The 57,671-nt window shown below is 37.5% G+C and carries 57 protein-coding genes and 1 other annotated feature (2 of these 58 running past the window's edge); of the genes, 37 read left to right on the forward strand and 20 right to left on the reverse strand.

The genetic code is table 11. The features are described from left to right. The 7 genes from BM137_RS07945 to BM137_RS07975 all read left to right on the forward strand — a co-directional run. On the forward strand, window positions 1-324 hold the 3' portion of the coding sequence (locus BM137_RS07945; protein WP_092480624.1) for a PTS mannose/fructose/sorbose transporter subunit IIC. It extends 477 nt beyond the left edge of the window; 324 of the gene's 801 nt are visible here — the last part of the coding sequence; its start codon lies off the left edge, out of view; it ends in the stop codon at window positions 322-324. A gap of 22 nt (window positions 325-346) precedes the next feature. Next, window positions 347-1,258 carry a PTS system mannose/fructose/sorbose family transporter subunit IID gene (locus BM137_RS07950; RefSeq protein ID WP_092480625.1) on the forward strand — a complete coding sequence of 304 codons (912 nt, stop codon included), beginning with the start codon at window positions 347-349 and terminating at the stop codon, window positions 1,256-1,258. A 158-nt stretch (window positions 1,259-1,416) separates the two neighbouring features. Next, on the forward strand, window positions 1,417-1,794 hold the full coding sequence (locus tag BM137_RS07955; RefSeq protein WP_092480626.1) for a DUF956 family protein: 378 nt from the start codon (window positions 1,417-1,419) through the stop codon (window positions 1,792-1,794). 147 nt (window positions 1,795-1,941) lie between these two features. Further along, a complete protein-coding gene (locus BM137_RS07960) occupies window positions 1,942-2,211 on the forward strand; it encodes a toxin-antitoxin system YwqK family antitoxin (protein WP_092480627.1) in 270 nt (89 codons plus the stop codon). Window positions 2,212-2,394: 183 nt separating this feature from the next. Beyond that, window positions 2,395-2,955, forward strand: coding sequence for a polymer-forming cytoskeletal protein (locus BM137_RS07965; RefSeq protein ID WP_177192535.1), 561 nt, complete (start codon window positions 2,395-2,397; stop codon window positions 2,953-2,955). A gap of 207 nt (window positions 2,956-3,162) precedes the next feature. Next, complete coding sequence (locus tag BM137_RS07970) at window positions 3,163-3,642, forward strand: DJ-1/PfpI family protein (protein ID WP_218147503.1); 480 nt, start codon at window positions 3,163-3,165, stop codon at window positions 3,640-3,642. Between the two features lie 92 nt (window positions 3,643-3,734). Then, window positions 3,735-4,544, forward strand: a complete 810-nt coding sequence (locus BM137_RS07975; protein WP_092480628.1) for an aldo/keto reductase family protein — start codon at window positions 3,735-3,737, stop codon at window positions 4,542-4,544. 34 nt (window positions 4,545-4,578) lie between these two features. Here BM137_RS07975 and BM137_RS07980 read toward each other — a convergent pair whose 3' ends face one another. The 3 genes from BM137_RS07980 to BM137_RS07990 all read right to left on the reverse strand — a co-directional run bounded on the left by BM137_RS07980 (window position 4,579) and on the right by BM137_RS07990 (window position 6,982). Beyond that, window positions 4,579-4,908 carry an MGMT family protein gene (locus tag BM137_RS07980; RefSeq protein ID WP_092480629.1) on the reverse strand — a complete coding sequence of 110 codons (330 nt, stop codon included), beginning with the start codon at window positions 4,906-4,908 and terminating at the stop codon, window positions 4,579-4,581. 125 nt (window positions 4,909-5,033) lie between these two features. Next, a complete protein-coding gene (locus BM137_RS07985) occupies window positions 5,034-5,939 on the reverse strand; it encodes a fumarylacetoacetate hydrolase family protein (protein WP_092480630.1) in 906 nt (301 codons plus the stop codon). Window positions 5,940-6,010: 71 nt separating this feature from the next. Further along, window positions 6,011-6,982, reverse strand: a complete 972-nt coding sequence (locus BM137_RS07990) for an acyltransferase family protein (RefSeq protein WP_092480631.1) — start codon at window positions 6,980-6,982, stop codon at window positions 6,011-6,013. Between the two features lie 309 nt (window positions 6,983-7,291). Between BM137_RS07990 and ald the strand changes: the two genes are divergently transcribed. From ald to BM137_RS08035, 9 genes are all read left to right on the forward strand, one after another. Next, window positions 7,292-8,404, forward strand: a complete 1,113-nt coding sequence (ald, locus tag BM137_RS07995) for an alanine dehydrogenase (RefSeq protein ID WP_092480632.1) — start codon at window positions 7,292-7,294, stop codon at window positions 8,402-8,404. A gap of 43 nt (window positions 8,405-8,447) precedes the next feature. Continuing rightward, window positions 8,448-8,678: a DUF2969 family protein gene (locus BM137_RS08000; protein WP_092480633.1), complete on the forward strand. Its 231-nt coding sequence runs from the start codon at window positions 8,448-8,450 to the stop codon at window positions 8,676-8,678. A gap of 58 nt (window positions 8,679-8,736) precedes the next feature. Beyond that, window positions 8,737-9,705 carry a YihY/virulence factor BrkB family protein gene (locus tag BM137_RS08005; RefSeq protein WP_092480634.1) on the forward strand — a complete coding sequence of 323 codons (969 nt, stop codon included), beginning with the start codon at window positions 8,737-8,739 and terminating at the stop codon, window positions 9,703-9,705. Window positions 9,706-9,943: 238 nt separating this feature from the next. Continuing rightward, complete coding sequence (locus BM137_RS08010) at window positions 9,944-11,119, forward strand: FtsW/RodA/SpoVE family cell cycle protein (protein ID WP_092480635.1); 1,176 nt, start codon at window positions 9,944-9,946, stop codon at window positions 11,117-11,119. A gap of 64 nt (window positions 11,120-11,183) precedes the next feature. Further along, on the forward strand, window positions 11,184-11,534 hold the full coding sequence (locus tag BM137_RS08015) for an arsenate reductase family protein (RefSeq protein ID WP_218147504.1): 351 nt from the start codon (window positions 11,184-11,186) through the stop codon (window positions 11,532-11,534). Window positions 11,535-11,555: 21 nt separating this feature from the next. Beyond that, entirely contained in the window at window positions 11,556-11,912 is a 357-nt protein-coding gene (locus BM137_RS08020; protein ID WP_092480636.1) for a glycine cleavage system H family protein, read from the forward strand. Window positions 11,913-11,969: 57 nt separating this feature from the next. Further along, window positions 11,970-12,229 (forward strand) — a binding site (T-box leader). A gap of 80 nt (window positions 12,230-12,309) precedes the next feature. Continuing rightward, window positions 12,310-13,341, forward strand: a complete 1,032-nt coding sequence (locus BM137_RS08025; RefSeq protein WP_092480637.1) for a methionine ABC transporter ATP-binding protein — start codon at window positions 12,310-12,312, stop codon at window positions 13,339-13,341. Then, window positions 13,334-14,038, forward strand: a complete 705-nt coding sequence (locus BM137_RS08030) for a methionine ABC transporter permease (RefSeq protein WP_092480638.1) — start codon at window positions 13,334-13,336, stop codon at window positions 14,036-14,038. The genes BM137_RS08025 and BM137_RS08030 overlap by 8 nt, the downstream gene beginning before the upstream one ends. A gap of 63 nt (window positions 14,039-14,101) precedes the next feature. Then, window positions 14,102-14,947 (forward strand): MetQ/NlpA family ABC transporter substrate-binding protein, encoded by an 846-nt coding sequence (locus BM137_RS08035; protein ID WP_092480639.1) that lies wholly within the window; start codon window positions 14,102-14,104, stop codon window positions 14,945-14,947. 272 nt (window positions 14,948-15,219) lie between these two features. Here BM137_RS08035 and BM137_RS08040 read toward each other — a convergent pair whose 3' ends face one another. From BM137_RS08040 to BM137_RS08070, 7 genes are all read right to left on the reverse strand, one after another. Further along, window positions 15,220-16,998, reverse strand: coding sequence for an ABC transporter ATP-binding protein (locus tag BM137_RS08040; protein WP_092480640.1), 1,779 nt, complete (start codon window positions 16,996-16,998; stop codon window positions 15,220-15,222). Then, window positions 16,995-18,725, reverse strand: coding sequence for an ABC transporter ATP-binding protein (locus tag BM137_RS08045; protein WP_092480641.1), 1,731 nt, complete (start codon window positions 18,723-18,725; stop codon window positions 16,995-16,997). Before BM137_RS08045 ends, BM137_RS08040 begins: the two co-directional genes overlap by 4 nt. 219 nt (window positions 18,726-18,944) lie before the next feature. Then, window positions 18,945-19,907, reverse strand: coding sequence for a class 1b ribonucleoside-diphosphate reductase subunit beta (gene nrdF, locus BM137_RS08050; protein ID WP_092480642.1), 963 nt, complete (start codon window positions 19,905-19,907; stop codon window positions 18,945-18,947). Between the two features lie 226 nt (window positions 19,908-20,133). Further along, window positions 20,134-22,311, reverse strand: a complete 2,178-nt coding sequence (gene nrdE / locus BM137_RS08055; protein WP_092480643.1) for a class 1b ribonucleoside-diphosphate reductase subunit alpha — start codon at window positions 22,309-22,311, stop codon at window positions 20,134-20,136. Continuing rightward, entirely contained in the window at window positions 22,298-22,669 is a 372-nt protein-coding gene (gene nrdI, locus BM137_RS08060; RefSeq protein WP_092480644.1) for a class Ib ribonucleoside-diphosphate reductase assembly flavoprotein NrdI, read from the reverse strand. Before nrdI ends, nrdE begins: the two co-directional genes overlap by 14 nt. After that, window positions 22,666-22,899: a glutaredoxin-like protein NrdH gene (gene nrdH, locus BM137_RS08065; RefSeq protein WP_092480645.1), complete on the reverse strand. Its 234-nt coding sequence runs from the start codon at window positions 22,897-22,899 to the stop codon at window positions 22,666-22,668. Before nrdH ends, nrdI begins: the two co-directional genes overlap by 4 nt. Window positions 22,900-23,127: 228 nt before the next feature. Next, the gene (locus tag BM137_RS08070) at window positions 23,128-23,871 is read right to left on the reverse strand and encodes a gamma-glutamyl-gamma-aminobutyrate hydrolase family protein (protein WP_092480646.1); all 744 of its coding nucleotides are present in this window, start codon (window positions 23,869-23,871) and stop codon (window positions 23,128-23,130) included. Between the two features lie 1,197 nt (window positions 23,872-25,068). Here BM137_RS08070 and BM137_RS08075 point away from each other — a divergent pair. The 13 genes from BM137_RS08075 (at window position 25,069) to BM137_RS08135 (ending at window position 39,281) form a co-directional block, all read left to right on the forward strand. Beyond that, complete coding sequence (locus BM137_RS08075) at window positions 25,069-25,902, forward strand: ABC transporter permease (RefSeq protein ID WP_092480647.1); 834 nt, start codon at window positions 25,069-25,071, stop codon at window positions 25,900-25,902. Then, a complete protein-coding gene (locus tag BM137_RS08080; RefSeq protein WP_092480648.1) occupies window positions 25,895-26,674 on the forward strand; it encodes an ABC transporter permease in 780 nt (259 codons plus the stop codon). The genes BM137_RS08075 and BM137_RS08080 overlap by 8 nt, the downstream gene beginning before the upstream one ends. Before the next feature lie 105 nt (window positions 26,675-26,779). Beyond that, window positions 26,780-27,820, forward strand: coding sequence for an ABC transporter ATP-binding protein (locus BM137_RS08085; RefSeq protein ID WP_092480649.1), 1,041 nt, complete (start codon window positions 26,780-26,782; stop codon window positions 27,818-27,820). Window positions 27,821-27,849: 29 nt separating this feature from the next. Further along, on the forward strand, window positions 27,850-28,896 hold the full coding sequence (locus BM137_RS08090) for an ABC transporter substrate-binding protein (protein WP_092480650.1): 1,047 nt from the start codon (window positions 27,850-27,852) through the stop codon (window positions 28,894-28,896). Window positions 28,897-28,978: 82 nt separating this feature from the next. After that, complete coding sequence (locus tag BM137_RS08095) at window positions 28,979-30,685, forward strand: adenine deaminase C-terminal domain-containing protein (RefSeq protein ID WP_092480651.1); 1,707 nt, start codon at window positions 28,979-28,981, stop codon at window positions 30,683-30,685. Beyond that, complete coding sequence (locus BM137_RS08100; RefSeq protein WP_092480652.1) at window positions 30,682-32,001, forward strand: amidohydrolase; 1,320 nt, start codon at window positions 30,682-30,684, stop codon at window positions 31,999-32,001. The genes BM137_RS08095 and BM137_RS08100 overlap by 4 nt, the downstream gene beginning before the upstream one ends. 331 nt (window positions 32,002-32,332) lie before the next feature. After that, on the forward strand, window positions 32,333-32,788 hold the full coding sequence (locus BM137_RS08105) for a hypothetical protein (RefSeq protein WP_092480653.1): 456 nt from the start codon (window positions 32,333-32,335) through the stop codon (window positions 32,786-32,788). A 74-nt stretch (window positions 32,789-32,862) separates the two neighbouring features. Next, window positions 32,863-33,669: an alpha/beta fold hydrolase gene (locus tag BM137_RS08110; protein ID WP_092480654.1), complete on the forward strand. Its 807-nt coding sequence runs from the start codon at window positions 32,863-32,865 to the stop codon at window positions 33,667-33,669. 91 nt (window positions 33,670-33,760) lie between these two features. Beyond that, complete coding sequence (locus BM137_RS08115) at window positions 33,761-34,741, forward strand: aldo/keto reductase (protein WP_092480655.1); 981 nt, start codon at window positions 33,761-33,763, stop codon at window positions 34,739-34,741. Window positions 34,742-34,856: 115 nt separating this feature from the next. Beyond that, window positions 34,857-35,774, forward strand: a complete 918-nt coding sequence (locus BM137_RS08120) for a metallophosphoesterase family protein (protein WP_092480656.1) — start codon at window positions 34,857-34,859, stop codon at window positions 35,772-35,774. Window positions 35,775-35,887: 113 nt separating this feature from the next. Continuing rightward, a complete protein-coding gene (locus BM137_RS08125) occupies window positions 35,888-36,397 on the forward strand; it encodes a YehS family protein (RefSeq protein ID WP_092480657.1) in 510 nt (169 codons plus the stop codon). Window positions 36,398-36,602: 205 nt separating this feature from the next. Then, window positions 36,603-38,327, forward strand: coding sequence for a Na/Pi cotransporter family protein (locus tag BM137_RS08130; RefSeq protein ID WP_092480658.1), 1,725 nt, complete (start codon window positions 36,603-36,605; stop codon window positions 38,325-38,327). 177 nt (window positions 38,328-38,504) lie between these two features. Then, entirely contained in the window at window positions 38,505-39,281 is a 777-nt protein-coding gene (locus BM137_RS08135) for a 5'-methylthioadenosine/S-adenosylhomocysteine nucleosidase (RefSeq protein WP_177192536.1), read from the forward strand. A 56-nt stretch (window positions 39,282-39,337) separates the two neighbouring features. Here the strand turns inward: BM137_RS08135 and BM137_RS08140 are convergent, their stop codons facing one another. From BM137_RS08140 to BM137_RS08150, 3 genes are read right to left on the reverse strand one after another with little or no spacing between them, the layout of a single operon-like run. Further along, window positions 39,338-41,575: a transglutaminase-like domain-containing protein gene (locus BM137_RS08140; RefSeq protein ID WP_177192537.1), complete on the reverse strand. Its 2,238-nt coding sequence runs from the start codon at window positions 41,573-41,575 to the stop codon at window positions 39,338-39,340. Between the two features lies 1 nt (window position 41,576). Continuing rightward, window positions 41,577-42,611, reverse strand: a complete 1,035-nt coding sequence (locus BM137_RS08145) for a DUF58 domain-containing protein (protein WP_092480661.1) — start codon at window positions 42,609-42,611, stop codon at window positions 41,577-41,579. 2 nt (window positions 42,612-42,613) lie between these two features. Next, a complete protein-coding gene (locus BM137_RS08150; RefSeq protein WP_177192538.1) occupies window positions 42,614-43,576 on the reverse strand; it encodes an AAA family ATPase in 963 nt (320 codons plus the stop codon). Between the two features lie 270 nt (window positions 43,577-43,846). On the opposite strand from BM137_RS08150, the gene BM137_RS08155 reads away from it, so the two are divergent. Then, window positions 43,847-45,682 carry a DUF342 domain-containing protein gene (locus BM137_RS08155; protein ID WP_092480662.1) on the forward strand — a complete coding sequence of 612 codons (1,836 nt, stop codon included), beginning with the start codon at window positions 43,847-43,849 and terminating at the stop codon, window positions 45,680-45,682. 46 nt (window positions 45,683-45,728) lie between these two features. On the opposite strand, the gene BM137_RS08160 is transcribed toward BM137_RS08155, so the two are convergent. The 4 genes from BM137_RS08160 to BM137_RS08175 are packed head-to-tail and all read right to left on the reverse strand — an operon-like array spanning window position 45,729 to window position 48,671. Next, a complete protein-coding gene (locus BM137_RS08160) occupies window positions 45,729-46,379 on the reverse strand; it encodes an amino acid ABC transporter permease (RefSeq protein ID WP_092480663.1) in 651 nt (216 codons plus the stop codon). 12 nt (window positions 46,380-46,391) lie between these two features. Continuing rightward, window positions 46,392-47,039 carry an amino acid ABC transporter permease gene (locus tag BM137_RS08165; RefSeq protein WP_092480664.1) on the reverse strand — a complete coding sequence of 216 codons (648 nt, stop codon included), beginning with the start codon at window positions 47,037-47,039 and terminating at the stop codon, window positions 46,392-46,394. A 57-nt stretch (window positions 47,040-47,096) separates the two neighbouring features. After that, window positions 47,097-47,918: a transporter substrate-binding domain-containing protein gene (locus BM137_RS08170; protein WP_280521793.1), complete on the reverse strand. Its 822-nt coding sequence runs from the start codon at window positions 47,916-47,918 to the stop codon at window positions 47,097-47,099. A 15-nt stretch (window positions 47,919-47,933) separates the two neighbouring features. Next, window positions 47,934-48,671 (reverse strand): ATP-binding cassette domain-containing protein, encoded by a 738-nt coding sequence (locus BM137_RS08175; protein WP_177192541.1) that lies wholly within the window; start codon window positions 48,669-48,671, stop codon window positions 47,934-47,936. Window positions 48,672-49,033: 362 nt separating this feature from the next. On the opposite strand from BM137_RS08175, the gene BM137_RS08180 reads away from it, so the two are divergent. The 5 genes from BM137_RS08180 to BM137_RS08205 all read left to right on the forward strand — a co-directional run bounded on the left by BM137_RS08180 (window position 49,034) and on the right by BM137_RS08205 (window position 53,817). Beyond that, a complete protein-coding gene (locus tag BM137_RS08180) occupies window positions 49,034-49,768 on the forward strand; it encodes a hypothetical protein (RefSeq protein ID WP_092480666.1) in 735 nt (244 codons plus the stop codon). Between the two features lie 404 nt (window positions 49,769-50,172). Beyond that, window positions 50,173-51,609, forward strand: coding sequence for a bifunctional metallophosphatase/5'-nucleotidase (locus BM137_RS08190; protein ID WP_092480668.1), 1,437 nt, complete (start codon window positions 50,173-50,175; stop codon window positions 51,607-51,609). Beyond that, the gene (locus BM137_RS08195) at window positions 51,593-52,411 is read left to right on the forward strand and encodes a YutD family protein (RefSeq protein ID WP_092480669.1); all 819 of its coding nucleotides are present in this window, start codon (window positions 51,593-51,595) and stop codon (window positions 52,409-52,411) included. The genes BM137_RS08190 and BM137_RS08195 overlap by 17 nt, the downstream gene beginning before the upstream one ends. A gap of 12 nt (window positions 52,412-52,423) precedes the next feature. Beyond that, entirely contained in the window at window positions 52,424-53,188 is a 765-nt protein-coding gene (locus BM137_RS08200; protein WP_092480670.1) for a TIGR01457 family HAD-type hydrolase, read from the forward strand. Continuing rightward, entirely contained in the window at window positions 53,188-53,817 is a 630-nt protein-coding gene (locus BM137_RS08205) for a TIGR01906 family membrane protein (protein ID WP_092480671.1), read from the forward strand. The genes BM137_RS08200 and BM137_RS08205 overlap by 1 nt, the downstream gene beginning before the upstream one ends. A gap of 27 nt (window positions 53,818-53,844) precedes the next feature. Here the strand turns inward: BM137_RS08205 and BM137_RS08210 are convergent, their stop codons facing one another. From BM137_RS08210 to BM137_RS08220, 3 genes are all read right to left on the reverse strand, one after another. Continuing rightward, window positions 53,845-54,366, reverse strand: a complete 522-nt coding sequence (locus tag BM137_RS08210) for a phosphatidylglycerophosphatase A family protein (RefSeq protein WP_177192539.1) — start codon at window positions 54,364-54,366, stop codon at window positions 53,845-53,847. Window positions 54,367-54,466: 100 nt separating this feature from the next. Next, the gene (locus BM137_RS08215) at window positions 54,467-55,459 is read right to left on the reverse strand and encodes an NAD(P)/FAD-dependent oxidoreductase (protein WP_092480672.1); all 993 of its coding nucleotides are present in this window, start codon (window positions 55,457-55,459) and stop codon (window positions 54,467-54,469) included. Between the two features lie 51 nt (window positions 55,460-55,510). Further along, a complete protein-coding gene (locus tag BM137_RS08220; protein WP_092480673.1) occupies window positions 55,511-56,002 on the reverse strand; it encodes a divergent PAP2 family protein in 492 nt (163 codons plus the stop codon). 245 nt (window positions 56,003-56,247) lie between these two features. On the opposite strand from BM137_RS08220, the gene BM137_RS08225 reads away from it, so the two are divergent. Further along, window positions 56,248-56,832, forward strand: coding sequence for a peptidylprolyl isomerase (locus tag BM137_RS08225; protein WP_092480674.1), 585 nt, complete (start codon window positions 56,248-56,250; stop codon window positions 56,830-56,832). A 118-nt stretch (window positions 56,833-56,950) separates the two neighbouring features. After that, window positions 56,951-57,671, forward strand: the 5' portion of a protein-coding gene (locus BM137_RS08230) for an ROK family protein (RefSeq protein ID WP_092480699.1). 143 nt of this gene lie beyond the right edge of the window; 721 of the gene's 864 nt are visible here — the first part of the coding sequence; its start codon is at window positions 56,951-56,953; its stop codon lies off the right edge, out of view.

A 57,671-nucleotide genomic window follows, 5' to 3' on the forward strand; every position in this document is an offset into this window, starting at 1 on the left:
TTATTCATCCCAGCAGCTACAGTTCAAGGTTTCTTGGAATCAATGCCTGCATGGTTAACTGACGGTATGGCTATCGGTGGTGGAATGGTTGTTGCCGTTGGTTATGCATTAGTTATCAACATGATGGCAAACAAAGAAGTATGGCCATTCTTCGTACTTGGATTTGTAGTTGCAGCTATATCTGAAATCACTCTTATTGGTCTTGGAGCGATTGGTGTAGCTATTGCTCTTGTGTACTTGAACCTTTCTAAAATGGGAGGATCTTCAAGTAACGGCGGTAACAATACAGGTGACCCGCTTGGTGATATCTTAAACGATTATTAATCCTGAAGGAGGAGAAAACGACATGGAAGAAAAAATTACTTTAACTAAAAAAGATCGCTTAGCAGTGGCATGGCGTTCAACATTTATCCAAGGTTCTTGGAACTATGAACGTATGCAAAACGGCGGTTGGGCATTTTCAATGATTCCAGCCATTAAAAAATTGTACAAATCAAAAGAGGACCGCTCATTAGCATTGAAACGTCACTTAGAATTCTTTAACACACATCCGTATATCGCTTCACCTATTCTTGGTGTTACTTTAGCTCTTGAAGAAGAACGTGCAAATGGCGTTCCAGTTGATGATGTAGCTATCCAAGGGGTTAAAGTTGGTATGATGGGCCCTCTAGCCGGTGTTGGTGACCCAGTGTTCTGGTTTACTGTACGTCCGATGTTAGGTGCTTTAGGAGCTTCATTAGCAATTGGCGGAAACATCTTAGGACCAATCTTGTTCTTCGTAGCTTGGAACTTAATTCGTTGGGGATTCATGTGGTATACACAAGAATTCGGCTACAGAGCTGGTTCTAAAATCACAGAAGACCTTTCAGGTGGTTTATTGCAAGACATTACTAAAGGTGCATCTATCTTAGGGATGTTCGTACTGGCAGCTTTAGTACAGCGCTGGGTATCGATTGGATTCAAACCAATCGTTTCTGAAGTACAATTGGATGAAGGTGCTTATATTAAATGGGATGAGCTTCCTGCAGGTGGAGAAGGTATGCGTCAAGCCTTTGAACAAGTAAACTCAGGTATGTCTCTTTCTCCTACTAAAGTAACTACATTACAAGACAACTTAGATCAATTGATCCCAGGATTGGCACCGTTGTTGTTAACATTATTGTGCATGTGGTTATTGAAGAAAAATGTCAGCCCTATCGTTATCATCCTTGGTCTATTTGTAGTAGGTATCGGTGGACATTTAATCGGTCTTTTATAATAAAAGCAATAAGCATCAGTCGATTGAATTCTATTAAATGAATAATATATCACACAAATAGCGGCTGGGATTCTTTATCTCAGTCGTTTTTGTGTAGCCTAATTCGATAAAGAAACGTATAATGAATGTAACAAGATAAATGAAATGGAGCGGTCAGAATGGTTCAATCAATTAATACAAAGGTAGATTTGGTAATCGACGCTACCGCTTTTACAGGGTTAACAGATTATGGAAAAATCATGATCGGTGATAAAGGTTTCGAATTTTATAATGCACGTGATCCGCGCAAGTTTATTCAAATCCCTTGGGAAGAAGTGAATTTAGTGATTGCATCTGTAATGTTCAAAGGAAGATGGATTCCTCGTTATGCGATTGAAACAAAACAAACAGGAACGTATACTTTCTCTTCGAAGAACCCTAAAAAAGTACTTCGTGCAATAAAAGAGTATGTAAATCCAGATCATATGGTGCATTCTTTAAGCTTTTTCGAGGTAGTGAAACTCGGTGTGAACTCTCTATTTAAAAAGAAGTCTTAATTTCAGTACAAAAAACAGTTTAAAAGCCGTTAAAATACTTGTTATTTTAACGGCTTTTTTGCTCATAGTTGCTTAGGGAAATGATTATCGGTAAACTAAAAGGGATAGGAAATGTGCAGATGGCGAGAGAATAGAGGAGGGAAAAGCATGGCAGAAACGTACAAGAATGGGCAGGTAAAGGAAGTTACAGAGAATGGAGTACGGACTTATTATTTTGAGAACGGAATGGTCAAAGCTCACGGACCTTTTGACGGGAAGATGCATGGAGAATGGTCTTTTTATCGCAAAACAGGCGAGCTGTGGCAAGTTGGGCAGTTCGAAGCAGACTATAAAAATGGCAGTTGGGTACGCTACGATAAAAATGGTGAAATCGAAAAAGCTGCTGAATTCAAAAATGGAAAAGAAGTTCGTCATTGATTGTTAAAAAGTGAATAAAAAAAGCGCGTTTTATATAGAAAATATTTTTTTGAACCTTTATGTTGGTTTTTTCACAATTAGGGTGTATAATGTGAATGAAGTTATGGAAGTGGACGGATTTTAAGAGAATATGATTTTCATAGCTTTGAAAACGGATAATAAAAATGGAGGTAAGAAATTATTATGGCTACATTTAACAAAAAAAGAGGTTTATTCTTAGGGGTTTGTGCATCATTTATTATTTTTGCAGCAGGTTGTGGAAACAACGAAGAAACAACTGAAAGCGAATCTAGTGCAGCAGAAGAAAGTACAGAAGTTGTGACAACTGCTTCAATCAGCAATAACCCAGCAGACGTAGTAGCTGGTTTAAGCCAAAATGGTACTTGGATTTATGCAATCACTGATGATGTTACAGTAGAAGAAGAAATCGTTGTAGCTGGAACTTTCCACGATGGCGGGGAAGATAGTGGAGATGTTTACCGTAAATTAGCTTTGTATGCTCAAGATGATGATCGTAACGTTACTGATGAGTTCACATTAACTGCACCTAAAATGACTGTAGAATCACCAAACTTCAGAATCCAAAATGGTACTTTTGTCGGAGACGTAGAAGTTAAAGCTGAAGGTTTTGAATTAGCTGAATCTACAATTGAAGGAAACGTAACTTTTGAAACTCAAGAATTAATGGATTCTGCAAAAATGGATGAAGGTACAGTAACTGGAGAAGTAACTGTAGCTGAATAATCTAAAACTATAAAGTTGAGTATCCTGCCTTCATTAAAAAGGTAGGATATTTTTTTATCAAAAATAACAGATATCTGTAGCAGAGAATAGGTAAGGAGCGTTTTCTATATGAAACCAAAAGATGTATTATTACTTTTAACAGACGACTGGGCAGATTGGTAAGCAGCCCATGCAATAGCAGAGGTCAATTCTGTACCTCAATATACGGTGAAAACCATTGCTGTAGATAAGCTGTCAAAAACCTCCATTGGCGGATTAAGAGCAGAAATTGATGTTTCGATAGAGGAGTACACAGATTTGAACAACTTGGCTATGGTTATTTTACCTGGAGGATTCTCTTGGCATCAAAAGAGATACAGCAAGATTGCAGCATTTATTAACCAGGTGATAGCTGCTGATGTTCCTATTGCTGCTATTTGCGGAGCAACTATTTTTCTAGGCAGTCACGGTTTTTTGAATCAGGTACGACACACTGGAGACAGCAAAGATTTCTTTAAAGAATACACTGAGTATGAAGGCGAAGATTTATTTGTTGAGGCACAAGTCATACGTGATAAAAACATGATTACAGCTAATGAAACGGCTGCTGTTGAATTTGCCTATGAGATTTATAAGTTATTAGAGATCGATACGCCAGAAGCTATCGAAGATTGGTATGAGAATTTTAAGCATGGTTTTGTTCGGTAAGGCAAATTAAGGGATAATGATCAATGTCTTATGCAGTTGTAATGATTATTGCTATAATAATGACTAACACTAGTTCGAAGGGGATGGAATGAATGGAGAAAGTGGCTTTAGCAAATGGGATTGAAATACCAATAGTAGGTACAGGAACGAATACTTATGGGAAAGAAGATAATCAGTACAATGGGGAGTTGAATGGAGACTTCAGTGCGCTGGAATCAGCTATTGAAGTTGGATATCGATTGATCGATACAGCCATCTCTTATCGAAATGAAGCGGGTGTTGGAAAGACGGTTGCAGAAAGCGGAATACCTCGCGAAGAATTTTATTTAACAACCAAAATTCCAGCTGACGATCGTTATGTTGGATCAAAAGAATCAGTTGAACAAACGATTTTAAACAGCCTAGAAAATTTAAGAACAGATTACATTGATTTGTATTTGATTCATCATCCTATCGAATCTATCGAAAAATTAAAACATACTTGGGAAGTGCTGGAATCCTTTGTAGACAAAGGTCAGATCAAATCCATCGGGGTATCAAACTTTACGGTAGAAATGTTGGAAACGATAAAAGGTTTTGCACGTATCCAACCTGCTGTCAATCAGATTCAATCCAACCCTCATACTTGGAATGATGAAGTGATCGAGTATATGAAAAATAATAATATCGTGGCCGAAGCGTGGGGGCCATTAAGTCGAGTGACAGACGAACAAAAAGCTCGTCTAGAACAAATCGGTGAAAATTACGGGAAAAATTGGGGACAGGTTTTACTGCGTTATCAAATTCAACGCGGAGTGGTAGTTATTCCAAAATCACATAATAAAGAAAGACAACTGTCTAATCTAGATATCTTTGACTTTGATTTAACTGTTGAAGATACAGTGATCATCAAGTCATTGTAACCAAAAACCCTACATTCTTATGGAATGTAGGGTTTTACATGTCTTCTTCAGCGATCCAATTCAGTACAGGTTCATATCGATAAAGAGAAAGATTGATTTTTCCAGATGGAGTAAAAAGAATGCCTTCAGAAGATAATCGTTCTTTTTGAGAAAACATATCCTCATCCAAAGAGATTTCACCTTTTGCATTGATTACTCGATGCCAAGGCAATTGATGGCTTCGACTCATAGAATGCAAAACCCGCACCACTTGTCTAGCTCCTCTTGGATTCCCGGCAAGTGCAGCAATTTGACCGTATGTCATTACTTTCCCCGCAGGTATAGATTGGATAATAGAAATCACGCGTTCTGTAAATTGAGTCATAAAGAAACCTCTTTTCTTGTAGGGTACAACATTGAAATTTATCCCTTAGCTGATAAAAACATAAAAAAAGCAACTTGAAACGTTTATACCATTAGACGCTTCAAGCTGCTGAATAAAACTGATGATCAGAAGAAAGTATTCCTAAGTGTCCCTATCGATTCAATAGAAACTTCAATGGTGTCGCCAGAAGAAATCCAATTTGAGCCGGGAACTTGCTCTTTAAAACTGCTCATCATACCGAAACCGCTGGTAACCCCTTCAGGAGTACCAGTAAAAATCAGATCTCCTGGAGACAGAGTCATATATTGTGAAAGCATACTGACGATCTCCGCAGTGCAAAACAGCATATTCTTCGTATTATTTCTTTGTCGAATATTACCATTTAGAGATAATTGGATATCTAAATGATCGGGATCAACTTCATCTTTAGTGACTAGATAAGGTCCTACAGGTGCGAAATAATCGAGCGTTTTACCAGCCAGCTTATTCTGTGCGGCTTCTTGAATATCACGCGAAGATAAATCATTTCCCACAGTATAACCTAGGATATAGTCAAAGGCTGATTCTTTAGAAATGTTTTTGGCTTTTTTTCCGATGACGATCACCAATTCTGCACCATAATCATACTTTTCAGCAAATGTAGGTAAAGGGATAGTCTGGTTATGAGCTGCTAAGCTATTCTTGAATTTTCCTCCATATGAAAGAGCGGTAGGGATATCCCCGTTTTGCTCAGAAGCATGCATCAGATAGTTGTAATCTATCGTAATGATTTTGTCTGGATCTGTGTTGATCGGTAAAAAATAAATACTTTCCTCATTGATATAAAAATCAGTCATTGATTCTTTTTGTTCTGCTTCAAGTAAATCATTTAATTGATTCAGAGCTGTTGGTAGATTACTAAATAATTCTTTCATAGATCCGGCTGCTGGGAAACCGAGTTCTTTTGAAGCGCTTTTGACATCCAAGATGCCTTCTTCTGTTTTGATTCCAATTCGTGAAATATTTTGTTTTTTGAAATGGACGATCCTCATAAAATCACCTTCTTATTATAAAGTATAAAATACTTGCTCAAAGATTTCAAAATTGCCTATTTTTTCACAAGTTAAATATATGCTTTTAGTTTTCCGCTGATAAAGCGATTGTCTAGATAATAAATGCCAGTACCCAAAGTACAGGATACAATCAAATCCAGTAAGAAGTAGTATTCGGGCCATTCTATATGACGAGAAAGCAGCCAGAAGTAAATCATTTGGACAATAAAAATGGCATACGATCTTTTGCCTATAAATACCAACGGCTCCTTTATCTTGTTGAATGAACTGGAAGAAAAGTGAGTTAATCCTAAATGGAACAACCATAAAGCATAAAAGAAGGAGAGTGGATTTTGACCTCTCCAGGAAGTGCCAAAGGAATAAAAAGGAACTGGCCATTCAAAGTAATGCACCCCAACGAGATAACATGCACTAAAAAAAGCAGCAACAACGGTCAACTTTTTAGTGTAAGAATAGTTCTGATCAAAAAAATACCAAACTCCTAAAGCAAGAGCAAATAAATAACGGAAGACCAGCAACCGATACAGATAGCTGGGAAATTCCCATACATAAAAGGCGTATTCATAACCGAGGTTAAAGATAAAGCTGACGCCCAACATAACGAGAGGGGCTGTTTTACGACTGAACCAGTAGAGTAGAGGCAATAGAAATATAGCTTGAATCATAATAGAGATATAGTAGCCGCCGAATCCTCCACGTCCAATCAAGTAAAAGAAAAAAGGCCGCCCGTCAGGTGTTATAATGGCTTGAAAAGCATAAATAATCAATGCAATAGGCAACAGACGGTAAAATTTTCTCATCAGCATAGATGGTCGATAAAAAGCCTTTAAAGAGACTATTCCAGAACGAGTATAAGATTGTGAATGATTGTATCCTGATATGATGAGAAAAACAGGAACTGCTTGCAAAATAAAAAAAGGGCCTCCAATTGACCGCAAAGTATCATCTTTCAAACTATGGATGATAACAACAAATAGAATGGAGATGCCTTTCATGATGTCGATATTTTTATTGTATGTCATTGCTGAATGTGTTCCTCCTGTATGGAATCGACCCATCTGCATTAAAGTAAATGCAAGTATGTCTATCCACTAAACCAAAATAGAATCTCCTTTGTAAAAAAGTTTCACTTTATCATAACCAATTTTTTTTCAGAAGTAAATTTATTTTGAAATTCGCTTAAACAGCGATTAAGCTGCAACTTTTGGATTTTTCGCAAAGTAACGTTATAATGGAAGAGAGTTAAGTAATTATCGTTTATTTGATACGTTAATAAAGATAAAAAATGGTATTAAATAGGTTTGCGGTACGAAAAAAATAGGAGGATTTATATGAATATCGGTATACCAACAGAGATCAAAAATAATGAAAAACGAGTATCTTTTTCTCCATCTGGAGTTAAAGCACTCGTGTCAGCAGGGCATAAAGTTTTAGTTGAACAAGGAGCAGGAGAAACAGCTGGATTCGTAGACGAGCAATACATTGAATCAGGTGCAACTATTGTTCCTACTGCTTCAGAGGCTTGGTCAGCAGATATGGTCATTAAAGTTAAAGAACCTTTAAAAGAAGAGTTTGATTATTTGCGTGAGGGATTGATTTTATTCACTTACTTGCATTTGGCAGCAAACAAAGAACTGACAGAAATATTAGCAGAAAAAGGCGTAACAGCTATCGGTTACGAGACAATGGTAGGTCCAGACAATTCCTTGCCTTTACTGACACCAATGAGTCAAATCGCTGGTAGAATGTCTATCCAAATCGGAGCGCATTACCTGGAAAACAGCAATGGCGGCAAAGGAATCTTGCTAGGCGGTACTCCTGGGGTCCGTTCTGGAAAAGTTGTGATTATTGGCGGTGGTGTATCGGGTACAAACGCAGCGAAAATTGCTGTAGGTATGGGGGCAAATGTGGTCGTTTTAGACAACAACCCTGCTAGATTGAGCGAACTAGGCGAACTATTCGGCAACTCGATCCAAACAGTCATGTCTAATGAATACAACATTGAAGAAGAGCTGAAATCGGCTGATTTAGTGATTGGTGCGGTATTGATTCCTGGAGCAAAAGCTCCACAATTGGTCAGTGAAAAAATGGTGAAACAAATGACTCCAGGATCCGTTATCGTGGATATCAGTGTGGATCAAGGAGGTATCATCGAAACAGCAGATAGAGTCACTACATTGGCAGATCCTGTTTATGAAAAACATGGAGTACTTCACTATGCAGTGGCCAATATTCCAGGCAGCGTAGCTAAAACTGCTACTCAAGCTTTAACGAATGTAACGACTCCTTATGCTGTGGCTATTGCCAATAAAGGAATCGTCGAAGCAGCGAAAGAAAATTCTACGATTTATACAGGAATCAATGTGATGAATAACCAAGTAACACACAAAGAAGTGGCGCAATCGTTGGGAATCGATTTTATATCAGCCAGCAGACTATTTTAATACATCTCCCATTGTAGAGAGTGAAAAGAGGATCAAGATTACTATGTCAAAAAGAAATAAGAAAAGCGAAGTTATGATTAAAGAGACAAATAGAAATTCTGAAGATTTTACAGAATTAGAATTGTTTGTGGGCAATGAAAAAATTGGGACTATCCAACAAGAAAAAGAGCAAGCCATCACAACGATCAATAAAAATGGCAATCAAGCGAAAGCTAAAAATATTGATGAAGCTATCAATAATTTAATAATGGATTACAACTTACATTATATGTAAAACGAAATTCAATACGTAATGTGTAAGGAATAACCCAACTATAAGGATGTGGATTTCTATGGAGGCAGATACAGTAGAATACCTTCCGTTTAAACAACGGATGATCAAATTATTTAACATCATAAAAGATAATTGGAGTAGAGCGAACGTATCTTCTCAAGCTGGAGAATTGGCGTATTTTTCTTTGCTGTCTCTATTTCCGATACTATTGGTTATTGCTAACGTAATACCGTTGTTCCCAATTGATGTAAACGCAGTATTATCTTATTTGGAATCTGCGGTTCCGCCCGATATTTTTAGTGTGATCGAACCGATATTGATAGGTTATCTAAGCAGTTCTAGCGGTGGTGTTATTTCTATCGGGTTAGTAACTGCATTGTGGTCAGCAAGTAAAGCATTTAATTCCTTGCAAAACATTTTAAATGAAGTTTACGCAGTAAAACCAAGAAAGAATTTTATTTTGGTTCGTTTAGTTTCCTTATTGGTACAATTAGCCATTGTCTCTATTGTGGGGGTCATCATATTTGCTTTTGTATTTGGTGAAATCATCGTAGAATTTGTAGAAGGACTAGTGAACATTGATTTAGGATTTATTATGCAAATACTCCAATTACGTTGGTTGATTTTGCTGATTGTTCTATTGGCATTGTTTACAGCCGTTTACTTCTTAGTGCCGAATCATCATCTAGGAATCAAATATGCTGTTCCTGGTGCTATATTTGCAACTATTGGCTGGTTGGCCTTATCGCAAGGTTTCTCCATCTATCTGCAATTTGCCGGAGGAGACGCAGCTGCGAATGCAACATTTGGGGTCTTCATTATTTTGATGCTATGGCTCTACTTAGCCGCAATGGTTCTCTTGTTGGGCGGTTTAGTCAACACGATTTACTTTGAATACAAAAATGGTAAGAGCGTGCAGAAAGCGATTGAACAAGAAGATGAAGAACATTCTGAGAATGATAAGAAGAAAAAATTGCCTAAACAACGGAAAAAATTGGTCAAAGTAAAAGAAGTGAAAAATCAATAATATGAGAAGGAGCAGGGATGAAAATCTTTGCTCCTTTTAAGTTGCAGATTCCGAATTTAAAGGGATACATTTTAAAGTGCAAAACTTTTCATGACTATTTGTCAAAGTTTATGTCATTTTTACTAAGAAATAGGAACAGTCCTTTTTTTTAGCCGCTTTTTCTTATATAATAGTTGAAGCTTAAGGAATAAGGAAAAGCTGTATTTCATTTGATTGCAAGGAGATAAGTGAAAAAAATATGAGTGAAAAAAAAGAATCTAGAATAGATTATGGGATAGTGCTATCTATACTGCTGTTGGCTATTATCAGTATAGCAACCATGTTTTCAACTATTTCATTGATCGGTAATGGTGGTCTTCGAGCAACGATCATGCATGTTGCTTGGTATATAGTAGGTGCCGTAGCCATCATCGTCATTATGCAGTTTGATTCAGAACAACTTTGGAAAATTACTCCGTATGCTTATGGTTTAGGGTTAGTCTTGCTTGTATTAGTCCTCTTTTTATATGACGAGCCTACTTTTTTAAGAACTGGGGCACGAAGCTGGTTCAAGTTTGGACCACTGACCTTCCAGCCTTCGGAAGTTATGAAGATAGCCTTTATATTGATGTTGGCTAGGACAGTAACACAACACAATGCAGCTTTTTTAAATCACAATGTAAGAGCCGACTTCATCTTATTAGGGAAAATCGCCTTAGTATCAGCTCCGCCGATGTTGATGGTATTGCTGCAAAATGACTTAGGAACCACATTGGTATTTATTGCTATTGTAATCGGGTTAGTATTGATGTCGGGTATCACTTGGAAAATATTAGTGCCTTTGTTCAGTTCGGTGGCTACAATAGGAACAACGCTATTGTTGCTGGTTGTTTATAACCGCGAATTCTTGTACAACTTAGGATTTAAAGATTATCAATTTTCTCGTATCGACTCTTGGTTGGATCCATACCACGATACTCAAGGAGCAGCTTATCAATTGCTGCAAAGTATCAAAGCAATCGGTTCAGGAAAGGTGTTCGGTAAAGGTTTTGGCGTTTCAGAAGTATATGTGCCTGTAAGAGAATCAGATATGATTTTCTCAACGATCGGTGAAAACTTTGGGTTCATCGGCGGTGCAGTGCTGATTTTGATTTACTTTATGTTGGTGTATCAAATGATTCGTGTGTGCTTAGACACGAAAAACATTTTCTATACGTATATTTCAACAGGCGTTATCATGATGATCGTATTCCATGTATTTGAAAATGTGGGTATGAGTATAGGGTTACTGCCTTTGACGGGGATTCCATTACCTTTTATTTCTCAAGGGGGATCGGCCTTGTTGGGGAATATGATGGGAGTCGGATTGATCATGTCGATGAGATACCACTACAAGAGTTACATGTTCTCAGAAGAGGATGAAGAATTTAGATAGGTCCTTTTACTTTGTAAACATTAGCGTTATACTAATAGAGATGAAAAGTGTTGGAGGAGATTGTGTGCTAAAGTTTTATTGTATTCCAACTTGTTCAACCTGCAAAGCAGCCAAAAAATGGTTAACGCAAAACCAGATTGAATTTGAGGAAATTAATTTAAAAACAAATCCTCCTGCTAAAGAAGAAGTGATGGAACTGTTTAAACAGACTGATTTACCGATGAAACGCTTTTTCAATACGAGCGGCATGGTATATAGAGAAAAAGGTCTGAAAGAAAGTTTTCAGCATTTGTCCCAAGAAGAAGCTGCAGAGTTGTTGTCCACAGAAGGTATGTTGGTAAAGCGCCCTTTACTTGTTGACGAAACGGCAGTCCTAGTTGGATTTAAAGAAGAAAATTATCAAGTATTGTTGTAATAGAGAAGGAGACGTTGGCGAATGGCAGTTGAAGTAAAATACAGTTCAAATGGTTTATGGGTAGCAAAAAACGGTGAACATTACCGTATCGGCTTGTCAGAAAAAGGTCAAGATGATCTAGGTGAAGTCATGTTTGCAGATGTGCCTAAAGAGATCAAAACGATGAAAGCTGGAGACTCGTTGCTGGGTGTTGAAGGAGCAAAGGCTGTCACAGAATTGGAATCTCCATTAAGCGGTGAGGTTGTTCAATTCAATGAAGAGCTATTGAATAGTCCTGAAGGCTTGAACAGTGAAGATCAACAGAGCAATTGGATCGTTGAACTGACGAACGTCGACATTAGTGAATTTGAAAAGCTGGAAAATGATATTCAGTTATAAAAAAGATTTGACAGACTCCATAGAGACTGATAAACTAAGTCTCAAGATTAATCAGAATAACCTGCTATGAGAAGAAGAGTAAATTTTGGCTGAAAATTTTTAGAGAGCTCCGGTTGCTGAAAAGGAGTATTGGAAGCAAAATTGAAGATGGTCTTTGAGCAGAATGAGTGAATGCTATGCACAAGCTTGTTCCGGGAACTCCCGATATAGAGTCACAGTATAAGAGTCAGCAATGGGCTCCGTACTGGCTAAGGTTCATTCAGTAATGGATGGATAAATTAAGGTGGTAACACGAAACGACAACTTTCGTCCTTTATTTGAGTAATTAACTCGAATAGTGGGCGAAAGTTTTTTTATTGTATGGGAAAGAAACAGTGAAGAATGGAGAGCAGAAAAAATGATTAGATTATCCAATGTGATCAAAAGTTTTGATACGAAACAAGGAACGCTAACTGCTGTAGACAACGTAAATCTCTCCATTGAGAGCGGAGAAATTTACGGGATCATCGGTTACTCCGGTGCTGGAAAAAGTACATTAGTCCGCATGTTCAATGGGTTAGAAAAACCAACTAAAGGAGAAATCACTTTAGGAGACAGCGTGATCTCAAAATTGACCGGAAAAGCATTAAGAGAAAAGAGACAAAAAATTGGGATGATCTTCCAACATTTCAATTTATTGTGGTCAAGAACCGTTCTCGAAAATATTTTGCTGCCGCTGGAAATTGCTAATGTTCCTAAACATGACCAGCTGGAAAAAGCTTATGAACTGATTCGTTTAGTAGGGTTAGAGGGAAGAGAGGATGCTTATCCTGCTGAATTATCTGGAGGGCAAAAACAACGTGTAGGTATTGCTAGAGCTCTAGCAAATGAACCGACATTGCTGTTATGTGATGAAGCGACTAGCGCATTAGACCCACAAACAACGGATGAGGTTTTAGAGTTATTGTTAGAGATCAACAAACGATTGAATCTAACCATCGTTATGATCACTCATGAAATGCATGTAGTGCGAAAAATCTGTCACAAAGTAGCCGTGATGGAAAAAGGAAAAATTGTTGAAGAGGGTAATGTGCTGGAAGTTTTCAAACGTCCGCAACAAGAAATCACGAAACGATTCATTCGCCAAGACACAGATCCGGAAAGTGAAGAGACAGACATCGTATTGGCTCAAGTATTCAAAGATTACCCGAATGGCAAGCTGCTTCATTTGACGTTCAATGCTGAGAACTCAAAGCAGCCTGTTCTAAGCCAATTGATTCGTCATCACGACATCGAGTTGAATGTCATTCAAGGAAGCATCCAACAGACACACTCTGGCTCAATTGGTTCTTTGTATGTTCAAGTGACAGGAGATTCGACTGAAATCAGCTCAGTATTAGCGGATTTAACTAAAATGAATGTAGAAGCTGAGGTGATCGAACATGTTTAAATCTCTGATTGTAGGAGAAGGTCTTTTTTCTCAGTATGTTGATTTTGAAGAGGTCAACTGGGAAAGAATTCAAGAAGCTACTCAAGAAACCTTATTGATGACAGCTATTTCTGTAGCAGCAGTCTTTATTTTAGGTTTGGTGATTGGATTATTATTGTATGAAACTGCTGGGAAAAAAAGTGTTTTTGCAAAAGTACTGCACCTTATCGTCAGTATGTTTGTAAATATATTTAGATCTGTACCTTTCATTATTTTAATTGTATTATTGATTCCATTTACTAAACAACTGGTCGGTTCGATTATTGGACCGGTGGCTGCTTTACCCGCGCTGATTATTTCGTCAGCACCCTTTTATGGACGTTTAGTAGAAACTGGTTTTAGAGAAATAGATAAAGGAGTCATTGAAGCTGCTGAAGCAATGGGAGCCAATAAATGGCAAGTTATTTATAAAGTTCTAATACCAGAAAGCCTGCCTTCAATCATCGCTGGAATCACTACTACGGCTATTTCGTTAGTTGGGTACACAGCTATGGCGGGTGTTATCGGAGCAGGTGGATTGGGAAATCTAGCTTATCTGGAAGGATTCCAAAGAAACCAGCCGACAGTCACATTAGTTGCGACAGTCATCGTCTTGATCATGGTATTTCTGATACAAGACATCGGAGAACGAGTAGTTGACCGAGTAGACAAACGCTAAAAAGAAAGAGTCAATTTAAAATAGGGTTTAACCATTAAAAAAATCATTAGGGGGAAGTTAGTTATGAAAAAATCGATCTTTATCAAATCATTAGCAACAGTAGGAGCAGCTCTTTTATTAGCTGCATGTGGAAACAGCGAGAATGCTGGAGATACTTCAAATGGAAACACAGAAGAAACAACAATCAAAATTGGTGCCAGCAACACACCGCATGCGGAAATCTTAGAATTCGCAGCGCCTATTTTAGAAGAAGAAGGTGTTACGCTGGATATCAGTACTTACAATGATTATGTTGTGCCTAACGTAGCGTTGGATGAAGGCGACTTGGATGCAAACTACTTCCAACACGTTCCTTTCTTTGAAGCTGCTGTAGCTGAAAATGATTATGACTTCGTTAATGCTGGTGGAATTCATTTGGAACCAATCGGCTTATTCTCGCAAGAATATGCTAGTTTAGATGAGCTGCCGGATGGAGCAACGATTCTTGTCAGCAGCAACCAATCTGACTGGGGCCGTATTATTGCTATTTTCCAAGAAGCTGGATTAGTGAGTGTAGACGAAGGAACAGATTTAACGACTGCAACATTTGATGATATTACAGAAAATTCGAAGAACTTAGTCTTTGAATATGAAAATGATCCTGCTTTGATGCCAACACTTTACACACAAGGTGAAGGGGACATTGTAGCAATCAACTCCAACTTTGCAGTAGACCAAGGCTTAAACCCGTTAGAAGATTCAATTGCTTTAGAAAGTGAAAGCTCGCCTTATGCAAATATCATTGCAGTAAGAAGCGAAGATAAAGACAATGAAGCTATTACTAAATTAGTAGAAGTTTTAAGATCTCAAGAAGTTCAAGATTACATTCTTGAAACTTGGGATGGTGCAGTAGTTCCTGTAACAGAGTAAAAAAGAAATATATCGATAGAAAAGAAGAAATAGGATCGCTACCTGTGCTTATTGGCAGGTGGTGATCCTTTTTTGTGGTGAAAAAGAGGGACAGAGAATTCTCACTCACAAAGATAGCTGAATCCAATCAAGCTGAAACTTATGAGTTAAAGCATCTTATTTCATGAATTCTATATATGATTAAAAATAGATAAACCTCGATATCTAAAAAAAGCGTTGATGGCAATTGTGCCATCAACGCTTTTTTTAATCAGATAGTTTTTAACTCTTCATTATTCTGCAGCTGTTTTAGAAAACTGACTGTTGTACAAGTTAGCGTAGAAACCGCCTTGTGCCAACAATGAGTCATGTGTTCCTTGTTCAATAATAGAACCTTGGTCCATAACCAAAATCAAATCTGCATTACGTATAGTAGACAAACGGTGAGCAATAACAAAACTTGTTCGACCTTCCATCACTTTATCCATCGCTTCTTGAATCAGTTTCTCTAAACGAGTATCAACAGAACTTGTCGCTTCATCCAGGATCAAAATATCTGGATCAGACAATACTGTTCGAGCGATCGTCATCAATTGTTTTTGCCCCAACGAGATGTTGCTGGCTTCTTGATTGATTTCCATGCCATAACCGTTTGGCAAAGTCTGAATGAAGTGGTTTACGTTGGCAATTTCAGCTGCATGGATGACTTCCTCATCTGTCGCATCTAATTTCCCAAAGCGAAGATTTTCCATAACAGAGTCTTGATATAACCAAGCGTCTTGTAAAACCATTCCAAAGTGTTTGCGTAGATCAGAGCGGGTAATCTTTTTGATATCGACGCCATCAACTTTGATACTTCCGCCGTCAACATCATAAAAACGCATCAATAGATTGACCAGTGTAGTTTTACCAGCACCAGTTGGTCCAACGATTGCAACCATTTCACCAGGATTAACGCGAACACTGATGTCTTTCATCAATGGGTTTTTAGGATTGTAACTGAAAGAGATATGATCAAATTCAACTGCACCTTTAACTTTTTCCGGCAGTTCAGTCGTTACCATACCTTGAACTTCTTCAGATTCATCTAAGAATTCGAAGATACGTCCAGCTGCAGCTCCGGCACTTTGCATGATTCCAGAAAGCTGAGCAATGGTTGTAATAGGTTGATTCACTTGCCATACATACTGAACAAAAGCTTGCAAGTTACCGATCGTCAAAGCGCCATTGAAAGCAAAGTAGCTTCCGACCATAGCCACAATGATGTAAGCAAAGTTTGAAATCAAACCTACAATAGGAGCTAAGAGAGAAGAAATGAAGCTAGCTTTGAATCCTTGATCGCGTAAGTTTAAGTTGCGGCGTTTGAACTCTGTAATAGAATCTTCTTCTTTTCCGTACAATTTGATTTCAGTAAATCCGTTCAAGTTCTCTTGAGTGAATCCAAACAAATCTCCTAAAGCATCTGCTTGACCACGGAAAGAACTTTGAGAAGCCGAGATAATGATGCGTGCAACTATGATAGCCAAAGGAATAGTCAAGATAACGACAAAGGCTAACGGAATGTTCAACGTCACCATCATTACAATAGCAAATGAGATGGATAAGAGCCCATTCAGTACTTGTACGAGTGATTGTTGCAAAGCATTCGTAATAGCGTCCACGTCGCTCGTAACACGACTTAAAATGTCTCCGATTTGATGTTTGTCAAAATAAGAAACCGGCAGACGATTGATTTTAGAAGAAATGTCATTTCTTAAATCACGCATACCTTGTTGAACTACATTCGTTAAAGTGTATTGAGCAAGGTATTGACCGCCGTGGAAAAACATTCCGCGAACGAAATACAGAATCAATATTTGTGTTAAATAAGGATAATTCATTCCTGCGCCTTCAACACCGCGTAACATATCTGCGAAGTTTTTAGTAATTTCAGTAATAGCTAAACCAATAATAAATGGTTCTAAAGCATTTGCGATAGAAGAAACTACGGTTCCAAATATAGATAAGAAAAATTGGCCTTTATAATTTTTAAGGTAAACCCATAAACGAGCTATTTGTTTTAAACCTTTCATTGGTTCAACTCCTCCTCACTCAACTGAGATGATGCAATTTCACGATAAAGAGGGCTTGTTTGCAATAGTTCTTTATGAGTACCTTTTGCAGCGATTTCTCCTTCATCCAGCAAAATAATTTGATCTGCATTCATGATAGAGCTGACGCGTTGTCCGACAATGATCGTTGTTGCATGTTGTGTGACCAAGCTCAATTGATTTCTCAAAATAGCATCTGTTTGAAAGTCCAAAGCTGAGAAACTATCATCGAAAATATAAATACTTGGTTTACGAATGATCGAGCGGGCAATAGACAAACGTTGTTTTTGTCCACCAGATAAATTACTTCCGCCTTCTGATAAAACTGTTTCGTAATGGTTTTTCAAGCGTTCAATAAATTCTTTTGATTGAGAGACAGATGAAGCTTCTTCAATCTCGCTGCGTGTGGCATCCCAATTTCCGTATTTAAGGTTTTCTGTGATTGTACCAGTAAACAATAAAGCTTTTTGTGGGGTATAGCCGATCTTGCGGCGAAGTGCTTTCAAGTTGTATTCACGAATGTCTACGCCGTCTACTAAAATACGACCCTCAGTGACATCGTAAAAACGTGGAATCAATTGAACGATAGAAGATTTTCCGCTACCAGTTGATCCAATAAAAGCAATGGTTTCGCCTGGTTTTGACGCAAAGCTGATGTTTTTCAATACAGGTTTATCTGCGTCAGGATATTGGAAGCTGACATTCTCAAAAGTGATGTAGCCTTCTGTTTCTGTTGCTCTTACACCTTGTTCATTTGGATCAATAGAGCTTTGTTTTTCCAATACTTCTTTTAACCGGTTCGCACTCACTGAAGCTCGTGGGTACATGATAAAGATATTTGCAAATAATAAGAGAGAGAATAAGGCATGGAAAGCATACTCAATGAAAGCTACTAGAACTCCGACTTGAATAGTACCTTCAGCAATTTGACGAGCACCTAGCCAGACAATTGATATGATTACTATATTGATGATCAAAGAGAATCCAGGTTGTGTTAAAGCGACTAATTTGAATAAGCGAGAAGACACTTTTCTATAGTCATTGTTTGTATCGCCAAAACGATTTTCTTGAAAGTCCTCACGGTTAAACGCACGAATCACGCGCAGACCAGTCAGGCTTTCTCTTAAAATACGGTTGATATTATCTAAAAGGGATTGTTGTTTCTTGGATAATGGCTGAGTTGCACGAGCAATAACAAAAATCAATAAGATGATGACAGGGATCGCTGGAAGAACAGCTACAGCTAAGTTAGGACTTGTCCGTATGATCAAAACTCCACTCATGACCAACATCAAAGGAGTGATGACTCCTAAACGCAAAATCATTTCTGTAAATTGGAGAATGACGAACGCGTCAGTAGTGATTCGGGTACCTAAAGAAGAAACCCCGATTTCATTGTATTCAGCATGAGAGAATTTCATCATACTGGTATAAGTATCATTTCTAATGTCCATTGTCATCGTGCTGACGACTTTACTGGACGCATAAGAATTGACGACCCTGCCTGCAAAACCGAATATTGTTAACAGGAGCATAAAAAACGCATAACGCCAAATCAAGCCGCTATCTCCTGGAATGATTGCATTATCAATCATTTGTGCCAGCAAAGTAGGAAGACCTAAGTTGATCAAGATAAATCCAAAAGCTCCAATAGTATTAATAATCAATAACTTAGGATGCTTCCGCAGGTATTGCCAAATAAATTTCATATATACGCTCCTTACTATAGTATATTTTTATTAACTGACGTTTTAAACAGCAAAAACGCCAAAAGAAACGGCCTAATGCGGATGCACTAGGCTCAATAATACAATTTTAAATTTTAATGCATAAAAAAGCAATTGTTTTTCGGTTAATGACGAAGATAAATCAGTGAAAAAAGGCTAAATGTTCACTTATAGATTGGAAAGACTAGAATAGAGGGGTTATTAAACCGTCCACTTAGCATAATCTTCGTCTTCCATAGATTCCACCATACCCACTAAATACCCGTTTCCAACTTGCGAGAAGAAATCATGGTTGGAGGTTCCAGTAGAGATTCCATTCATAATGACTGGATCTACATCATCTGCAGAATCCGGGAATAGAGGATCGAAACCTAAGTTTTGCAAAGCTTTATTAGCGTTGTAACGTAGGAAAACTTTTACGCGTTCTGTCCAGCCGATTTCGTCATAAAGGTATTGAGTGTATTTCACTTCATTTTGGTAAAGAGTGAAGAGCAATTCATATGTCCAATTCTTCAAACTTTCTTGCTCGTCTTCCGGTAATTGATTGTATGCGATTTGGAATTTGTATCCAATGTATGTTCCATGGACAGATTCATCACGCAAGATCAACTTGATGATCTCAGCTACGTTAGGCATTTTATTGTTTCCTAAATAATGAAGAGGAGCAAAAAATCCTGAGTAGAATAAGAAGGATTCCAATAAAACACTCGCAACTTTTCGTTGCAATTCTGTTCCGTTTTGATAAATGTCATTTAAGACAGCTGCTTTTTTCTGCAACATGTCATTTGTATTCGTCCATTGAAAGATTTCTTCAATTTCTGATTTTGTATTTAAAGTACTGAAGATAGCACTATAGCTTTTAGCGTGCATAGATTCCATAAACTGGATGTTATTGTAAACAGCTTCTTCATGTTGAGTCCGAATCGAGTCTTTCAAAGAAGCGACTCCATCTTGTGATTGAAGAGTATCCAGCAAAGTAAGTCCGCCAAAAACTTTTCCCATCATATCTTTTTCTTCTTTAGGAAGGTTGTACCAATCATTCAAGTCATTTGATACAGGGATACGCGTATCTGTCCAAAACTGTTCAACCAGTTTTTCCCAGGTCAGCTTGTCGATCATATCCTCAATTTTATTCCAATTTATGGCATGATATTGTTCTGTCATCGAATCAAAATCTCCTTACTTTCAAATTTATATGGTCAAGGTGTTACTTGCTGCATTTTTTGAGTAAAACTAAAGAGGAGGGGAGGGGTGAACTCCGCATCCTTTAGTAGAGCTGCGAAAGCCAGAGATTTTGGAAAAAAGATGGAAAATTTTGTGGTTGAAAAGCACCACAATAATTTTCCCCTATTTTTCCTTCATCTCTTTCGGGCTTTCTCCGCATCCTTTTTTATATCGTACAGCTTTCGCATTGGTTTGAGCCGATTTCTTCTGAGTTTTCTGTAAATGTTCTGACGTAGTAAATGGATTTAACGCCTTTTTTCCACGCGTAGTGTCTTAAGATGTTTAAGTCACGTGTGGTTTGTTTATTTGTACGGCCGTTTTTCCATTCGTATAAGCCTTCAGGTATTTCAGAACGTAAGAATAAGGTCAAGCTCATTCCTTGATCAATGTGTTTTTGTGCTGCTGCATAGACATCAATGACTTTACGCATGTCGATATCGTACGCTGATTTGTAATAAGGCAGTGTTTCATTCGACAGGTATGGAGCAGGGTAGTAAGTTTTACCCGTTTTCTTCTCTTGGCGTTCTTCAATCAGACGAGTGATTGGATGCAAGCTGGAAGATGTTTCATTTACATAGCTGATCGAACCTGTCGGCGCTACAGCCAGACGGTTTTGGTGGTACAATCCGCCAGTCATGATTGATGCTTTCAAAGCAGCCCAGTCATCTTTTGTTGGGACAGCAATGCCGTCGAATAAACGACGAACTTTTTCATTTTCAAATGCAAAATCTGCTGCAGTATATTTATCAAAGTATTCACCAGTCGCATATTTTGATTTCTCAAAGTTATGGAAAGAAGTGTTGCGTTCCATAGCGATACGGTTACTTGATTTCAACGTGTAGAAGTTTAATAGCATAAAGTAAGCATCTGTAAATTCAACCGATTCTGGAGAACCATACTCGATTTGGTTTAAAGCCAAGTAGGTGTGTAAGCCCATAGCTCCTAAACCGATCGTGTGGTATTGATCGTTTCCATTTTTGATAGAAGGGACAGCAGTGATGCTTGATTGATCTGTAACAGTTGTCAACGCACGAACCATAGCATCAACTGATTTACTAAAGTCAGGAGATTCCATCAAGTTCACGATATTTGTTGAACCTAAGTTACAGCTGATATCTGTTCCTAATGTTTCATAGCTTTGATCATTGTTAATTAGAGAAGGTTCTTGAATTTGCAAGATTTCACTACACAAGTTACTCATCGTGATCGTTCCATAAATCGGGTTTTCACGGTTAGCTGTATCAATGTTGATAATGTAAGGATATCCTGATTCTTGTTGCAATTTAGAGATTTCGTTTTCCAAATCACGAGCGCGAATCTTAGATTTGCGAACTTCTTCGTTATTGACAAGGTTGTCGTATTCAGCAGTAATGTCTACATAAGAGAAAGGCTTACCATAGATACGTTCTACATCATACGGACTGAACAAGTACATTTGCTCGTCATGAGCACATAGTTCATAAAATTTATCTGGTACAGTTAGACCAAGAGAAAGAGTCTTCACACGAACTTTTTCATCGGCATTTTCTTTTTTAGTGGATAAGAACGAAACGATATCTGGATGGAATACATTCAAGTAAACTGCTCCGGCACCATTACGTTGACCTAATTGGTTAGAATAGCTGAAGCTGTCTTCCAATAATTTCATAACCGGTACAACACCGCTTGATGCATTTTCGATTTTCTTGATGGGATCTCCTGCAGCACGCAAGTTGGATAGATTTACTCCAACCCCACCACCGATACGAGACAATTGCAATGCACTGTTGACAACGCGTCCGATACTGTTCATATCATCGGTTGCTTGGATCAAGAAACAAGAGACTAATTCTCCACGACGTTTACGTCCAGCATTCAAGAAAGTCGGCGTAGCAGGTTGATAGCGTTGATTGATGATTTCATCAGCAATCGTCCAAGCTAGTTCTTTATCGCCATCTGCCAAATACAATGCGTTAAATACGATACGATCTTCATAACGTTCCAAAAATCTCTTTCCGTCATTTGTTTTCAATGCGTATTGGGTATAGAACTTGTAAGCAGACATGAAAGAACGGAAACGGAATTTACGATTGTAGATCTCATTAAATAAATCTTTGATGAATTCTCTATCGTATTGGTTTAAAAACTCTTCTTCGATATAATCATTTTCTACCAAATAGTTTAACTTTTCATCCAACGTATAAAAGAAAACAGTATTGGGATTCACATATTCTAAAAAGTAAGCACGGACTGCTTCACGATCTTTGTGCAATGGAATAGATCCATTAACAGGTCGATTCAATTCATTGTTTAATTTAAAATAAGTGACCTCATTGGGTTTTGTTGCTAATTTAGGCTTGTCCAAGGTCGTTCACCGCTTTCTTCAATTTTTTTACATCTTCGTCATTCCCTTGAAATTCAAAGGTATGTAGTAAAGGTACATCATATTCTTTTGCAAGATCTTTCGCTGTAAAAACAAACAACTGTCCAAAGTTTAAGTTCCCGCCGCCAGCGACTCCTTTAAAGTACTGTTTGTTATCAGCTGTTTCAATAAAATCGTATAAGATTTCTGTAGCTTCTCTTTCATAGGTCGGCGCAACAATGATAAATGGCTCATTAATACTGATAAATGGATTTGTCGAAGAAATCTCCAACAAATCCATGTCTAGTTTGTGCACAAATTTTCTCGTTTGGCCGGTCAAGGAAATATAAACTACTTTCATACTAATTGATCTAATAAATCAGGGCGGAATCCATTAAATGCTTCTTCACCATCAGCAAGGATAACGGGAACTGAATTGAATCCTAATTGCTGCACTTCTGCTAAAGCTTGTTCAGATTCGAAAATATCTTTTATTTCGTAAGTAACACCTTTATCATCCAAGTATTTTTTGGTAAAATTACATTGCATGCAATTCGGTTTTGAGTAAATGACGATTGTTTTATTAGCCATAGTATATTCTCCTTTTCGCTTCTAAATGATATCATTATTCTACACTTCTTTATATCGACTTGCAATCTCAAAACACTAGATTTCGATTAGAAAAAACTTACAAACACAACATATGGTGGTTTAACAAGGTTTTGACCGCTTTTTATTTTTTCAAAAAAAAGATCTCCGACCGGACGTTCCAGTCGGAGTTTTTTTGCAGTTTTTTTTTTAAATATTTACCAGCTTCGCTTACAAAGCTGGTGCAATGCTTTTTTTGACACGGCTCACAAAATCAGTAAATAATTGCTGCATTTTTTCGTCTGTGTGGATCATCAATTCAGGATGCCATTGAACGGCTACAATATTAGCAGAAGGATCTTTAGCTTCAAATCCTTCAATCAATTTATCCTTACTCCAAGCAACAGCTTCAAACGGCTCAGCCAATTCTTTGATGGCTTGATGATGATAAGAATTGACGACATAAGCAGGGCCAAAAACTTTTGCTAAACGACTGTCCGGATCCAAAGTTATCGTATGGGCTCCATTGTCATATTGTGTGTGCTGGATGTGTTGAACGGTCAGATCCGAATACGAAGTCGCAAGGTCTTGATATAATGTACCACCGTAAGCTACATTTAACAACTGCAATCCTCGGCAAACACCTAAAATAGGTTTTTGCTGTCTAACGGCTTCTTTGATCAATGCTATTTCAAAGGTATCTCGAAGTGGACTTGTCGTTCCTAAAGCAGGAATCGGTTCTTCACCATATAGTAAAGGAGACACATCTTGCCCGCCTGCCAGCAACAAGCCATCAATATGAGAAATATACGCTTTAGCATCTTTGGGATCTCCTAGAGGAATTACATTAGGCAATCCATATGCTGTGACAGTAGCCTCAACAAAACCGTGAGGAGTATAAGTGATCGGAAGACCATCAAAGCTTGGAGATCGTTGAGTCAGAATATTTCCAGGTATGCCAATAATCGGTTTCATCAAAACACTTCCTTTTCATAAAGAACCAATCCAACTTGATTAAATCTTATTTTACAGGAAAGCGATAGGAAAAGGTAGTTCTGATTGCAGAATAAATTTTTATAGATACATTAGTGAAAACCAAAAAAGTTTATGGTTTTCTGATCGATGGAAGCTACTAGTTGTGAAAGATGGACAAAATTAAAATTAAAACGCAAGTACGATGAGGGATTTGTCAAAATAAAATATTTTTCTGCTATTAAAATTAACAACAGAAAAATATTTTAGTTAAAACAGTATGTTATATTTTTGGAGTTAATAACTATTTATAAACATTTAGTACAGTTCTCTTTGAGAATATCAGGAAAACCGTACAAGGCTTATGAGCTATGTTCTAAAGAGCTGCAAATGTAGAATGTGCGATGGAATTGTATCGTTTGATTGATTAGAAGATGGAAAATTCAGAGATAAAAGGAAATTCAGGACAGAGGGCTGCTGTAAGGGTATTTCCTTGTTTTTTTATTAAAAATAGATCAAAGGAATATCAAGAAGGAAACTTTAACTACTCTTTTTCTTTACTGCTGATACTCATATGATTTGTTAAATAAACATACTTCTATAGAAAACATTTATTTACGATAAGTTGTCTATATTTTTACGTTGTACTTGAAGGAACTATGCTATCATTGGGAAATTTTAAGGAAGTAAGAACAGAATTAGAGAATACATTTTATTGCGAAATTTAATGAGAGGCAGATTTGTAAAAGAATATAATTTAAATGGTTATGATAGATAGGAAGAAATAGATTATAGTGGTGAATTTATGTGGCCTGTAGATATTTATTTATGAGTAGAGAGACATGAAAATCATATAAAAAGAAAAAGATACTGGTTTGAGTACGTTTAAGTAGTAAAGTTAAGCAGTTGAATAACAAATTAAGATACACTGGATTAATAATTACATTTATTATGCTTAGCGAACTTTTTGTTCGTTAAAAAGGCGTTTTTCATTTTTTAATCTTTTTTTTTTGCGACTAAAAACATAAAAAAACGAACATTAGCCAATTTTTTTTATCTTTATTTGCGGAAAGTGTTGTCCATTAATTTTTTAACAGTTATACTGGCTTGTGTAGAAAGACGAACATTAATAGATAACGAAAAGGATACGATTTTTTATAAACTATTGTATTTTTTTGTTTTTTAAGGAGGATTTATCTTATGTCGAAAAAAATCCCGTATCTAATATTGGCACCGGGATTCATTTTGTTGATTTTCTTTTTGTTGATACCGTTAGTATCGGTTATTTGGCCAACTTTTTATAATGGAACATTGTCGTTTGATTCTTATCTTTCTTTTTTTAAAGATGCATATAATGTAGGTATTTTTATGCGAACCGTTCGTGTTTCGGTCGTTGTGACTGTCATATGCATCATTCTTGGGGTTCCTACTGCTTACTTTATAGCGGGAACATCTTCAAAATGGCGTGGATTACTGATGGCACTAACATTATTTCCGATGTTGACCAATTCAGTTATTCGAAGTTTCGCATGGATCAATCTATTAGGGCAAAACGGTGTGATCAATAAATTGTTAACTAGTATAGGGATCATATCTGAGCCGTTGACCTTATTGTATACAGAGTTTTCAATCATTATTGGATCGATTTATTTATTTTTGCCTATTTTGATCATCACGTTAGTAGGAGTAATGGAAAATATCAATCCAGAAATCATGGAAGCAGCAGAAACTCTTGGGGCGAGTCGTATAAAAGCGTTCATCAAAGTCGTTTTACCGTTGAGCATTCCCGGAATCATCGTAGGGAGTATTCTGGTATTTACAGGTACGTTGACTGCTTATACCACTCCTCAGTTACTTGGAGGCAACCGTAATATGATGTTGTCGACATTTCTGTATCAAAATGCTATGACTTTGGGCAATTGGGAAGATGCAAGCGTCATTGCATTGATCATGATCGTGACGACTTTGATCGTTATGAAAGGTTTTAACTTGATCGCCAATAGAATAGACAAGCGAGGTGAACAAGATGCGTAAACAAAGAGGATTATCGATATTCGCCGGGGCTGTATTTGCTTTCTTGTTTATTCCTTTAATCATTATCACGATAACTGCTTTTGGAGAAAATGCGACCATTCAATTTCCAATTAGTGGTTTTACATTTCAATGGTTTACAGCTGTTTTTGAAAATCAGTCTTTTGTGGACAGTTTTTTATTGAGTTTAGAAGTTTCTTTACTGGCGACTTTGCTGGCGTTGATCATTGGGATTCCTGCTGCATATGCTTTAACTAGACATGGTGTGAAAGGGAAAAACTGGATCAAAAGTTTCTTTTTATCTCCGACCATTATTCCAGGTGTTGTAGTAGGGTATTCGCTGTTTCAGTTTATCGTTATTCGTTTGCAGATCCCTTTATTCATTGGCTTATTGTTGGGGCATTTTTTAATCAGTCTGCCTTACATTATTCGTGTAGTGGGCTCTAGTTTAGAACAATTTGACTTTTCGATCGAAGAAGTGGCATGGACTTTAGGAAGCACTAAGTTCAAAGCGTTTATCAGCATAGTATTGCCTAATATCTCATCCAGTATATTTGCTTCTTTTATGTTGGCCTTTATCAATTCTTTTAACAATATACCTGTGTCGCAGTTCTTATCTGGTCCCGGCATCTCAACATTGCCGACCACTTTAATGAATTACATTGAATACAATTATGATCCAGTCGTTTCTGCTTTGTCTGTACTTTTGATGCTGGGAACGATCATCTTGATGTTTTTGATCGAAAAAACACTTGGGCTGGCAAAAGTAGTTTAGTACGTATAACAAATTAATAGCAAGTTGATGAGAGCAGCGCATTTGCGATTTGTTTACTTCATCAGTCGATTTTGTTAAATACCCATAAGGAGGACATGTACTGTTATGTCATTTGTTGATTTAGAAAACATCCGTGTGAGTTATGACGGGAAAAATAATATCTTGAAAGAACTGAATCTATCTATGGAAAAAGGCGAACTGATCTCATTATTAGGACCATCGGGTTGTGGCAAAACGACGACCTTGCGAGTGATTGCGGGGCTTATCGAACCTATTGATGGAACCTTTACTGTAGGAGAGACCAATTTGACAAAAGTTCCTGTCCACAAACGTAATTTTGGAATGGTTTTTCAAAGTTATGCATTATTTCCGCATTTAACCGTGAAAGAAAATGTGGGCTTTGGATTGAAATTGAGGAAAGAAAAAAAAGAAGTCATCGAAAAAAAAGTGCAAGCTATTTTAGCAGCTACTGACTTATCGGACTATGCTGAGCGTTACCCTAAGCAACTGTCTGGAGGGCAACGTCAACGTGTGGCTCTTGCTCGTGCATTAGTGATTGAACCGCAATTATTGTTACTAGACGAACCGTTAAGTAATTTGGATGCTAAATTACGCCTCAGTATGCGGATCGAGATCAAACGTATCCAACGCAAACTAGGGATAACAACGGTCTTTGTAACGCATGATCAAGAAGAATGTTTTTCAATCTCGGATAAAGTAGCCGTTATGAACAATGGAGTCATTGAACAATATGATTCTCCGGAAGAGATTTATAAAAATCCTAAAACAGAGTTCGTTGCGCGTTTTATTGGGTTCGAAAATTTCTTTGCTTTGACCAAACAAGGCACACATTCTTATATAACGTCAGATGGAACGTTGATTGAAACCGTGCATTCAGCAGATAAACAACAAGCAACTGGAACGATTCGGCCAGATGATATTTTACTTTCTGCACATGATCAGGAGCTGCCGTCGAATAGTTTAGCCGGTACTATCAGAGTTCGTACGTTTTTAGGGAAAAGTTATCAATACGAAGTAGAAACGGCTATTGGGAAGTTGTTAGTTAATGATGTACAGGTACCTGGCTACCAAGTCGGAGAGAACGTTTTTGTTGCTATTCCAAAAGAAAAATTGATTTTAGTCTAACCAATGATAAAAAGGGGGATTTTTGAGTAATGAAAAAGAAAGTTGTTTTAGCAAGTTTAACGGTTATGAGTGGGCTAGTACTAGCGGCATGTGGTCAAGAAGCGAGTGGTGAAAATAAAGAATTGGTCATCTCTACTTTTGGATTAAGCGAGGACATCATGCAAGAAGACATTTTTGCGCCGTTTGAAGAAGAACACGGTGTGGATATCGTAGTAGAGACTGGCACGAGTTCTGAACGGTACACTAAATTTGAAAATAATCCTAACTCGACAGTAGACATTATTGATTTGCCGCAATCAAATTCCTCTCAAGGAGCGTCAGAAGACTTATTTGAAGAAATCGATACAGAAAAAATCCCGAATTTAGCTGAATTGATCGATAGCGCAAAAGAGTTGAGTGAAAATGGTGCTGGAGCAGCATATACAGTGAATAGTATTGGGATCATTTATGATGAAGAAGCTGCTGGAATGAAAATCGATGAATTTTCTGATTTATGGGATCCGTCGCTTCAAGGTAAAATCTCTATTCCAGATATTTCCACAACTTTTGGACCATCAATGATGTATGTAGCCAGTGATTATAAAGGAGTAGACATTACAACAGATAATGGGGAAGCTGCATTTGAAGCACTGGAAGAACTCTCTCCCAATATCGTTAAAACATATGCTAAGTCTTCTGATTTGGCGAATATGTTCCAATCTGAAGAAATCGTTGCAGCCGTAGTAGGAGATTTTGCGATTCCGATGATCGCAGAAGCTCATCCCGCTGTTCAATATGTTGTTCCGGCTTCTGGGACATACGCTAATTTTAATACGGTCAATATTAATGTAAATTCAGAAAATAAAGAAATGGCTTATAACTTCATCAATTGGAGACTAAGCCAAGAGTTGCAAACTATCACAGCAGCTTCCTTAAACGAAGCTCCAACAAATAAACAAGTTGAGCTAAGCGGAGAAGTAGCTGAAAACAAAACCTATGGCAAAATCGCTGAGTTGACTAAACCAGTAGATTTCGAATTTGTGAATCCGCAAATGGATGACTGGATCAGCACATGGAACAGGACTTTAAATCAATAGAGTAAAGATCACATATAAAAAATAACCTCTTTTCAGCTAGAGGTTATTTTTTATGTAAGAACCAACAGAGAGGTGAGTGGGTATGAAAGTAGACACGCTTATTACGAATGTACAAGTATTCAATAGTTTTCTAAAAAAATTTGAATGGAAAGATGTAGCCATTCTCAATGAAAAGTTCTTTTCAATTGGAATGAGTCACCTGAAAGATATTCAACCGATTGTGACGATTGATGCAAAAGGAGATTACATGATTCCAGGGCTGATCGATATCCATATGCATATTGAAAGCTCCATGATTCCTCCGTCTATTTTTTCAAAAGCTGGTTTGTCTCACGGGGTAACAACAGTTGTTGCAGATGCTCATGAAATCGTGAATGTATTTGGTGTAAAAGGGATGAAGGCCTTTATGGATGAAGAAACGGAGATGGACATTTTTTATGCGATTCCATCTTCGGTTCCTTCAACGACTCCAGAAGTAGAGACTACAGGCGGATTCATAGGAGTGGAAGAGGTAGAGAGATTATTAAGCCATCCTAAAGTGATTGCTCTTGGAGAAGCGATGAATTTTGACGGTATCGTAAACGATCCGAATTCTTTGATTCGTCAAATTTTGCATACGGTTCAAGAAAAGAGACCGTTTATGCCGATTGAAGGGCATGTACCGCTAGTCTCAGGATTGGATTTGGCTAAGTTTATGTACCAAGGCATTACAGCGGACCACACACAACAAACTCCGGAGTCTATTTACGAAAAAGTCAGCAGTGGAATGTTCATTGAGCTGCAGAAGAAATCGATCACCAGCGAAAACATGCAAACTATAGTAAAAAATCATTTTTATGAATATTGTGCTATCGTGACCGATGACATTATGGCAGATGACTTGTTGGAAGGACATTTGAACGCAAATGTTCGATCGGCTATTGAAGCCGGTATTCCTGTAGAACAAGCTATTTATATGAGCACGTACACACCAGCAAGAAGAATGGGTTTTCAAGATCGAGGTGCGATCGTTTCAGGTTTCAAAGCTGATTTTATTTTATTGGAAGATCCAGCAAAAATGGACATTTCAGCAGTATATAAAGCTGGGAAATCAGTACATAAAAAAGGAGATGAGATAGGGTATCCAGAAACTAAGCCGGTTTTTCCAGCTGCCTTTTATTCTTCCGTTCAGTGTGAAAAAGCAGAAAAAAGTGATTTTCAAATTCGAGCTGAAGGCAAAACTGCTCTTTGTAATGTGATGCGTATAGCTGAGGTAGGAACGTTTACTGAACGCGTACAGAGAGAAATCCCGATAAAAAATGGGTATCTAGATTGGGAATCAAGCGGCTTAGCATTGATCGTAGTGATGGAGCGGTATGGAAAGACTGGAAACAAAGCATATGGATTAATTGAAAATGCACTGACGGAAAAAGGAGCAATCGGAACCACTTGGGCACACGATCACCATAACTTGATGGTGATGGGGACTTCAATCGAAGATTTAGTCGCAGCGCAAAACGAATTGGTTGAGATACAAGGCGGCTATTTGACCGTTCGAAACAAACAAGTAGTCAGTTGTTGTCCACTTTTGATCGGCGGAGTTATCAGTGATGCACCGATCCAAATTATTGGGCAGCAATTAAGTGAAGTAAGACAAGGGATGATTGATTTGGGCTACTGCAATTCTAATGAAATCATGTCATTTTCAACATTGTCTTTACCCGTTTCTCCAGCCATAAAGATCACAGATAAAGGAATGTTTGATGTGCGCAGCCAACACCTGATTCGATTAATGGAGGAAATTAAATGAAGACCTTGATTAAAAACAGTCATGTCTTAACGATGGACGCCAAACGCACTGAATATCCTGATGGTTATGTGATCATAGAAGATACTAGAATTTTGGAAATAGGACCGTATGATCAGCTCTTACAATCAGAAAGCAGTTTCGATGAAGTGATCGATGCTCATCAAACCATTGCGATTCCAGGGATGGTGAACACTCATACCCATATCGGGATGATTCCTTTTCGGTCATTAGGAGACGATTATCCGGATCGACTGCGGCGCTTTTTGTTTCCGCTCGAAACGGCTTGCATGACAAAAGAATTGGCTTATTATAGCGGAAAATACGCTATTGCTGAAATGCAATTGGCTGGTATCACAACTTTTGCAGATATGTACTATTTTGAAGATGCTCTAGCTCAAGCAACGGATGAAATGAAATCTCGAGCTATTTTAGGAGAGACTATCGTTGACTTTCCATCTTGTGACGCCTCGACAGCTCATGGTGGCATTGAGTATGCTGAAAAATTCATACCAAAATGGCTCGATCATGAATTGATTACTCCAGCTGTCGCGCCGCATGCGCCGAATACTAATGATCCAGAAGCATTAAAAGCAGCAGCTGCGTTGGCGGAAAAGTATGGTGTGCCAATGACCATGCATGTAGCTGAGATGGACTATGAAATGAAGCATTTTAAAGAGCTGCATAATGCTACGCCTATAGAGTTTTTGCAATCCATCGGCGTTCTTAGTCCGCGTTTTATCGCGGCTCACTGCATTCATTTGTCAGCACAAGACCTGCAGATCTTAAAGCAAGAAGGTGTCGGTGTAGCTCATTGTATCGGAGCCAATACCAAGTCTGCTAAAGGCGTCGCTCGAGTAAAAGATATGCAGGAAATGTCTATTCCAGTTGGCTTAGGAACAGACGGACCAAGCAGCGGAAATACACTCGATTTGTTTACGCAAATGAAACTGGTTGCTAATTTTCATAAGACGACATTGCAGGACAGGACGGCTTTTCCAGCCAGCGATATTGTGGCAATGGCTACTATTGAAGGAGCAAAAGTGTTGAACATGTCGCATGAAATCGGCTCTTTGGAGATAGGAAAAAAGGCTGACATAGTGTTGGTTGAAACGAAATCAGTCAATATGTTTCCGATCTTTGATCCTTATGCAGCGCTGGTTTATGCCGCAAATGCATCGAATGTACAAGACGTCTTCATCAGTGGGGCAGCTGTTATTCGAGATAAGGAACTTGTCCATCACGATTTAACCGTTTTACGATCAAATCTATCCTCTGAAATGATTCCTTTTTCAAAAAAAGCGAGAGAGTTAGCTTGAAGGTATGTCAAAGCTAGGAGTTTAGGGTCATAATTCAGTTATGCTGAAAGAGAATCAATAACTTTGATTTCTATAAACATTTTACTAGGTTAGAGGAAGAGCCATTTAAAATTCATAGAAGATTTTAAATAAGATATTCTGAGTGCTAACTATGGAAAATAGAATGAAGTTGTTACAATTAAAAATTTTTAAAGATAAATCTTGCAATGAAGACCTTGAGGAATTTGCTGCTCTCTTTCTTTTGCATCAAAACTCTTCAAATCATTTAATGGATGGTAAAATGAGTGTAAGGAAACAGATGTCTTCCTATAATCAGAAAAGGGGTTTTCTTATGACAGAATACATGTATATTGCTTCAACCATTCCCTTGAATCTAGAAACAGTCACGAAGAAAAGAAATGATCATCAATCAAACGAATTTTTGTTGGCTTTTAAAGAAATGTTTCAATTTGAAGAAAATGTGAGTGAAGACACTGGAGGACGTTTCAGTTATAGTGTGCATTTTCCATTTAAAGAATTGCCATATCAAGCAGCCGCATTGGCCGGAGATATGCCTTCCTTTGATAAACGTGACAATCAAGCGTATAAATACAAAAGTTGCTTAAGAGGTTTAGAAGCTTATATTCAGGAACAGTTCAAGGAAGGATGCCATCAGTTAGCTGTTCTTTATAGTTTGAACAGTTACGAGAACGAATCACTAAAATCGAAAGAAACCATCTACCTGAGCGATTTGAAATACCAAGATTTATATTATTCGGATAATAGATTGATCCTCATAACAATCTAATTTAACCTGAGCTTTATTCATTTGAAAAAAGCGTTGTTCTATTATACTGGAGTAGAGGGATAGGAGGACAGCGTATGAAAAAGACAATTAAAGGAAAAAGGAATCATACCATCGCAGTAGAAGATATTGGCGAAGGGAAGCCGCTGGTATTCTTGCATGGATGGCCATTTGATCATCGCATGTTTGAATACCAATACAATTACTTTTTACCCAGAGGTTACCGCATTATAGGAGTCGATTTGCGAGGGTTTGGAGATTCAGATCTTGTTATCGAGGAGTATAGTTACAATGAGTTGGCAGATGATGTTAAATCTGTGATGGAAGAACTGCAGCTTGAAGAAGCTATCTTGGTGGGATTTTCGATGGGTGCAGCTACAGCAGTACGCTATATGGCTCGTCATCAGAGTTATGGTGTGCAAAAGTTGATTTTGATCAGTGCAGCCGCACCGCAGTTTGTTAAAAGACCTTACTATTTAACGGGTTGGAAAAAAGCGGATATTACTCAAGTCATAGAGCAAATTCAAATAAACCGGCCTAAAATGATTCAAGACTTTGTTAAGCAATTATTTCACGAAAAGCCTTATGCCGTCTATAGAGATTGGCTAATCAATACAGCATTAAAAGCTTCCTCGTACGGGACTTTGCTTTCTGCGATCATGATGCGAGAAGAAGATTTAAGCAAGGATCTGGAAAAGATTACTGTGTCTACACTAATTTGTCATGGGGAGAAAGACCAGATTTGCTCCTATCAATTGACAGAGGAGATGTCGCAATTGATTCCGCAAAATCTCGTGGTGCCTTTTAAAAAAAGCGGGCACGCCATCTTTCATGACGAGACGGATAAACTGAACCGAACGATGTTGAGGTTCGCACAAAAATAGGGATGCTATAAGACGATTTAAAAACGCTTGCATTAGAGTGGGCTCTAAGGAGTATACTAATGGTATCGTCATGGAAAAGGGAGATGGGGTAATGGAATACGTTAAATTTGGGAATACGGGGATGGACGTTTCACGAATTTGTTTAGGTTGTATGAGCTTTGGCGATCCAGACAAGTGGCTGCATAAATGGGCTTTGAAAGAGGAAGATAGTCGCCCAATCATCAAAAAAGCTTTAGACCTGGGCGTCAACTTTTTTGACACAGCAAATGTCTATTCATTGGGAACAAGTGAAGAAATTTTAGGACGGGCTTTAAAAGATTATGCTAAACGCGAAGAAGTAGTAGTGGCCACTAAAGTTCATGGGAAAATGCATGATGGTCCAAATGGAGCGGGGCTTTCGCGTAAATCGATTATGGCAGAAATCGATAATAGCTTAAAACGATTAGATATGGATTATGTTGATGTATACATTATCCACCGATGGGATTACAATACACCTATAGAAGAAACCATGGAAGCTTTGCATGATGTGGTGAAATCAGGAAAAGCGCGCTACATCGGTGCTTCAGCTATGCATGCTTTCCAATTTCAAAAAGCACTGCATGTAGCAGAAAAGAACAACTGGACTCGTTTTGTTTCAATGCAAAACCATTACAATATGATCTACCGCGAAGAAGAAAGAGAAATGATGCCGCTTTGCCGAGAAGAAAAGATTGCCGTAACTCCGTATAGTCCATTAGCTTCGGGTCGATTGACGAGAGACTGGTCCGAAACGACTAAGCGTTTAGAAACAGATAAAGTAGCTATGAGCAAGTATGATTCTACAGCTGATCAAGATCGAAGAATCGTTGAACGGTTAACGGAAGTAGCTGAAAACAGAGGTGTGCCTCGAGTAGAGATCGCCATGGCCTGGTTGCTGCAAAAAGATCCAGTCGTCTCACCAATTATTGGAGCAACGAAAATGAGTCAATTAGAAGGGCCAATGAATGCCTTAAACCTCCAATTAACGACGGATGAAATAGCGTATCTTGAAGAGCCGTACGTACCTCACTCTATAGTCGGTTTTAGTTAATTCACTCTTCTATAAGCTGTTCTCTTTCACTATATTTGCTGAATACAGTATACTTATTAATGAAGAAAGTGTACGTTTTTTATGTAAATAAGATTTAACAGAAGAGGTGAAGGAGATGTTTACCGATCGAAGGTTAACAGAGGCTTATAAAAACGCTAAAGTAGAATATTTTGATGATGATTCAAAATACGTTTTTATGAGTGATGTCCACAGAGGTGACGGGAGCTTATCGGATGAATTTACCAGGAATCGGGATATATACCTGTATGCACTGCAACATTACTATAGAAATGATTATACTTATGTAGAGGCTGGGGATGGAGACGAGATGTTGGAGTATTCAAACTTCGAACACACCAAAAATGCTCATCCAGCAGTTTACGATACCATCAAAAAATTCTTTGATGAAGATCGATTAGTCAAAATATATGGCAATCATGATATTTTTCTGAAGTACCCATCCTATGTAAAAAAGAACTACTACACGAATTATGATGAGTATAATGAAGTGTTTTTTGATTTTCTAAAAGGACTTGAACCTGTCGAAGCTTTGGTTTTAAAGCATCGAGATACTGGTCAAGAAATACTGACTGTGCATGGACATCAAGGAGATGCCCCTAACGATCAGTTTTGGAGACTGACTATGTTGTCGTTAAAATATTTTTGGCGATTTCTTCATGCATTTGGTATCCGCAATCCTTCTAGTCCAGTAAAAAACGTCAGCAAACGACACAAGGTAGAAAAGAATTACAACAAATGGATCGAGAAACACAAAATGATGCTGATTTGTGGTCACACCCATCGATTTAAATACCCTAAGAAGAAAGATCATCCTTATTTTAATACGGGTTGTTGTATCTACCCTACCATTATTACCGCCATTGAGATCAAGCACGGCACGGTTCAATTAGTCCGTTGGAAAGTCAAAGCGACCAGAAACGGTGTGTTGAATATTGAAAGAGAAGTCATGAGAGGTCCAGAACCTCTCACGGAATTTGATATTCGAGAGGGTTATGCAGGGGCTGCAGATTAAACAAACTGAAACTTGGAGCATATAATGGTTCCAAGTTTCAGTTTGTTTTTTATTCTGGTTGAAAAATAAGGTATACTAAGTAAGATAGAAATTTTAGAATGGTGGAGGAAATAATGAATAATAATGATCGTTTAATTAGATTGCGTTACGCACTGGATATCAAAGAAAATGACATGATAGAAATGTTTAAACTTGGTGGTATTCAAGTGACTAAAGAAGAAGTCAAAAAAATGCTGGTGAACCCAGATAAGTTTGAAGAAGATGAAGAGGTTGATCCAGATTCACATATTATAGTAGACAATACCGTATTGATCAGTTTTTTAAATGGGTTGATTACTTTTAAACGTGGAAAAAAAGATTCTGGAAAAAATGACTCTCTAAAAGCAGAAGAACCATTGAAAAACTCTTTAAGTATTAACAATGAAATGTTGAAAAAAGTAAAAATCGCTCTTTCATTAACCAGTGATGATCTATTGGATATTTTTTATGATGTGGACGTAGACATTAGTAAAAGCGAATTAAGCGCCTTATTAAGAAAAGAAGGGCATCGCAATTATAAAGTATGTCTAGATAGATACGCTCGTAATTTCTTAAAAGGGTTAGCCCTTCATTTTAGAGATTAAAAGTGCATCATGTCTTTTTTAAGTTGTTCCTACGACTAGAACGGAATGAATTCTAAATATGTAAAATTTGTGTTAACATTGTAAATTCTATGTTAAGAAAAGTCTCATAATAGCTAGAAAAATGTTTTTTATTCTGATACCAACCTCTATTATAGAAATGAAGGTTATTTTTATAATTGTTTATATAACACATGGAGGGGTATCATTGGATATACAAGAAATGTTATTTCAGTTTTTAGGAGGACTAGGTATTTTCCTTTTTGGATTAAAATACATGGGAGACGGATTACAACGATCAGCTGGAGATAACTTGCGAAACATATTAAATAAATTTACATCTACACCACTAAGAGCGATTTTAGCAGGTATTTTAGTTACAGTTTTGATTCAAAGCAGTTCTGGAACAACCGTAATTACAGTAGGATTAGTCAGTGCTGGATTTATGACGCTGAAACAAGCTATAGGGGTCATCATGGGAGCGAACGTAGGAACTACTATTACAGCTTTTATTATTGGAATAGATATTGGAGCTTATTCTTTACCTATTTTAGCTATAGGAGCATTATTGCTGTTTTTCTTCAAAAATCCATCCATCAATAGTATGGGTCAAATTATTTTTGGTTTTGGTGGATTGTTTTACGGATTAGAATTGATGGGCGCAGGTATGGCTCCACTTGAGTACTTACCAGAGTTTAAAAATCTTATGCTTCAATTGTCTGAAAACCCATTTTTAGGTGTTTTTGCCGGTACAGGACTGACTTTAGTGTTACAAAGTTCAAGTGCTACAATTGGGATTTTACAAGAATTATACGCTCACGGAAGTATTGCTCTTGAAGGTGCATTGCCTGTGTTATTTGGAAATAATATCGGAACGACTATTACTGCTGTATTGGCAGCAATCGGTGCCAGTGTTGCGGCCAAAAGAACAGCAGGAGCTCATGTTATTTTTAACTTGATTGGAACTATTTTGATTATGCTGGTCTTATATCCATTTACGGACCTGATTATTTACCTTGGATCTTTACTGAACTTAAACCCAGAAATGCAGATTGCATTTGCACATGGATTGTTCAATATTACGAACGTGTTGATTCAAATGTGGTTCATTAATCAAATTGCAGCTGTAGTGACCAAAATAGTGCCTAGCCAAGAGGCTGAAGCTAAGTATGGTGGTACTTCTCTGGATCAGACATTGATCCAAAGTTCCCCTGCTATGGCGTTGAATCAAGCTAAAGTAGAAATCAATCAAATGGGAGAACTCGTATTGGAAGAATTCCAAGAAATGTTCTCTTATTATAAAAAACAAGATGAAAACAGCAAAAAGAAGACGATGGAATTAGAAGAAGTTGTGAACAGAACAGATATTGAAATCACAGAGTACCTTATGCTGTTGTCAAATGTTGAATTGCCGCTTCACAACACAGGCGACCATGTAGTGATGATGGATGTGACGAAATACCTTGAGCGAATCGGAGATCACTGCGAAAGTATTTTGAAAAATATCCGCGAAGCTTCAATAGCTGCAAAGAATAACAAAAAGAATTTAGATAGTACGGAAATAGAGAAAGTATTTTATGATGAGGACTTGATGTCTTTATTCAAATTAGTTCAACAAAATATTGAAGACACGATTTTAGCTTATAACGAAGACAGTTATTCTTTAGCTGGAAGAGTCATCAAGCGTGAAAAAGAAGTGAATCAATTAGAGCATGCCATAAGAGAAAAATACATTCAACGTTTAAATAAAGGAGTAGGGATTCCATCAGATGGAATCTTATTCGTAGACATTGTTTCAAACTTGGAACGGATTAGTGATCATACGGTAAAAATTGCTAAGCATACATTAGGAATTCGTTATCCATATCAATCGCAAAAAGTTTTACGTGATACAGCAGAAGAAGTTGCTGTAGAAGGTGTGACAGTTAAATAGAACCAAAAACATACTACTTTACAAAGTAGTATGTTTTTTTATTTATCAGTAAAGTTCGTTTTTAAAATCTTTTTTTAATGTTGAATAATCCTATTTAATAGATTATAGTATATAAAGACAAACGATTTTTATTTTAATTTTAAAAAAATTCGCTTTTAACAAGGAGAGAGTATGTTGATGCAAATGAAACCTTTAATCGCTATCCAAGGAGCTATGGATGGAGAAGTAATCGGACTTTTGGAAGCAATGGAAACATATAAAGAAGAAAAATTTGGTACATATTCGTTTTACATAGGTGAAATTGACAGTATGCCTTTAATTGTTTCCAGGTCTGAAATTGGAATGGCTAATGCTGCTGCATCTACTACGATTTTGATCGACAAATACCATCCTGATTTGATCATCAATCAAGGAACGGCGGGTGGTCATGATCCCAATTTACGTGTGTTTGATACGATTATCGGAGAAGAAATCATCCACATCAACTCTTTTATGTCACCACATCGAGATAAAGAAGAAGGGATGTCTCCAGAAAATTGGGTTCCGATGCATTCGTTTATCCGCGAGGAAGATGGTCGCTTAGAAGAAAAATTTGTATTTAAAAGCGATCCAGAACTTTTATCAGCTGCAAGAGATGTGGCGGGAGAGTATTCTCGTGGAAAAGTTGTCGTCGGTAAGATAGGGACAGCAGATTTTTGGAATAGAGAAATTGACCGAATCGAATGGTTCCATCAACATTTCCAAACAAGTGGAGAAGAAATGGAAGCTTATGCAGTAGCACAAATAGCTGATGCTTTCAAAGTGCCATTTTTGTCTATACGAACGATATCCAATTCTGAAGTAACAGATGATGGCATCGAAGACTTAGATACGGCTGGAAGATACTGTGCTGAATTCAGCTTACAAGTTGCCAAAAAAATCTATCAACAAGAATCTGTTTCATTATCAAATTAATAGATAAAGCGTCCTTTCTACCTCTATTCTGTAGAAAGGACGCTTTATTGGTATGACTATTGCGCTAAATTTTTAGGCTTAGCCTGGTAGAGTTTAAATAATTCTACCATCTTGAGCAGTAAAATTTGTTGTTCAGTAGAAGCACTTGCCATATCCTCTTCTGGAGAATAGGCAATTTCCTCCATCATTTGAACAAATGATTCGATTGTAGACTCTTTTTCAGGCATCAACATTGACCATTCTTTAAAGTATTGACGGAAGGTTTGGTGAGGCAGTGGTCTTTTCTTCAATTGAAATAACCTATATACCAGAGCTGTCTTTTGTTGCAGAGAAAGAAAAGAGGAGTGCAGCATTCCGCTAATCAAATAAGACGTCAGTGTCCATCTTTTAATAAAGCAGCTTATAAGCAAGAGCAGAATAGCCACAATACTAATAAAACTGATATTTTTTTCAATCCAGCTTTTTTCAGCAGGAATCACTGGTGAAGAAGCTTCCTCTTCCATAGAGTCTGTTGTTACACTTGCTTCTTCCTCAGTTGACTCATCTATCGATTCACTGGACTCAGGAGTTCTGGATTCGTCAGCAGTGATTGTATCATCAATCACTTCATTAGAAGTCGTTTCATCAGTAACTGGCTGAGTAAAAGGCGGAGTCGGTTCAAAAGGGATCCAACCCATCTCTTCAAAATAAACTTCTGGCCAGGAATGCGCGTTAGCATTGGTGACTTCATAATGAATTTCTCCATCCTCACTGACTCGGTTCCCACTATTGAATCCTTTTGCCCAACGAGCAGGGATATCTAAAGCTCGGCATAAAACCACCATAGCTGTAGAGTAGTTATCACAATACCCAACTTTTGTATCAAATAAAAAATGATCGACATAGTCTCTTCCTTCAGGAACGTAAGCTGTTTGAGACAGACTGTATTCAAATCCACCATCTTCTTTCAAGTATTGCTCTATGGCTCGGACTTTTTCGTAAGTAGTCTCAGCATTTTTTGTAATATCTTGAGCCAATGCTACTACACGTTCCGGCAGATCAACAGGAAGTTGAGTGTGACGATCATGAAATGATGTACTAACTGCTTCGCCATCAGAATCGGAATAAGAGTCCTGATCTGTAAAATCCAAATCAGGTGAAGCTAAAGTCACCGTATAAGAATCTACTCGATTTTCTTTATCTTCAAGGATATACTGCCCAGTAGGAATCTCCATTAATAAATTGATAGATTCTGTTTCCTCATAAAAATCAAAACCAATAGTCTGGTATGTATAAGGAATTTGGTCAAAAGAGTCAGTGAGTTCAATCGGAATATCCATTAATTCAACAGTCGTTTTTTCTCTATCCAATAATTGAAATAGAGATAAATCAACTTCTACTTGTTCTTCAACGCTCGTTTCCCAACCTTTTCCTGTATAGATTTCTTTTGACTCAATCAGCCAGTAATGCGGTTGATCAGTATGAGCAATAAAGACAGTATTTTGTCTTTGAGTAAGAGGACCTCCAAGATTAGAGTCGTTTTCACTATACCCGCTTCTAGAAGAAACTCCGCCAGGACTGTATTTGTCTATCCATTCAAAAAGCCCTTGTTCCTCTAGTTCAGTATGAAAGCTGTCCGTTTTTGAAATGATCCACTCTTGTTGGGCAGTAAATGCATTTGTCGCCCAAGAGGATATAGAGACGAATAGAAAGCTTATAGTCATAAACAAGAGTAAAGTAACCAGAGTATTTCTCCACGAACTATCTGAAGGTATTTTTGTCAGACCAATCAGCAAAAGTCCGAAAAACAACGTTGAAAGAATAAGGTTCATCAACTCAGTCGCTGTAAAGACTTGTAAGATTAGTAAATAACCTAATGCTGTTATAAAAGATAAAAAAGGATTGAACCGTTTTATCAATGCGTAACTGCTGATTAACAAAACGGCGCATATGGCAAACAAACTTAATGTACTAGGCAAAAGAGTAATGTCACCTGAAAGCAATTGATCGAGAAGTATCCGGTTTTGTCGTAAAAAAACAGCCAACCATTCTAAACCGAAAGATTCTTCCAAAGGAAAATAGACGTACATCAAGTAACTCAGAGCTGCTGCTTGAACAGGGATCCAAAGGTACCATTTTGGTAAGAGAATCCATACGCATTGGACGATCACAAGATAAACCAAAAGAGGAGTCCAAGCAGGGAAGTCGTTCAATTGGACAAAAAAACGCAAAATAGGAAAAAACAAACCACTATTTATGAGCACTAAAGACCATTTTTTTAGAATTCTTAAGATATCTTCTTTTGTAGGTGCCATATCAAACACCTCCAATCTGAAAGTCATTCAGTGTATCTTCAGTAATAGAGTAAAAAGCAGCGGAAGGATTTTCTTTGACCAATGAAGTATGATTTTTGGGACTGATCAGAATGGTTTGAGCCGGTAATACACCCTCATTCTCCAAAATAGAATCCATTTCGGTCGAGTCTAAAGCCGGTTGGATCGTTAAAAAACAATCTTTAGTTTCTTTCAACGAAATCACATCTTCAAAGTTTCCAATCAACCTCAATTTTACGGCTTGGGAATGAGAAATTTCTAAATAAAGATTATAGGCCAAACGGAGCAACTCTTCAAAGTACTCCGTTTGATACCCTAAAAAGACAATTGTGACAGCAGTATCCGATTCTTTATCGTACTCTTTTACCATCAAGGATTGCTTTTTAAAACTAGCTTTCCAATCAATATCTTTCAAAGAGTCTTTTGCTTGGTGTTCCCGCAGTTGACGAAACTGGGCTGATTGATGGCCAGAAAGAAGCGTCAAATCCAACCGTGTATTTAGTTGTTGTAAAAGCGGGTAAAGGGTGTCAAAGGGCAGAGGTTTAGGGTAAATCGTCAAATCAACTGGAATTCGCTGCTTTGACCGATGCGTGAATACACCTAGATAGTCCTTGCCGTAAGTGCGAAGCAAAAGCGTATCGTATTTCCCGCGCTTAAAAGACAGTTGTTCAAAAGGAACCACCAAACGATATTTAAATAAGCTGGGAATGCGTGTTGAAAAAGATTGCTTGTCATTTCCTATGGTTATGTCTAGATTTGATACCCATATAGGAAAATAAAATCGAGTCTTCAATTTCAAAAACCCTGTCGATAAGTGCTTTTTGTCTGCTGAAAACTCAAATTGAACATCTTTCCATGTAATTAGAGTAGTTACCCACAAGAAAATGAATAGAAGGGTAAAAAAATAAAACACTACCCAAGAAACAGGTGTTGGGAAAATGAATGTATACAACAAAATGACGACATAAGATAAGATAAACAACAATTTTTTTAGAATGAAGAATGTAGTTTTGATCATGATCACCTTTTATTTCGTTTTAAAGGTACTGGAACTTCTTCGATAAGAGATTGTATAGCAACGGCTTTTTGTTTAGGTGTAAGGTACTCTTTAAACAACAAACGATGTTGATACACAGAAGCAATAACTGCTAGTATATCATCCGGGATAAGGTAATCGCGCAAATTCAATACAGCATAGGCTTTAGCTGCTGCTAAACAGTATTGATTCCCTCTAGGGCTGATGCCGAGACGGATTTTAGAATTTGTACGAGTGTAGTCTCCTAATTTGACGATGTACGCCAGTAATTCAGGTTGAACATGTACTGTCGGAACTAATTGCTTTAATTCTTGAAACTCCTTTAAACTTAGCAGGGGTTGAATCGTATTTAGCATTTCAGATTGGTTTGGACTCGCCAACATTTGAATTTCTTGTTCATGAGTTGGATACCCTAAAGAAAGTTGAAGCAAGAAACGATCCAATTGAGCTTCTGGTAAGGGATAAGTCCCTTCATGTTCAATAGGATTTTGAGTAGCCAATACAAAAAAAGGCTCAGGTAAAGGGTACGTTTTTCCGTCCATAGTAACTTGGTGTTCGGACATAGCTTCCAACATAGCTGCTTGTGTTCGAGGAGAAGTCCGATTGATCTCATCTGCTAAGACTAAGGAAGCAAACAAAGGACCTTTTCGAAAAGTAAACTCAGCTTCTCCAGATACAGGTATAGAGTATCCAATAATATCACTAGGAACTAAATCAGGCGTAAATTGAATCCTAGAGAAATCGGCACCAAGTATTTTAGCGATCGATTTGACCAGCAAAGTTTTTCCTACTCCAGGAATATCTTCAAATAATACATGACCTCCAGCGAGCATAGCGGTTAGTGTTAACGTTGTAATGTCTTTTTTTCCGATCACTATATGATCTACTGTATCGATCAATTGATGCAATTGCTGTACAGAATGCTGATGCTTTTCTGATAAAACCAACTTGATCCCTCCAAGCCATTTATTTTCCCTATTTTAACGGTAATGTCAGACAAATACAATTCCCTTATGAGTAGGAATAGGGAAATAATAAAGCTGTTTAAAAAATCGAAAAATAACAACCAGTATAAAATAATTAAAGTCGTCTTGTCTTTAATGGAGAGAAGGTTATAATAGAAGAGAAGATAGAAAAAGAATACTGTTTAAATATTATAGAATGTAAGCGCGTTCTATTGATTGAAGATAAATTTAACAAGATTGGAGGACAAGAATATGCCAGAAAACCAAAGGAAGATAGACGAAATGAAAGAGAATACTTCTTTCTATAAAAGTTACATGAAAAGGAAAAATAGTTTTTTAAGTGGAAAAGCTTGGATGATGAACGAGAAAATAGGTGTGAAGGACGCACCAGATGTCGTGCCAAAAATACATATAGATGAAAACAGAGAAGATATTGTGGTGATAAAAAATGGCGAGAGAGTAAAAGACCCTTATTTTGAATTGACCGAAAAAGATCACCTGCAGATTGAAATAAAACCATCCATTATCCCACCCAAATGTGATGTGACAACGGATAGACATCAACTAACGGCTTTTATAGAAGTGGAGCCTGGTTATAAGATAGTACCAAAGATAAAAAACTTCTTTCCAACTCATGAGGCTGTTCTTAAAGTAGAAGAATACAAAATGATCGATCAGAAAATCGGTATGGTAGAGGTGAAGAAAAAGCTAAATAAAGCGGGTATTGTTTATGGCATAAATGAAGCGGCTTTACGTGAGGTGACTCAGTCTAACACTCACCAAATCATTGAAGTAGCAACAGGTTCACCAGCGAAGGAAGGGAAGGATGGTTATCTAGAGGCCAAAGTCGACTCTGCTGTTAAGAAAGTGTTACATAAAGATGAAAAAGGGAATATCGACTTCAGAGAAAACCAACAAATTCCCACTGTTGAAGTGGGAGAAATCCTTGCCATCATTCATCCGCCGATTGAAGGTGAAGTCGGCAGAAGTGTCACGAATGAGCTGATTTATCCTAAACCAGTCACAGCAATTACTTTTCAACCTGGTCAGGGAATCGGTCTTGAAGAAAATCACATCATTGCCTCAAAAATAGGGCGCCCGTTCATCCATCAAAAGAACCAAGTAGTGAAAGCTTCCATTATCCCTAAGTTTATTCAAAAAGAAAATGTAGCGATTGCAACTGGAAATATTCACTTCTATGGAGATGTGGAAGTTTTTGGAGCGGTAGAAGAAAATATGGTCATTGATGCTGGAAATGACTTAGTACTGCATAGTTCAGTGAACAGTTCCACCATTACAGCGACCCACTCTATCGTATGTAAAGGACATATCTCAAATTCTGTATTTTCAGCAGGGGAAAGAAATGAACTGTTAACGCGCTTAAGTCAATTGAACAGCGAACTCTTGAAGCAATTGGAACAGATTTATACAGCCCTCGAACAAATCACTCAATCTTACGCTTACAAGCAAAGCAGTGTAAGGCAGAGCCAACGGTCTTTACTCAATAAATTAGTGCAAAAAAGATTTCAACCCTTTTTAAATCAAATCAAAGAATACACACAGATAGTTGCTCAAAACAAAACCTTTTTATCCCAAGAATGGATAGACGGCGCAACGAAAATACAAGAACTATTTATTCAACAAGCCCATTTAGAGATTTCTGTCGATCAATTAAAAGAGTTGGCACAGCTGCTGACGGATGCGCAAGCGACAACTTTTTCCAACTCAACAGAACCCACAAGTATCAGTGCTGATAGTGCCGTTAATAGTACGCTGAAATGCAACGGAAACATTGATATTATGGGACATGGATGTTTGAATACGCGAATCGTTTCTAAAGGACAAGTAAAAATCGCAGGATGTATTCGAGGAGGGAAGGTTTTCGCTCAAGAAGGAATGATCATTAAAGAAGCTGGGTCTATAGGAGCGATCAAAACGATCTTAGCTGTCCCAGAAGATAAGAGTATACAAATAGAGAAAGCTTATGAAGGAACTGAGTTGAAAATCGGCTCTGTTCGTCTCGTATTAAATACAGTTCATCAAAAAGTTCTTGCACACTTGTCAGATGGAATGATAAAACTAAATTAAAAAAAGATCGACAAAGAGATTTCTTCTTTGTCGATCTTTTTTATGGTTAAGCGTTACTTGTTTCTAAGCGTTTAGACAATTTCGAAAGGGTGTAGCAGACTACCCAATAAAGGAATCCCATAGCAATAAACATTGGAATAACAAAATTTGTGTCTTGTCCGTAAACGATTCGAGCATTGTGTGTCAGTTCAGGTAAAGTTATGATCGTAGCTAATGAAGTATCTTTCACTAATGCTACGAATTGACTGACGATTGGTGGAACCATAGCCCGTAAAGCTTGCGGAATAATGATGTACCAAATCGTTTGAGCATAAGTCAATCCAGTTGATCGACCAGCTTCCATTTGTCCAACAGGGATGGAATTCAATCCACCACGAATGATCTCAGAAAGCATAGCAGATTCAAAAATCGTCATGGCAGCAACTGCAGACCAGAAAATACTTAAACGAATACCAATTTGAGGTAAGGCAAAGTAAGTAAAGAAAATGATCAACAGTAAAGGCAAGTTACGAATGATATCTACGATTGCTCCTGCAAGAAAAGAAAGTACAGGAACCTTCATATAACGTACTAAGCCTAAAATAGCCCCTATAATAAAACTCAAAATAATTGAAATAGCAGCTATTTCAAGTGTAACTAGGAGTCCATCCAATAAAAAGCGGATGTTCACCCAGGAATAAGCTCCAGTAAAATCCAAATGAATCTCCTCCTAATCATTTGCAGCTAAGCGGCGTTCCACATACTGCATCAAGTAAGTTAATGGTAAAGTAATTATCAGGTAAAATAATGCAACAATAATGTAAGTATCAAATGTGTTGAATGTCTCACTAGCAATCAAATCTCCATAATACATCAAATCCAAACCAGCCACCATTGCTAAAACAGACGAGTTCTTCACTAAGTTGATAAATTGATTACCTAGTGGAGGAATTACGATTTTGATAGCTTGAGGCAAGATAATGTATCTCATAGTATCTCCATAAGTCAAACCAGTAGACAAACCAGCTTCCATTTGACCGTTAGGTACTCCTAGAATACCTGCTCTTACAGTTTCTGCAATAAAAGCTGAAGTATAGATCGTCAAACCAATGATCCCGGCAGTAAAGCCGTTTACTCCAACAAAGAACATAGGAAACACTACATAGAAAAATAACACAATGATCAATAATGGAATATTCAAAAATAATTGGACATAAAAATTAGCGATGCCAGCTAAGAGTTTATTAGTCGACACTTGGAAAATTCCCAACAGTGTACCGATAATCAAACTGATGACTAAGGCGATCAAACTAGCAATCAATGTATTGATAAAACCTTCTATCAATACATCGTTATAATTGGTTAAGATTTCAATCATTTCAGGCACCTCATTTCTAACGTTTCATAAAATTTCTTAAAAAGAAGTCTGTACAAATTAATTTAATTCAGGAACTTCTTCCTCGGGGAACCATTTAGTAAAGATCTCAGCATACGTTCCATTTTCAATAATAGTATCCAATGCTTTATTGACTTCATTTAAAAAGTTCTCTTGTCCGTGATTGATAGCGATCCCGTAAGGTTCATCTGTAAATGGAGCTCCAGCTAAGCGATAACCAGGATTTTCATCAATGATTCCTAAAAGAATGGCATTATCAGTAGTCATAGCATCGCCTTGTCCTGATTGTAAGGCTGTGAAGGCTTCCGAATAATTTTCAAGTTCCAAGATATTTGCTTCTGGTGCATGTTCACGGATGTTTTGAGCAGAAGTAGAACCTTTAACAGCTAGAACAGTTGTATCGGCATTTAAATCTTCGATACTTTGAATAGCGCTGTCGTTAGGGACAAGTAAAGATTGACCAGCTGCGAAATACACATCTGAGAAATCAACTTGTTTTTTTCGTTCTTCAGAAATGGTCATTGTAGCGATGATAGCGTCGATGTTCCCGTTCTTGATCAAAGGGATACGCGTTTTTGATGTAACTTCTACAAACTCAGCGTTATCAGCACTGCCAGTGATTTCTTCTGTCAGAGCTTTAGCGATATCGATATCAAATCCTTCAATCTCGCCTTTAGCAATGTTGTAAAGTCCGAATAAATTAGTATCTGCTTTTACTCCCCAAATGATTTCTGGGGTAGAAGCTACTGCTATACGTTCTGTAATGTCTTGGTTGGCTACTTGTCCAGAAGTACAAGCAGAAAGCCAAATGATCGGGAGCAGCAGTAAGAAAAGCAGAGGACGTTTTTTCATTATTTTCATACGAATACCTCCAAATTATACATGGTGGATAATTTTGCCTAAGAATTGTTTTGCTCTTGGATCCTCAGGATTTTCATAAAACTCTTGAGCATTTTTATCTTCAATTACTTCTCCATCAGCCATAAAAATGACGCGGTCTCCAACTTCACGAGCGAATCCCATTTCGTGAGTTACAACGATCATTGTCATCCCTTCTTTAGCCAATTTCTTCATAACGTCTAATACATCATCGATCGTTTCCGGATCAAGTGCACTAGTCGGCTCATCAAATAATAACACTTCTGGATTCATCGCTAAACCACGTGCAATCGCAATACGTTGTTTTTGACCACCAGATAGCTGAGTTGGATAAGAATCTTTTTTGTCTAACATGTTTACTTTGTCCAACAATTTTTCAGCTGTTTTTTGAGCTTCTTTTGGATCTTGTTTTAACACTTTGATAGGGGCTAAAGTAACGTTTTCTAAAACTGTCATGTGCGGGTATAAATTGAAATGTTGGAAAACCATTCCCACATGTTTGCGAATATTATTGATATTGGTATCTTTAGCGTGCAGATCTACACCGCTAACCAACAATTGACCTTCGTTTATTTCTTCTAACCCATTAATACAGCGAAGCATCGTACTTTTCCCTGAACCAGATGGTCCAATGACGACGGTTACTTCTCCTTTTGTAAAAGTTAGATTGATATTTTTTAAAGCATGAAAATCACCATAGTATTTGTTAACATCTTTAAACTCAATCATGATAATTCCTCCTTAGTTGGTTGAGTAGTTTTTATACATAAGAATTAGGAAGTACACAATGCTGGTCGATAAGCTGATTGTGTGCTTCCTACTAGAGTATTCTTGCTATGCGATTGTTAAAAACTGTCCAGTTACTTTACCATTTTTTAATTCTACTATAATCACTTACTCTTTTCAAGCTAGCCAGCTTTAAGCTAAAAGCAGATACAAGTGCTTTAATCGTTGTATTTAAAGGAGTATAACGGTTGCAAATTTTTTTTGCTTTAGGCATAGTTAAGGTATAAAAAGAGTTTTTTTATTCAAATAGAGAGTGGTTCAGTACTGAAAACTCAAAAATTTGACCACTGTGATAGGAAGGAGCAGCCGTAATGTACATAGCATTGACTTTTTTCTGTGCGCTGGGTTTTTCCTTGCTGCACTTTTTTTCTAAATACATGAAATTTGCCGGCAAGATACCAAGAAGCAAATTTTTATCTCTAGCAGCTGGGGTATCCGTAGCGTATCTATTTGTTCATCTATTGCCCGAATTAAACAAATATCAAAAAGTGCTCTCAAAAGAGTTAACGAATACAGTCTTTGGGTATATTGAACACCATATTTATTTAGTAGCTATGACAGGTTTGGTTTTGTTCTATGCTTTAGAAAAAAAAGCGAAGATAGTAAAAAATCAAACCGAACCTGCTCAATCTTTAGCAGAAGTATCAGGCGTTTTTTGGGTGCATATCGGGTTGTTTTTTGTTTACAACACAATTATAGGCTATTTGCTGTTAAATCAGCATTTTGAACAAGTGAGCAGCTTAATATTTTATTTTCTAGCATTAGCGGTTCATTTTATCGCCAATGATTGGAGTCTGCGGCGGCATCATGAAGAAGTGTATGATCAGTACGGGCGGCTATTACTGTCTTTTGCATCCCTTTTTGGTTGGCTATTGGCTTTATTTGTTGAGATCGGAGAATTTGGGGTCTCAGTACTGTTTGCATTTGTCTCCGGTGGCATGATCTTAAACATTATGAAAGAAGAGTTGCCTGAGGAACAAAAAAGCAGTATCAGCAGTTTTGTAGTTGGATCAATAGTATTTACAGTCTTATTGCTGCTGATTTAAGATCTTAAGATCAAGTTTAGAGACAAGGAGCTGGGAAATACCTCCCAGCTCCTTTAGTTTTACGAATATTGGTTTTGTAAACGTGCTTAAAAAGGCAGTCCCGACGTCCACCTCACAAATAATACTCGAATGATCTACGACCGTCCTGTGCTTATTTGATTCAGTGAATAGGGGGCTAAACGCCTTTTTTCCCACACTCTTTTCTTTTACTGGATTCTCAGCTGTTTTAAAAATTCTTTTTTTCTGAAAGGGAAGAAAAGGAGACAAATGATTGGTATAATAAAGTAGAGTAAGGCTATTGACGAACAAAAAAGTAATAATACCAGTAAAACCATCAACGAATAATAGGTGTGATCTTGACCGAACATTTGTTGAACCAGTTTATAGAGGTAAAGGGGAATGTTATGGAACGTATTCATTTGTACCATACAAACGATATTCATTCACACTTAAGCAAGTGGCCGCGTATAGCTCATTATTTGCGGGAAGAGCGCACTCGAATCGAAAATAGCGGGGATTCCTTTTTTGCGTTTGATATTGGTGATGCTTGTGACCGGGTGCATCCGTTGATTGAAGCCACAAATGGAACTGCAATGATCGATTTGATGAATGACGCTCATTATGATGCGGTAACTATTGGCAACAATGAAGGCATCGGGAGCTCAAAAGAACAATTAAACCGGCTTTATGATTCTGCCAATTTTAAAACCATTATTTCAAATATGCGAGATGCAGAAAGCGGAGAATTGCCTAAGGGAACCATACCTTTTGAAATTTTTAACACTAAAAAAGGACACCGTATAGGAATATTTGCTTTGACGGCGTCTTTCCCAACAAGCTACATTCCAATAGGATGGAATATCCAAGATTCTTTTGAAGTGATTACTCAAATGTTGGAGATTCTAGAGCCATTAACAGATACGATCGTTTTATTGTCGCATTTAGGAATTGGAGACGATCGAAAAGTTGCTGAAATGTTTCCGATGATTGACATCATCTTAGGTTCACACACACATCATGTATTGCCAAAAGGAGAGCGAGTCAGAGATTCTCTCTTAGGAGCGGCCGGAAGATACGGAGAATATGTAGGACATGTAGTCATTGATGTGGATGAAAATTCTATAGTGGACTCTTCTGCGTCTGTGACCCCTATTGATGAGATTCCTGCTCCATTCAATGAAGAAGAATTGATTATGGCTTATTCTCAAAAAGGACATCAATTGTTGAAGCAGCAACAAATCGCGTTCTTGCCAAAAGCTTTGCCTATTAGCTGGTATGCAGATTCTGAGCTGATGCAGATCAGTTTAGAAGCTTTAAAATATTATGCTAAAACAGAAGCTGCTGTATTGAATGCAGGTTTATTTATGACTTCGTTAAATGATGGAGTCATCACAAATGATGAATTGCATCAAATGCTGCCGCACCCTATGCGAATACTCAGGGTAACCCTTCCAGGAGCTGAATTGATTCGTGTAGTAGAAGAAATGGAAAAAAATCGCCATTATTTGAGAAAATTCCCTATTCGAGGAATGGGATTCAGAGGGAAATACTTTGGAGAAATAGTGTATAATGGAGTGAGTTTTGATCCAACAACTGGAGAAGTGTATTGGCAAGGAAAAAGTGTTAGAGCAGATCGTGACTATACATTTGCTACAGTTGACCATTTTATGTATATTCCATTTTTCCCGACGATCGAATTAAAAGGAGAAAATGAATTGATTTTTCCTTTATTTATTCGTAATGTAGTAGGGCAACATCTTAAAAAGCAATACCCACTAAACCAAACTAAGCTGGATGAAGAGCTAAGAAATGAAGGTGAACAATATGACCCAAACGAATGAGAAAACTGAAAAAAATACGCCTAAAAAACAAATCATTCACGACGCAAAAGACTCAAAACCCAAACATACGCGCAAACGTCAAACGGGAAAGAAACCAAATCGCAAGAATGAAAAAGGGAAAGAAAAAGACACTAAAAATGATGCAACAAAATTAGATAAAACAATCGAGGAAACGATCATTCCCGAAAAGGATCTGATTGTTCAAAAAATCGATCCTACAACAATCACGATCAATGGCGAAAAGTATGAAATCACAAAAGATTATCGAGAAGCTTTTGATGCTCGCCGATTAAGCGAACGCTACAGTCCTATATTAGACAAGTATGATTACATCGTAGGTGATTGGGGATTTGAACAATTGAGGCTGAAAGGATTTTACAGCAATCAAAATCGTAAAGTTCCTCAAGATAAAAAAATCAGCCAGTTAGAAGATTATTTATATGAGTACTGCAATTTTGGTGCGCCTTATTTTGTGATTCAACGATTAGAACCGGCAAAAAGCCAGAGCAGTTCTTCAAAAAATACACGTCACAAAAAACAAAAAAAGAAAAATGTTACCAATGTAAAAAATACTCACACGCAAGAGTTTCCTAACACTCCTGGCAAGAATGTCAGTGGAGCTAAAAGAACGAATAAAAATACGAGAAAAAGAAACTTCGTTAAAAAAGAAGTTCCAGCGGAAACCAAAACGATTTCCTCTGAAACAGAATCTATTTTGGTAAAGACTGTTAAGGATGAAAAAGGCTCAAGAAGATTCAACATTCGCCGCGGCGATGTAGATAGAGCGAAAAATAAATCATAAAGGTTGGATAACGTGAAGTACAAAGGATATTTGATCGATTTGGATGGAACAATGTATAAAGGAAAAGAAAGCATACCTGATGCACCAGGATTTATCCAAAGATTACGAGAAAAAAACATACCATTTCTATTCTTAACCAATAATTCTACAAAAACACCTGAAACAGCTGCTAAAAATCTGCAAGAAAACTTCGGTATTCCTGCTTTGCCAGAAGAAGTATACACCAGCTCGTTAGCTACAGCTGATTACTTGAAATCCTTAAATAATGGAAATAAAGTATTGATCATAGGTGAAAAAGGCTTGAAGCAAGCTTTGGCAGACAGAGGGTTTGTAGAAGAGGACAAAAACCCTGATTATGTAGTTCTAGGTCTAGATCAAGAAGTGAATTACGAAAAATTTAAAGCGGCCACTTTAGCGATCCACAATGGAGCCCAATATATTGCAACGAATAAAGATACTAATTTGCCGACTGAACACGGATTGGTTCCGGGTGCGGGATCATTGGCTGCGTTACTGACTGCAGCTACCCGCATTGAACCGACATTCGTAGGAAAGCCGGAAACGATTATTATGGAAGAAGCTTTGAAATTAATCAATCTGCCTGCTGAGGAAGTCTTGATGGTCGGTGACAATTATGAAACAGATATCATGGCAGGTATCAACAGTGGAGTGGACACGTTACTTGTCTACACTGGATTCACAAAACCAGAGGATCTAGAGAAAGTGGAGGTACAGCCTACCCATATCGTGGATTCTTTAGGAGAGTGGATCATTTAATGAAAACAAAAGCGATAGATTTTGCTGGAATAGCCATGATTTTTCTATGGATCGTTTCTTTTTCTGTAATGGTCACCATCAATTTTACGCCCTTGTATGCATTTGATGTTGATTTCTTTAACATACCAGAACGTGTAGGACTATCAAAGCCAGTCATCATGGAAAACTATCATATCTTATTGGATTATTTGAATAAACCGTGGGTCAGTGAGCTGAGCATGCCGAACTTTCCAAGCTCAAAAAGCGGACTATTCCATTTTTATGAAGTAAAACGATTATTCCTATTAGATTATGGAATTTTACTAGTCACAACGGTTGCTTCATTTTTCTATCTGAGATTTTTAAAGCAGACGAAAAGAAATTGGGTTTTACTAAGACCGTTTATGTGGGGGATATTTGCTCCACTAGTGATATTATTTTTGATTGCAGCTAACTTTGATCAATTGTTTGTGCTATTCCATCAAGTATTTTTTAACAATGATGCGTGGATTTTCAATCCTTCCACAGATCCTATTATTATGGCATTGCCAGAAGGTTTTTTCATGCATTGTTTTATATTAGCGTTTGTACTGATTGAATTATTGATTACCGGAGTTTATTTCTACGCAAAAAAGACAGCTTTCAAATGAAAGCTGTCTTTTTTTTTGAAAACTTTATTATTTAGTGATCTCCGCTTTAGAAGGATTGTCGTGAGCTAAACGGCTAGCTGCGGAAGCTGCAATAGCTCCAACAATATCATCTAAAAACGTGTGGACTTCGTTGTCTTCGTGGCTGTTTAGTTTTTCTAAAATGCCAGGTTTTACTTTATCAATATACCCGTAGTTTGTAAAACCGATTGATCCATAAACATTTACGATAGATAAAGCTAAGATTTCATCGATGCCAAATAAACCTTCGTCCTCAGTAATAATTTCTTGTAACGGAGACATCAGTTGGTTTTTCTCCGCTAAGATGTCTAATTGAATACCCGTTAAAATAGCATTTTGCACTTCTCGTTTTTTTAGAACGGACTTAACGTTCTCAATACATTCTTCTAAGCTCAAATCTACAATGTATTTCTTTTGTAAAAATAAAACTAATTCTGCAATGTCTTCTTCTTTAACGCCGCGTTCATGCAACAGATTGACTGCTGTTTGGTGCATGACATTATCATTTTCTACCACATTGATCCCCTCCATTTAATAGAACTCTCTCTTATTATACCCGTAAAGGATCAAAAGAATGAAATGATAAGCAAATAACCCACTAATCGCCTACAATTAGTGGGTTTAGAACAGATTAAAATAAGCTGGTACTGTGCATAGGTTGTACGCGTTCATCTGGATTGATGTAGCTCATAGCATTATTGATGGCTGTAGGACCTTCACCAAATCCGGTAGCAATCAATTTGATTTTTCCTTTATAAGTACAAATGTCTCCTATAGCATAAATTCCGGGAATCGATGTTTCCATTTTAGTGTTTACAGGTATTTCATTTCGAGACACTTCAAAGCCCCAATTTTTCATAGGTCCGATAGAAGACGTGAATCCGTAATTGACCAAAAAGTCATCCACTTCGATTTCTAATTGATTGTCTTTACGAACTTCTTGAAGGGTGACGCTTTTTATCTTATGATCCTTCCCGCTGATAGAGTGAGGGATAAAAGGTGTGATCATTTCAACACTAGAGTCTTCCAGTAAACTGATGCTGTGTTCATGAGCTCTAAATTTATTTCGACGATGAGTCAAATAAACTTTTTTTGCAATCGGTTCTAACGCAAGTGCCCAATCCACTGCTGAATCACCACCACCGCAGATCATAACTGTCCGGTCTTTGAATTGTTCAATGTTGTTTACATAGTAGTGGAGCGTTTTGTTTTCATAGTGTTCGGCATCTTCAATATCCAGTTTTCTCGGCTGGAAAGCACCGTTTCCTGCAGCGATGATCACGGCTTTAGAAAAATGCATTCCTTTTGTAGTCGTTAGTTCAAAAATCTCTTGTTCATTTTTTTGAACATCTAACACTTCTTCATCCAAACAAATCGTTTGGTCGAAACGAGATCTTTGAACAACTAGATTAGTAGTCAGTTCTGCTCCAGTGATTACAGGTAGAGCAGGAATATCATAAATGTCTTTTTCAGGATAAAGCATCGAAACTTGGCCACCTAGTTGAGGCAAGCTGTCGATGATTTTGACTTTAGCATTTCTCATGCCACCATAAAAAGCCGCAAATAAGCCAACTGGACCGCCGCCAATAATTGTAATATCGTAAATGTCATTTCTTAATTCCAAAATTAACCCTCCGTCGCATATTTTCAATAAAAAACCACTTTATTCGAGATGCTATTGTCCTAAAATCATCTTAGTGACGTAAGCTACAGCGATACCTGTTAGAATACCAAAAAAGACTTCAATAGGCTTATGACCTAAGTATTCTTTCAAATGACGCTCTTTTTGTTCTTGTTTAAAGTTTTTTGTAGTCGGATCTTGAGACAAATTCCATACTTTTTCACGCAAACGAGTGAACTCAATGATCAGTTCGTTTAATAAAATGCCTTGTTCACCACTTTGTCTGCGAACACCCATCGAATCAAACATAACGATTACTCCAAAAGTACTTGCGATAGCTACTAAAGGGGATTCGATACCATACTCTAAAGCTAAAGCAGTAATCAATGAGGAAACCGCTGCTGAGTGTGAGCTTGGCATTCCTCCGGTGGAAGTCACTAAAGCGATAGTGGTCTTCCGATTTAATACATAAGCTACAGGGACTTTGATAAATTGAGCAAATACAATTGCAGAAAAAGCTGCCATTAAGGGATAATTTGAGAACATGTTCTTTGTTCCTTCCTGTGATTTAAATATAAAGCTATTTTATCATACCACGAACTAAAAGAGGTGGAAGTAAAAAACGATTTTTCTGAACAAAAAAGAAAAAAACAAGATGGTTAGTCCATTAAAACCGGCTGTTTGGAAAATAATAGTAGCATTCGAGAAAAAGATTCGTTATCATAAACACTGTATGAACAAAGAAGAAAAAGGTATATCAATTCAATGTACCTTATTTTAGGAGGAAACTTATGTATACTCAATTATCAAAAGAAGTGGCAGAAAATGAAATCAAAGCCATCATCCGCACAAACATGGGAGATATTACAATCAAACTTTTCCCGGAAATCGCACCAAAAACTGTTGAAAACTTCGTAGGATTAGCTGAAAAAGGTTATTACAACGGAATTATCTTCCACCGTGTCATTCCTGACTTTATGATCCAAGGTGGAGACCCAACTGGAAGCGGTATGGGCGGAGAAAGTTTATGGGGAGATTCTTTCGAAGACGAATTCTCTACAGAAGCTTTCAATATTTATGGAGCTCTATCAATGGCAAATGCTGGACCGAATACAAACGGCAGCCAATTCTTTATCGTAACTGCATCAAACACTCCAGCGAACATGGTTGCTCAATTAGAAGCAGCAGGCTATCCAGCAGAAATCGTTGAAGAATACAAAAATAACGGTGGAACACCATGGTTAGACCAACGTCATACTGTATTTGGGCAAGTCATCGACGGCATGGCTGTAGCGAACAGTATCCAAAACGTTAAACGTGGTTTCCAAGACAAACCTGTTAATGATGTAGTAATCGAAACAATTGAATTAGTATAAACGCAAAGAACTTCTGCTGAATAGAGGCAGAAGTTCTTTTTTAATAAAATTAATGAAAACGAATTCTTTTTTCAAAAGATATTTGATATAATGAAAAAGCAAGTTTATGCTGAAAGGAATGAAGAATATGTTTGGAGCAATCGAAGCCGGCGGAACTAAATTCGTCTGTGCGGTTAGTGATGAAAACTTTACTATTAAAGAGAGAGTCAGTATACCTACAACCACACCTGAGGAAACAATGACAGAAGTATTTTCATTTTTTGATCAATATGAATTAACAGCTATCGGTATCGGTTCATTCGGTCCTATCGACGTCAATAAAGAATCCGATACATACGGATATATTACCTCTACACCAAAAACGGCGTGGAAATTCTACGATTTTCTTGGCTCAGTAAAAAATCGTTATTCTGTTCCTATAGGATGGACGACAGACGTGAATGCTGCAGCTCTTGGAGAAATAAAATTAGGAGCGGCTAAAGGATTAAAAAGTTGTGTATATTTAACTGTCGGTACAGGAATCGGCGGAGGAGCAGTGATTAACGGGGAATTATTAGAAGGATATGGACATCCTGAAATGGGACACATCCCTGTTCGCTTGCATCCGAATGAAACTTATAAAGGGACTTGTCCTTATCATGGTGATTGTTTAGAAGGAATTGCTGCAGGGCCGGCTATTGAAGGCAGATTTGGGAAAAAGGGCCATTTGCTGGCTGATCAAGAAGAAGTATGGGAAATGGAAGCTTATTATCTTGCTCAAGCTTTGATGAACTACACATTGATTCTTTCTCCTGAACGTATTGTATTAGGCGGCGGAGTGATGAAGCAGAAACAACTGT

It is taken from the genome of Desemzia incerta, from assembly GCF_900115825.1.
GTDB lineage: Bacteria > Bacillota > Bacilli > Lactobacillales > Carnobacteriaceae > Desemzia > Desemzia incerta.

Bases quoted from the DNA above. Each gene is read 5' to 3' on its own strand.
- BM137_RS08025 (WP_092480637.1), top strand. From the start codon at position 12,310: ATGATTAGATTATCCAATGTGATCAAAAGTTTTGATACGAAACAAGGA.
- BM137_RS08225 (WP_092480674.1), top strand. From the start codon at position 56,248: ATGTATACTCAATTATCAAAAGAAGTGGCAGAAAATGAAATCAAAGCC.
- BM137_RS08145 (WP_092480661.1), bottom strand. From the start codon at position 42,611: ATGATCAAAACTACATTCTTCATTCTAAAAAAATTGTTGTTTATCTTA.
- nrdH (WP_092480645.1), bottom strand. From the start codon at position 22,899: ATGGCTAATAAAACAATCGTCATTTACTCAAAACCGAATTGCATGCAA.
- BM137_RS08040 (WP_092480640.1), bottom strand. From the start codon at position 16,998: ATGAAAGGTTTAAAACAAATAGCTCGTTTATGGGTTTACCTTAAAAAT.
- BM137_RS08170 (WP_280521793.1), bottom strand. From the start codon at position 47,918: ATGAAAATAATGAAAAAACGTCCTCTGCTTTTCTTACTGCTGCTCCCG.
- BM137_RS08120 (WP_092480656.1), top strand. From the start codon at position 34,857: ATGTTTACCGATCGAAGGTTAACAGAGGCTTATAAAAACGCTAAAGTA.
- BM137_RS07955 (WP_092480626.1), top strand. From the start codon at position 1,417: ATGGTTCAATCAATTAATACAAAGGTAGATTTGGTAATCGACGCTACC.
- BM137_RS07980 (WP_092480629.1), bottom strand. From the start codon at position 4,908: ATGACTCAATTTACAGAACGCGTGATTTCTATTATCCAATCTATACCT.
- BM137_RS08090 (WP_092480650.1), top strand. From the start codon at position 27,850: ATGAAAAAGAAAGTTGTTTTAGCAAGTTTAACGGTTATGAGTGGGCTA.
- ald (WP_092480632.1), top strand. From the start codon at position 7,292: ATGAATATCGGTATACCAACAGAGATCAAAAATAATGAAAAACGAGTA.
- BM137_RS07990 (WP_092480631.1), bottom strand. From the start codon at position 6,982: ATGACATACAATAAAAATATCGACATCATGAAAGGCATCTCCATTCTA.
- BM137_RS08080 (WP_092480648.1), top strand. From the start codon at position 25,895: ATGCGTAAACAAAGAGGATTATCGATATTCGCCGGGGCTGTATTTGCT.
- BM137_RS08115 (WP_092480655.1), top strand. From the start codon at position 33,761: ATGGAATACGTTAAATTTGGGAATACGGGGATGGACGTTTCACGAATT.
- BM137_RS08210 (WP_177192539.1), bottom strand. From the start codon at position 54,366: ATGGAGGGGATCAATGTGGTAGAAAATGATAATGTCATGCACCAAACA.
- BM137_RS08045 (WP_092480641.1), bottom strand. From the start codon at position 18,725: ATGAAATTTATTTGGCAATACCTGCGGAAGCATCCTAAGTTATTGATT.
- BM137_RS08085 (WP_092480649.1), top strand. From the start codon at position 26,780: ATGTCATTTGTTGATTTAGAAAACATCCGTGTGAGTTATGACGGGAAA.
- BM137_RS08110 (WP_092480654.1), top strand. From the start codon at position 32,863: ATGAAAAAGACAATTAAAGGAAAAAGGAATCATACCATCGCAGTAGAA.
- BM137_RS07975 (WP_092480628.1), top strand. From the start codon at position 3,735: ATGGAGAAAGTGGCTTTAGCAAATGGGATTGAAATACCAATAGTAGGT.
- BM137_RS08020 (WP_092480636.1), top strand. From the start codon at position 11,556: ATGGCAGTTGAAGTAAAATACAGTTCAAATGGTTTATGGGTAGCAAAA.
- BM137_RS08075 (WP_092480647.1), top strand. From the start codon at position 25,069: ATGTCGAAAAAAATCCCGTATCTAATATTGGCACCGGGATTCATTTTG.
- BM137_RS08125 (WP_092480657.1), top strand. From the start codon at position 35,888: ATGAATAATAATGATCGTTTAATTAGATTGCGTTACGCACTGGATATC.
- BM137_RS08035 (WP_092480639.1), top strand. From the start codon at position 14,102: ATGAAAAAATCGATCTTTATCAAATCATTAGCAACAGTAGGAGCAGCT.
- BM137_RS07965 (WP_177192535.1), top strand. From the start codon at position 2,395: ATGGCTACATTTAACAAAAAAAGAGGTTTATTCTTAGGGGTTTGTGCA.
- nrdF (WP_092480642.1), bottom strand. From the start codon at position 19,907: ATGACAGAACAATATCATGCCATAAATTGGAATAAAATTGAGGATATG.
- BM137_RS08105 (WP_092480653.1), top strand. From the start codon at position 32,333: ATGACAGAATACATGTATATTGCTTCAACCATTCCCTTGAATCTAGAA.
- BM137_RS08095 (WP_092480651.1), top strand. From the start codon at position 28,979: ATGAAAGTAGACACGCTTATTACGAATGTACAAGTATTCAATAGTTTT.
- BM137_RS07985 (WP_092480630.1), bottom strand. From the start codon at position 5,939: ATGAGGATCGTCCATTTCAAAAAACAAAATATTTCACGAATTGGAATC.
- BM137_RS08100 (WP_092480652.1), top strand. From the start codon at position 30,682: ATGAAGACCTTGATTAAAAACAGTCATGTCTTAACGATGGACGCCAAA.
- BM137_RS08205 (WP_092480671.1), top strand. From the start codon at position 53,188: ATGAAAACAAAAGCGATAGATTTTGCTGGAATAGCCATGATTTTTCTA.
- BM137_RS08000 (WP_092480633.1), top strand. From the start codon at position 8,448: ATGTCAAAAAGAAATAAGAAAAGCGAAGTTATGATTAAAGAGACAAAT.
- BM137_RS08165 (WP_092480664.1), bottom strand. From the start codon at position 47,039: ATGATTGAAATCTTAACCAATTATAACGATGTATTGATAGAAGGTTTT.
- nrdI (WP_092480644.1), bottom strand. From the start codon at position 22,669: ATGAAAGTAGTTTATATTTCCTTGACCGGCCAAACGAGAAAATTTGTG.
- BM137_RS08220 (WP_092480673.1), bottom strand. From the start codon at position 56,002: ATGTTCTCAAATTATCCCTTAATGGCAGCTTTTTCTGCAATTGTATTT.
- BM137_RS08195 (WP_092480669.1), top strand. From the start codon at position 51,593: ATGACCCAAACGAATGAGAAAACTGAAAAAAATACGCCTAAAAAACAA.
- BM137_RS08030 (WP_092480638.1), top strand. From the start codon at position 13,334: ATGTTTAAATCTCTGATTGTAGGAGAAGGTCTTTTTTCTCAGTATGTT.
- BM137_RS08010 (WP_092480635.1), top strand. From the start codon at position 9,944: ATGAGTGAAAAAAAAGAATCTAGAATAGATTATGGGATAGTGCTATCT.
- BM137_RS08135 (WP_177192536.1), top strand. From the start codon at position 38,505: ATGCAAATGAAACCTTTAATCGCTATCCAAGGAGCTATGGATGGAGAA.
- BM137_RS08005 (WP_092480634.1), top strand. From the start codon at position 8,737: ATGGAGGCAGATACAGTAGAATACCTTCCGTTTAAACAACGGATGATC.
- BM137_RS08140 (WP_177192537.1), bottom strand. From the start codon at position 41,575: ATGGCACCTACAAAAGAAGATATCTTAAGAATTCTAAAAAAATGGTCT.
- BM137_RS08155 (WP_092480662.1), top strand. From the start codon at position 43,847: ATGCCAGAAAACCAAAGGAAGATAGACGAAATGAAAGAGAATACTTCT.
- BM137_RS08190 (WP_092480668.1), top strand. From the start codon at position 50,173: ATGGAACGTATTCATTTGTACCATACAAACGATATTCATTCACACTTA.
- BM137_RS07950 (WP_092480625.1), top strand. From the start codon at position 347: ATGGAAGAAAAAATTACTTTAACTAAAAAAGATCGCTTAGCAGTGGCA.
- BM137_RS08070 (WP_092480646.1), bottom strand. From the start codon at position 23,871: ATGAAACCGATTATTGGCATACCTGGAAATATTCTGACTCAACGATCT.
- BM137_RS08180 (WP_092480666.1), top strand. From the start codon at position 49,034: ATGTACATAGCATTGACTTTTTTCTGTGCGCTGGGTTTTTCCTTGCTG.
- BM137_RS07960 (WP_092480627.1), top strand. From the start codon at position 1,942: ATGGCAGAAACGTACAAGAATGGGCAGGTAAAGGAAGTTACAGAGAAT.